We start from the raw sequence: 50,494 nt of genomic DNA, 5'->3' as shown, positions 1-50,494 counted from the left end.
CGAGGGCGGCGTAGCGCGCGTCGCGGGCAGCCGCCTCGGGCCCGCCGTCGCGGCCGACCCGCACGGCGGCCGACTCGGCCGGGTCGAGGCCGAGTTCGCGCATCCGGAGCACGACCTCGGCGGCCCGTCGGTCGGAGCCCGGCTGGAGTCCGTGGTCGATGGTGATCCCGCCCGCGCGGACGCCGAGGCGGGGGGCTTCGAAGGTGAGGGCGGAGGCGAGCGCCATGGAGTCGGCGCCGCCGGAGCAGGCCACGAGGACGAGCGGGGAGGAGGAACGCTCGTGCCCGGACCGGCCGGGGGTGCGGCCGTGTTCGGCCAGGACGTCGTTCAGGACGCGGCGGACCGCCAGGCGTATCGCCGCGACCGCAGGATGGGGACCCATGTCCGGTTCCCTTCAGGAAGGTTCGGGGGGTGAACCCGAGATCGGTCACTCAGAGTGTGTAGATGGTGACAGAACCGGGGCGTTCCCCGAGCATTGCACGCCTACCCATGACACACGGTCCCTCGGACGGGTGATTGGACCGGCGTCCCTCTGCCGTCACCCCGGCGTCACCAGCGAACGGAACTCACGCCTCCGGCTTGCGGTGCACCCGCGCGATCCAGTCCGCCGGGGCGGCGATCTCCGCTTTGGTGGGCAGGGTGTTGGGCGACGTCCACACGTGGTTGAAACCGTCCATGCCGACCTCCTCGACGACGGCGCGCACGAACCGCTCCCCGTCGCGGTACTGGCGCAGCTTGGCGTCCAGGCCGAGCAGCTTGCGCAGGGCCAGGTCCAGCCGCGAGGCGCCCTTGGCGCGGCGCTGCTGGAACTTCTCCCGGATCTCCGCGACGCTCGGCACCACCTCGGGCCCCACGCCGTCCATCACGAAGTCGGCGTGGCCCTCCAGCAGGGACATCACCGCGGTGAGGCGGCCGAGGATCTCGCGCTGGGCCGGGGTCTGCACGATCTCCACCAGGGAGCGCCCGCCGTCGTCCTCCTCGCCCTCCGGACGGCCGCCGACGAGGGTCTGCGCCGCCTCGCGGAGACGTTCCAGCACGGTCATGGGGTCGACGTCGGTTTCCCCGAGGAACGACTGGATCTCGCCCTCGAGGTGGTCGCGCAGCCAGGGCACGGCGGTGAACTGGGTGCGGTGGGTCTCCTCGTGCAGGCACACCCAGAGGCGGAAGTCGTGCGGGTCGACGTCGAGTTCGCGTTCGACGTGGACGACGTTGGGGGCGACGAGCAGCAGCCGGCCGCCGCCGTTCTCGCCCGCGGGGAGGTCGCGGGAGGCGGGGGCGAAGGTCTCGTACTGGCCGAGGACGCGGGAGGCGAGGAAGGACAGCAGGACGCCCAGTTCGACGCCGGTGACCTTGCCGCCGACGGCGCCGAGCACCGCGTTGCCCGGGTTGCTGCCGCGCCGCTCCTGCATCTTGTCCAGGAGGGGTTTGAGCAGTTCACGGAAGCCGGCGACGTTGGCCCGGACCCAGCCGGGGCGGTCGACGACGAGGACAGGGGTGTCGTGGGTCTCCTCGGTGCCGAGCCGGGTGAAGCCCCGGACGTGTTCCTCCGAGGACTTCGCGTGCCGGCGCAGCTCCGCGACAACGGCCCGGGCCTCGTCGCGGGTCACGTCGGGGCCCGGCCGCATGAGCCGGGTCGCGGTCGCGACCGCGAGATTCCAGTCGACCATCCCGGAAGAGGCAGCACCACCGATGCTCGTCATGGGTCAACGGTACGTGAGGGGCACGGCCGACGGCAGGGCGGCGAGTCGGCGGAACGGCCGTACCCGCGCGGGTGCCGGGCGCCCGGCGGTCACCGGCAGCCGCAGGAGGCGAGCGCCGTGGCCGCCTTGTCGAGGACGGTCTCGGCGGCGCTCTGGCCGGTGGTGCCGCTCGCCAGGAAGGCGAAGGCCAGCAGCCGTCCGTCCCGGTCGACGACAGTGCCCGCCAGGGCGTTGACGCCGGTGAGGGTGCCCGTCTTGGCCCGGACGACGCCGGCCGCGCCGTCGGCGTAGCGGCCGGTGAGGGTGCCGGTGAAACCGGCCACCGGCAGCCCGGTGAGGGCGGGGCGCAGCTCGGGGTGGGCGGGTTCGCCGGCCTTCACCAGCAGGGCGGTGAGCAGGTCGGCGGAGAGCCGGTCGCGGCGGTCGAGACCGCTGCCGTCCTTGAAGACGGCGCCTTTCACGGGCAGCCCCAGCTTCTTGAGCTGTGCGGTGACGGCCGCACCGGCTCCGTCGAAGTCGGCGGGCCGGCCGGTGGCGAGCGCGGTGTGGCGGGCGAGGGCCTCGGCGATGTCGTTGTCGCTGTTGGTCAGCATGCGCTCGGCGAGGACGGACAGCGGGGGCGAGGAGACGGTGGCGAGGGTGCTGGCGCGGGTCGTCGACTTCGACGGGCCGGGCGGTGACGCCTTGATGCCGTGGTCGGCGAGGAAGCCGCCGAACTTCCGGGCGGCGTCCGGGGCCGGGTCGGGGATGCGGCGGACCGGGCCGCTGCTGGAGTCGTCGGTGCGGGCCTCGTCGGCCATCAGGGGGCCGACCTCGGCGAGGTTGCCGTTGACCCCGATCGGGTGGATCTCAGGCCCGCTGTACAGGGTGGTGTCGTAGGAGAGGGTCACCTCGCGCACACCGCGCCGGGCCAGGGCAGCGGCGGTGCGGGCGGCGAGGTCGCGCAGGCTGGCCGAGCCCCGGGCGTCCTTGCGGGCGGTGAGGGTGGGGTCGCCGCCGCCGACCAGGACGACCTCTTTCGTGTCGGGTTCGTAGGCGGCGCGGGTGGTGAGGCGGTGGTCGGCGCCGAGCGCGGACAGCGCGGCCACCGCCGTGGCGATCTTGGTGGTGGAGGCGGGCGTCAGGGCGTCGCCGGAGCCGCTGCCGTACAGGCGCTTGCCGGTGGCCACGTCGACGACGGCGGCCGAGGTCCGGCCCAGGACCGGGTCCTTGAGGAGCGGGCCGAGGACGGTGGTGAGCGCCTTGCCGGTGGGTGCCGGGCGGCCGGTGGTGGCGGTGCCGCCGAGCCCGGCGAGCACGGAGGCGGCACCGGGCCGCGCGTCGGGCCCGCGGGGCGGGGTGCCGGCGTTGCCGCGCGGAGCTCCGTGATCTGTGCCACGCGCGGCTTGCAGGGCCACGGCGCGGTCCCGCTCCGCCGTACGCTGGCCGGTGGAGTCCCAGGGGCCCGCGGCGGTCACCACCCCGGCGGCCAGCGCCAGACCGGCGGTGGCGGCGGTGGCGGTGAACTGCCAGGTCCTCGGCCGTGTGACCCGCGCGACCTGCGGCGATCCCGGCCGGTTCGAGCGCGTCAGGCGCGGTGTGGCGGCGGCGACGACGCGCGTGAGACGCGGTCGTACGGCGGCCGCCGCCCGTGTCATCCGCGGTCGTACGGCACCCGCGATCCGCACGACGTGCGGTCTCGCGGCCCGCCAAGGCCTCAGCTCTGGCACGACCACCAGCCCCTTTCGCGATCACACATCTGCGTGAGGGACACTTAACCACCAGAACTATGTGTTGATCATGGAGGAGCCACCGGTGGAGTTCGACGTCACGATCGAGATCCCGAAGGGTTCGCGGAACAAGTACGAGGTGGATCACGAGACGGGTCGGATCCGCCTGGACCGTCGACTCTTCACCTCGACCGCCTACCCGACCGACTACGGCTTCGTCGAGAACACCCTCGGCGAGGACGGCGACCCGCTGGACGCGCTGGTCATCCTGGACGAGCCGACGTTCCCGGGCTGTCTGATCCGCTGCCGTGCGATCGGCATGTTCCGGATGACGGACGAGGCCGGTGGCGACGACAAGCTGCTGTGCGTGCCGTCGACGGACCCGCGCGTGGAGCACCTGCGCGACATCCACCACGTGTCGGAGTTCGACCGCCTGGAGATCCAGCACTTCTTCGAGGTCTACAAGGACCTGGAGCCGGGCAAGTCGGTCGAGGGGGCCAACTGGGTGGGCCGCACGGACGCCGAGGCCGAGATCGAGCGGTCCTACAAGCGCTTCGAGGAGCAGGGCGGCCACTGAGCTCCCGCCTTTCGTCGTCCGACGGGCCGTACGCCCTTGCGTGCGGCCCGTTGGTGTGTCCGTGCGCATACTGAGGACCTACGGGGCAGGCTTACGGACGGTGTCGTACAGGGAGCGCTGCACACGTGAGGGACGCGGAGGACCGCAAGCCGCAGTCGGACGAGGCGAGGAGTGGTTTCCTCCCCCCTTCGGGGCGGGGGGTGCCGGCCGAGCCGGAGTCGTCGACGACCAGCGAGTTCGCCGTTCCCGAGGGGCTGGCCGTGCCGAAGGCGGGCCGGACGGGGACGGAGTCGGAGGCCACGTCCGAGTTCGCCCTGCCGACGGGCCTGGACGTGACGCCGCAGCCGCCGGCCGACACGGAGGGGTCGGCGTTCAATCCGCCGAGCACCTACCGCGCCCGGCAGGCGCCGCCGGTCTTCACCCCGCCCAGCGGGGTCCCCGTCGTCAGCCTCAAGGACGTGCCCTGGCAGGACCGGATGCGCACGATGCTGCGCATGCCGGTGACCGAGCGCCCGGCACCCGAGCCCCTGCAGCGGCCGGACGACGAGAGCGGCCCGGCCGTGCCGCGCGTGCTCGACCTGACGCTGCGTATCGGGGAGCTGCTGCTCGCGGGCGGTGAGGGGGCCGAGGACGTGGAGGCGGCGATGTTCGCCGTGTGCCGCTCCTACGGCCTGGACCGCTGCGAGCCGAACGTCACGTTCACCCTGCTGTCGATCTCCCACCAGCCGTCCCTCGTGGACGACCCCGTGACCGCCTCCCGCACGGTGCGCCGCCGGGGCACCGACTACACCCGGCTGGCGGCCGTCTACCAGCTGGTGGACGACCTCAGCGACGACGAGACGCACGTGTCCCTGGAGGAGGCCTACCGGCGGCTGGCGGAGATCCGCCGCAACCGGCACCCCTACCCCGGCTGGGCCCTGACCGCGGCGAGCGGGCTGCTCGCCGGATCCGCGTCGGTGCTCGTCGGCGGTGGCTTCCTGGTGTTCGTCGCCGCCGCGATCGGCGCCATGCTCGGCGACCGGCTGGCCTGGCTGTGCGCCGGGCGCGGGCTGCCGGAGTTCTACCAGTTCACCGTGGCCGCGATGCCCCCGGCGGCGATCGGGGTCGCGCTCACCCTCGCCCACGTGAACGTGAAGGCGTCCGCGGTGATCACCGGTGGGCTGTTCGCGCTGCTGCCCGGGCGGGCCCTGGTGGCCGGCGTGCAGGACGGCCTGACGGGCTTCTACATCACCGCCTCCGCCCGGCTGCTGGAGGTCCTGTACTTCTTCGTCGGCATCGTCGCCGGCGTGCTGGTGGTGCTGTACTTCGGCGTGCAGCTGGGCGCCGGGCTGAACCCGGACGCGAAGCTCGGCCTGGAGGAGCGGCCGCTGATCCAGATCGCCGCGTCGATGATGCTGTCCCTGGCCTTCGCCGTGCTGCTCCAGCAGGAACGCGCGACGGTGCTGGCGGTGACCCTCAACGGCGGGGTGGCCTGGGTGGTGTACGGCGCGATGCACCACACGGGCGGCATCTCGCCGGTGGCGTCCACGGCCGTGGCGGCCGGGGTGGTGGGCCTGTTCGGGCAGCTGCTGTCCCGCTACCGGTTCGCGTCGGCACTGCCCTACACGACGGCGGCGATCGGCCCGCTGCTGCCCGGTTCCGCGACCTACTTCGGTCTGCTGGCCATCGCGCAGAACGAGGTCGACACCGGGCTGGCGTCCCTCACGAAGGCCGTGGCGCTCGCCATGGCCATCGCGATCGGGGTGAACCTCGGTGCGGAGATCTCGCGGCTCTTCCTGCGGATCGGCTCCGCGGAGAAGCGCAGGGCGGCGAAGCGGACGCGGGGCTTCTGATCCTGCCCCGCGTCCGGCCGGGGCTCAGTAGCCCTGGTTGTACGGCTGCTGGGGGCGCTGTCCGTGCCCCTGGCCGGGTGCCTGGCCCGGGTGGTTCTGCGGCGGGTACTGCCCGTTGCCGTACGGCTGCGGGGCCTGCTGCGGCGACGCGCCCTGGTGGCCCTGGGGCGGCTGGTTGCCGTAGGGCCCGCCTCCGTAGGGAGCGTTGCCGTGGGGAGCGCTGCCGTGGGCCGGGCCGCCGTAGGGACCGGGCGCGGCCTGCTGGGTGCGGGGGGCGTGCGGGGCCGTCTGCTGGGGGCCGCGGTCGTCGGGGGCGATGCGGCGCAGCTGGGTCGTGGCGTCGTCCATGGGCGGCACCTGGGGGTGCTGTGCGGCGGCCGGATCCTCCTCGGCCGCGGCGCGCTTCTTCTTGGCCCGCTCGCGCAGGTACTCGACGATGATCGGGACCACGGAGAGGAAGACGATCAGGACGAGGATCGGCTCCACGTTCTCCTTGATCACGTCGATCTGGCCGAGCCAGTAGCCCGCCATGGTGACGCCGCAGCCCCACAGGATGCCGCCGACGATGTTGTACGTCACGAAGGTGCGGTACTTCATCCGGCCGGCGCCGGCCACGATCGGGGCGAAGGTCCGCACGATCGGCACGAAGCGGGCCAGGACGATCGCCTTGGGGCCGTACTTCTCCATGAACTCGTGGGCCTTCTCCAGGTTCTCCTGTTTGAAGAGCTTGGAGTTGGGGCGGTTGAACAGCTTCGGCCCGAAGAACTTGCCGATCATGTAGCCGACCTGGTCACCGATGACCGCGGCCAGCACGATCAGCGTGCACACCAGCCACAGCGGCTGACTGATGTAGGTGCCCTCGGCTACGAAGAGGCCCGCCGTGAACAGCAGGGAGTCACCGGGCAGGAAGGCGAAGAGACCGGACTCGGCGAAGACGATCAGCAGGATGCCGGGCAGGCTGAACGTACTGATCAAGTAGTCCGGGCTCAGCCACTCGGGGCCGAGCGCAAGGGTCGTCACGGGGCTGGGGCTCCTGGCTTCTGAGGTGAGGGGGCCGGGCGGCGCGCCCAAAGTACCAACGTTGTCTCAACGCGGCGGCCCTGCCCCGGGTTCCTTGCGGACCCCCGGGGCTTTCGCCGGCCCCCTCAGGGCGCCGCGCCGGCCCCGGACCCGGTGCTCAGGGGGTGTGCCGGAGGGCGTTGGCGAGGATCGCGTCCCGCTCGTAGGCGGCGAGCCCGGGCCGGGCCCGGTCGATGGACCGCGTGAACCGCTCGTCCGAGACGTACATCTCGCCGATGCACGTGTGCATCTCGTGGTCGCAGTCGTAGTGGTTGCGCGACATCCACCGGCGGTGGTCCTCGGCGATGTCCATCGCCGCCTCGGAGTCGGCCGGTTCACCGGCCTCCATGAGGGCCACGAAGCGCCGGGTGAGCTCGTCGCCCTCGCGCTGGATGCGCAGCCAGTCCTCCTTGGTGTAGGAGGCGGCCCGTTCCTTGGACTGGCGGTAGGCGTCGGTGCCGCCCCAGCGATCCCGCACCTCCTCCTCGTACTGCTCGGGGTCGTGGTCCCCGAAGACCTCGAACTTCTCCTCGGGCGTGAGGTTGATGCCCATGCGGTGTGCCTCCATGGCGTGCTCCACGGCCGCCGCCATCTTCTGCAGCTTCTCGATCCGGCCGGACAGCAGCTCGTGCTGGCGGCGCAGGTGCGCGCGCGGGTCCGCGTCCGGGTCGTCGAGCAGGGTGGCGACCTCGTCGAGCGGGAAGCCGAGCTCCCGGTAGAACAGGATCTGCTGCAGCCGGTCGAGGTCGGCGTCGCTGTAGCGCCGGTGACCCGCGTGACTGCGCCCGCTCGGGGCGAGCAGGCCGATCTCGTCGTAGTGGTGCAGCGTGCGCACGGTGACCCCGGCGAATCCGGCGACCTGTCCCACGGAGTAGCTCACTTCCGCTCCCTTCTCGGTACGCGCTCCAGACTGGTTCCTCACGTCGGGTGAGGTGCAAGCCGGTGCGTCCGCCCCGTGCAAGACGCCCGTTTCGTCACGTTTTGCGGCTTTCACCCGTCTATCGTGTCGGCGTGGCCCAGGACAGCGCCCCCGAGGCACCCTCCACCGCTCCGGCGACGCCGGCCCGTGCCCTGCTGCCCTCCATCCTCCCGGCGCTGCTCGTGGGCGTGACGGCGAGCCTGCTGCTGGTGGGGGTGGACGCCGGGGCCGGGGAGCTCCAGGACGTGCTGTGGCGGACGGTGCCCGACGCGCTCGGGGTCGGCCGGTACTCCGTGCTGTGGATGTCCGTGATGCTCGTCGCCACCGGCATCGCCGTGGGGCTGGTGGTGTGGAAGGTCCCCGGGCACGCGGGTCCCGATCCCGCCACCACCGGACTCGACGCCCCCGTGCTGCCGCCGGCCGCCCTGCCGGGGCTGCTGCTGGCGACCGCCCTGATGCTGGCGGGCGGGCCGAGCCTGGGCCCCGAGAACCCGATCATCGCCGTGAACGTCTCCCTGGCCGTCTGGGCCGGGCTGCGGGCCTTCCCGCAGGCCCCGGAACGCAGCTGGGCGGCCCTCGCGGAGGCGGCGACGATCGGCGCGCTGTTCGGGACGCCGGTGGCCGCCGCGCTGATCATCTCCGAGGCGCTGGCCGGGCAGCCCATGAAGGGGAAGCTCTGGGACGGCGTCTTCGCCCCGCTGACCGCGGCGGCCGCGGGCGCGCTCACCGTCACCCTGGTGTCCCGGCCCAACTTCGACCTGCACCTGCCCTCCTTCGGTCATCCCGGCTGGACCGATCTGCTCGCCGCGCTCACCGTCGCCTCCGTCGGCGCGCTGCTCGGCATGGCCGCGGTGCGCGCCTTCCCCTACGTCCACCGGGGCTTCGCGAGGCTGCGGCACCCGATGCTGATGCTGCCGACGGGCGGGGTCGTGCTGGCCGCCCTGGCGGCCGTGGGCGGCCATCTGACGCTGTTCAAGGGTCTGGACGAGATCGCGGAGCTGGCGGGCGACCCCGACGGCTGGACGGCGGGCGAGTTCGCCGTCATGACGGTGGTGAAGCTGGCGGCCCTGCTCGTCGCCGCGTCCTGCGGCTTCCGGGGTGGGCGGATCTTTCCGGCGGTGTTCGTCGGGACCTCGCTCGGACTGTGCGCGCACGCCCTGGTGCCAGGGGTCCACCCGGCGGTCGGGGTGTCCGCGGCGGTGCTGGGGGTGCTGCTGGCCATCACCCGGCAGGGCTGGGTGAGCCTGTTCGTCGCCGCCGTCCTGGTCTCCTCGCCGGGGATCATCGCGCTGCTCTGCTTCGCCTCGCTGCCCGCCTGGCTGCTGGTGACGGGCCGTCCGCAGATGCAGCTGCGGCCGGACGGGACGGCCGTGCGGTGACCCCCGGCCCCACCCGCCCCCTCCCGGCCGCCGTCCGGCACCGGCCGGCCCCGCGGCCCCTTCCCCCGCCCCTGCACCGTCCCCGTCTCCCGTTGACCCCACGACCCGGAGGTATCCATGCCGCTGCACGACGGCCGCCAGCACGACGAAGAGCGTCCCCTGTCCGTCAATCCCTTCCTGGGTCCGGCGAACCCGGTCGGGGACATGACCCAGGCGCCGCCCAAGCACCGGATGCCCGGCCCGCCCATGGCGCCCGCGACGGCGTACCAGCTGGTGCACGACGAGCTGATGCTGGACGGCAACGCCCGGCTGAACCTGGCCACCTTCGTCACCACCTGGATGGAGCCGGAGGCCGGCCGCCTGATGGGCGAGTGCCGCGACAAGAACATGATCGACAAGGACGAGTACCCGCGCACCGCCGAGCTGGAGCGGCGCTGCGTGGCGATGCTCGCCGACCTGTGGAACGCGCCCGACCCCTCGGCGGCCGTCGGCTGTTCGACGACCGGTTCGAGCGAGGCGTGCATGCTCGCCGGGATGGCGATGAAGCGGCGCTGGGCCAAACGCAACGCCGACCGGTACCCGTCCCGGGACGTCCGGCCGAACCTCGTGATGGGCGTCAACGTCCAGGTCTGCTGGGAGAAGTTCTGCACCTTCTGGGAGGTGGAGGCCCGGCAGGTGCCCATGGAGGGCGACCGGTACCACCTGGACCCGCGGGCCGCGGCCGAGCTGTGCGACGAGAACACCATCGGGGTGGTCGGCATCCTGGGGTCCACCTTCGACGGGTCCTACGAACCGATCGCGGACCTGTGCGCTGCGCTGGACGAACTCCAGGAACGCACCGGCCTCGACATCCCGGTGCACGTCGACGGGGCGTCGGGCGGCATGGTCGCGCCCTTCGTCGACGAGGACCTGGTGTGGGACTTCCGCCTCCCGCGCGTGTCGTCCATCAACACCTCCGGGCACAAGTACGGGCTGGTCTACCCGGGCGTCGGCTGGGCCCTGTGGCGGAACGCGGAGACCCTGCCGGAGGAGCTGGTGTTCCGGGTCAACTACCTCGGCGGCGACATGCCGACCTTCGCCCTGAACTTCTCCCGGCCCGGCGCGCAGGTGGTGGCGCAGTACTACACGTTCCTGCGGCTGGGCCGGGAGGGCTATCGGGCCGTGCAGCAGGCCGCGCGGGACGTGGCCACGGGGCTGGCCGCACGCATCGAGGCGCTCGGCGACTTCCGGCTGCTCACGCGGGGCGACGAGTTGCCCGTCTTCGCCTTCACCACGGCGCCGGACGTCACGGCGTTCGACGTCTTCGACGTGTCCCGGCGGATGCGGGAGAACGGCTGGCTGGTGCCCGCGTACACCTTCCCGGCGAACCGCGAGGACCTGTCGGTGCTGCGGGTGGTGTGCCGCAACGGCTTCTCCGAGGACCTCGCCGACCTGTTCGCCCAGGACCTGGCCCGGCTGCTGCCGGAACTGCGCCGGCAGCAGCACCCGCTGGTCCAGGACAGGAACGCCGCCACGGGCTTCCACCACTAGGAGGAGGCACGTGGCGGCCTCCCTCTAGCGGCTGAGCCGCGCGAACCTCCGTACCGCGAGCGGGAAGAACACCGCGAGCAGGACCAGCGGCCAGACGGCGGCGGCCCCCACGTGTCCGGACTCCCCGGCCGGGCCGAACAGGCCGCGCGCGGCCTCGGCGGTGTGGGAGATCGGGTTCCATTGGACCAGGGTGCCGAGCCAGCCGGGCATGGACCCGGGCGAGGCGAACGCGGTGGACAGGAACCCGGCCGGCCAGACCAGGATCTGCACGGCCTGCACCATCTCGGGCCGGCCGGCCACCAGGGCCAGGTGGATGCCGATCCACAGCATGGCGAAGCGGAGCAGCAGGAGCAGCCCCACGGCGGTCAGGAAGGCCGCCGGGCCGCCGTGGGGGCGCCAGCCGAGCGCGGCGGCGACGGTCAGGAGCACCGCCAGGCCGAGCACGGACTGGAGCATGTCGGCGGCGGAACGGCCCACCAGGACGGCACCGTTGGCCATCGGCAGGGAACGGAAGCGGTCGACGACGCCCTTGTCGAGGTCCTGGGTGACGGCGACCATCGTGCCCTCCAGGCCGAAGGCCATGGTGAGGGCGAGCATGCCGGGCAGGAGGAAGTCCAGGTAGCTGCCGTCGACGCCCCGGCCGCCGCCGACCAGGTAGCCGAACATCAGCAGCAGCATCACCGGGAAGACCAGGTTCACCACGACCGCGACCGGCCGGCGTCCCCAGCGGGCGAGCTCGCGGCGGGTCATGGTCCAGGAGTCGGTCAGTGCGTAGGCGATCACGCGGGCTCCTCCACTCGGTCGCCGGGCCCGGTCAGGTGCAGGAACACCTCGTCCAGCGTGGGCCTGCGCAGGGCGATGTCCTCGGCCTCGATGCCCGCCTCCGCCAGGGCACGGACCACGCCCGTCAGCGCCGCCATGCGGTCGGTGACGGGGGCGCTGAGCAGGCGGCGGTCTGCGTCCACCGTGACCGCCCCGGGCGCCGCGGGGAGCAGGGCGGAGGCGGCGCCGAGCTGTCCGGCGTCGCGCAGGACGACGTCGATGCGGTCGCCGCCGACGGCCGCCTTCAGCTCGTCGGCCGTGCCGTCGGCGATGACCCGGCCGGCGTCGACGACCGAGATGCGGTCCGCGAGCTGGTCGGCCTCCTCCAGGTACTGGGTGGTGAGCAGCACCGTGGTGCCCCCGCCCACCAGGGAGCGGACCGACTGCCACACCTCGGCCCGCCCGCGGGGGTCCAGCCCGGTCGTCGGCTCGTCCAGGAACAGCACCTCGGGCTCGGTGATCAGGGACGCGGCGAGATCCAGGCGGCGCCGCATGCCCCCGCTGTACTGGCTCACCGCCTTGCGGCCGGTGCGGGTCAGGTCGAACCGTTCGAGCAGTTCACCGGCCCGCGCGCGGGCCCGCCGTGCGCCCAGGTGGTGCAGCCGGCCGAACAGCTCCAGGTTCTGCCGCCCGCCCAGTTCCTCGTCGAGCGCCGCGTGCTGGCCGAGCAGTCCGATGCGCAGCCGCACGGCGTACGCCTCGCGCACCACGTCGTGGCCCGCCACCTCGATGCGGCCCGCGTCGGGGCGCAGCAGGGTGGCCAGGATGCGCACCAGGGTGGTCTTGCCCGCGCCGTTCGGTCCCAGCACGCCGTGCACGGTGCCCCGCGCCACCGTGAGGTCGAGGCCGTCCAGGGCGGGGGCGGCACCCCGTGCGCCCTTCCCGCCGTACGTCTTGCGTGCCTGTTCCACGGTGATCACCGTGTCGGCCACTGACACCGAGACTACCTCCTTCGCTAGTCAAACTTGACTACGAGCCCGCGACGGTAGTGCCCGCCCGCGCAACTCGTCAAACTTGATTACTCGGCTCGGTGCTCCGGCGGTCTCACCGGGCGCCGGGCCGGGGGTCCGTCAGCGCGCGTCCCCCGGATGGGGCTCGCCCGGCCCGTACGGGTTCTCCTGGCCGTCGGCCAGGACGGCGACGAACGGCTCGCCCTCGCCGCTGAAGGTGTAGGCACCGGACTCGATCTTCTCGATCAGCTCACGGGCCCACACCGCCTCGGCCTCGGCCGAGCTGTCCCAGAGCCGCATGATCTGGCCGATGTGCCCGAGCTCGTCGGGGCCGCCCGCCGGCAGGTACTCCCCGCTGACCGTGGCCCGCCACTCCTCGATCTTCCGGATCCGCTCCCGGAGCAGCGCCACCGCCTCCTGGCGCGGCAGGTCGACGATGAAGCCGACGGCCGCCGACTTCACGTCCATCCGCAGGTCGAAGTCGACCAGGGCCGCGCGCAGCAGCGCGTAGAACTCCTCGTTCCCCGCCTCGGTGATCTCGTACTCGGTGCGCGGCGGACCACCCGCCGTGGAGGGGGCGGTCTCGTGCGCGTGGAGCAGTCCCTGCTTCGCCATCTGCTTCAGGGCGTGGTAGATCGAGCCGGGCTTGGCGTTGGACCACTCGTGCGCGCCCCAGTACTCGAGGTCGTTGCGGACCTGGTAGCCGTGGGCCCGCCCGTGCTGGCGCACCGCGCCGAGCACGAGGAGACGGATCGCTGACATGCGCCCAGCGTAGGACGCCGGGGTTCACCCCAGGTCGCCGCCCTGCTCCCGCGCCACCAGCGCGAAGGCGGTCGCGCCGTCCAGGGACTCGCGGATGATGTCGGCGTGGCCCGCATGACGGGCGGTCTCGCGGATCAGGTGCAGACACAGCCAGCGCATCGACAGCCACTCCTCCTTCGGGTTCCAGGACGTTTTCGGCAGCAGGAAGGTGTCGTCGAGGCTGGGGACGGACCGGATGAACGCCTCCGTCTCCGCGGCCACCTTCTCGTAGTACGCGAGCTGGTCCCGCACGGTCTCGTCGCCGACCAGCCGGAAGCACTCGTGCCAGTTCGACTCGTCCCGGTGAACCGCCGGCGGTTCGCCCTTCGCCCGGGCGATCCACCCCTGCTCGACCTCGGCGACATGCTTGAGCAGCCCGGCCAGGGACAGCTCGCTCGCGCTGGGGCGGGACGACGCCTGCTCGTCGCTCAGCCCCAGCAGAGCCCTCCGGATGCCGCCGCGCTGCTCGGCGACGAAGGCCAGCAGCGCCCCCCGCTCGTCGCCGCGCTCCTCGGGTCCCACGTGCGTGACCATGTCCGTCCGCCTTCCGTCGTTCGGGTGCAGGTGTTCCTGCCGCCTGACACGAAGGACGCTACGGGCCATCGAGGTCAGCTTCTGTCCTCGATGGCCCGGGGCGGTGGGACCGGTCGGGTGGAACTCCGGAACGGCCCGTCAGAACGCACGAGCGCGCCAGAACGCGTCAGGACGCGTCAGGACGCGTCAGAACGGGAAGCCGCTCCGGCCGTGCTGCACCGAGATCCACTTCGTGGTGGTGAAGGCGTCCAGCATGGTGTCGCCGTTCAGCCGGCCGAGGCCCGAGTGCTTCTCGCCGCCGAACGGGACGATGGGCTCGTCGTGCACGGTGCCGTCGTTGACGTGAAACATGCCGGTGTCGATCTGCTGGGCGAACCGCACGCCCCGCTCCACGTCCCCCGTGTGCACGGCCCCGCTGAGCCCGTACGGGCTGTCGTTGACCAGGCGGACGGCCTCCTCCTCGCCGTCGAACGGGACGAGGAAGACGACCGGGCCGAAGACCTCCTGCCGCAGCAGCGCCGAGTCGGCCGGGAGGCCGGTGAGCACGGACGGCTCGACCAGGTTGTCGGTCCGCTCGCCCCGCACCAGGGCGGTCGCGCCCTCGGCGATCGCCTGCTCGACGACTCCCGTCAGGGAGTCCGCCTGCTGCGAGTTGATCACCGGGCCGATCACGGTCGAGGGGTCCCGCGGGTCACCGGCCTTCAGCGACCGGACCTTGGCGACGAACTTCTCGGTGAACGCGTCGGCCACCGAGCGGTCCACCAGCACCCGGTTGGCCGCCATGCAGACCTGGCCCTGGTGCACGTAGCGGCTGAAGACGGCCGCGTCCACGGCGTAGTCCACGTCGGCGTCGTCGAGCACCACCAGGGCGCTGTTGCCGCCCAGTTCGAGCACCGAGCGCTTGAAGAGGGAGGCGCACACCGTGGCGACGTGCCGGCCGACCTTGTCCGAGCCGGTGAAGGAGATGACCTTGGGGACCGGGTGCTCCAGGAAGGCGTCCCCTATCTCCGCGATGTCGGTGATGACGACGTTCAGCAGGCCGCCGGGCAGACCCGCGTCCTCGAAGATCTTCGCGATCAGGGAGCCGCCCACGATCGGCGTGTTCTGGTGCGGCTTGAGCACCACGGCGTTGCCGAGCGCGAGCGCCGGGGCGACCGACTTCAGCGACAGCAGGAAGGGGAAGTTGAAGGGGCTGATCACGCCGACCACGCCGACCGGCACGCGGTAGACGCGGTTCTCCTTGCCGTCCACCGGCGAGGGGATGATCCGGCCCTCGGGGCGCAGCGCCAGGTGCACGGCCTCCCGCAGGAACTCCTTGGCCAGGTGCAGCTCGAACGCGGCCTTCAGCCGGGTGCCGCCGAGCTCGGCGACGATCGCCTCGGAGATCTCCTCCTCGCGCTCCTCGACCAGTCTCAGCGCCTTCTCGAACACCGCCCGGCGGGCGTACGGGTTGGTGGCCGCCCACTGCTTCTGGGCCCGCTCCGCCGCCCGGTACGCCTCGTCGACCTCGCCGACCGTGGCTATGGTGATCGAGGCCAGCTTCTCGTCGTCGTACGGGTTGAAGTCGATGATGTCCCAGGAGCCGGTGCCCGGGCGCCACTCACCGTCGATGTACTGCTGTGCCAGGTCGGTGAAGTACGACGACATGTGATCCCTCAATCCCTCGCTGCCGGAGCCGGCCCCGAATCGACCCGATGGTCTGATCACACGTCATCGTACTTATGTTTCAGGAGAGTTGGAGGAGTCCACGGAGAAGGTCCCGGCTCTCCGACGGGCCCGGACTGTCGTGCTGGAGCTCCTTGAGCGCGTTCTCGTACTGGGCCACGTCCTCGGGCTTGTCCAGGTACAGCGCGCTGGTCAGCTGCTCCAGGTAGACCACGTCCGACAGGTCGGACTCGGGGAAGCTGAGGATGGTGAAGGCGCCGGACTCCCCGGAGTGCCCGCCCAGGCCGAACGGCACCACCTGCAACCGCACATTGGGGTGCTCGGAGACGTCGATCAGGTGCTGGAGCTGACCGCGCATCACGTCCCGGTCGCCGTAAGGGCGCCGCAGCGCGGCCTCGTCGAGGACCACGTGGAACTCCGGGGCGTTCTCGGAGACCAGGTACTTCTGCCGTTCCAGACGGAGCGCCACCCGCCGCTCGACGTCCTCCTCGCTCGCCCCCTTCATGCCGCGCCGGACGACCGCGCGCGCGTACTGCTCGGTCTGCAGCAGACCGTGCACGAACTGCACCTCGTACGCCCGCAGCAGCGAGGCCGCGCCCTCCAGACCCACGTAGGTCGGGAACCAGCTCGGCAGCACGTCCGAGTAACTGTGCCACCAGCCCGCGACGTTGGCCTCCTTGGCGAGGGAGAGCAACGAGGCGCGCTCCTGCTCGTCCGTGATGCCGTACAGCGTCAGCAGGTCCTCGACATCCCTGGTCTTGAAGCTCACCCGGCCCAGCTCCATCCGGCTGATCTTCGATTCGGAGGCGCGGATCGAGTAGCCCGCCGCCTCACGCGTGATCCCCCGCGCCTCACGCAGTCGCCTGAGTTGTGATCCGAGCAGCATGCGCCGCACCACCGATCCCGGCTCTCCCGCGCTCACGTTCGCCAGCCTCCCCAACGTCTCCAGACGCCGCAGTCTGCCACTAAAACACTTCGAGCTGTACTCGCCCGGTTACGGAAATGGATTCAAGCCAAGGAATCCGTTCAGGAGGGATCACAGCGGGGACAAGAGGACAGCCGGAAGTGGACAACGAGATGACGGAAAAATTGCCCAACAACCGGTACGGGCAGGTCTAATTCGGTCAGCTGCACGTGCATCTGCCCTTGCATCTGCTGTACGCATCCGAAACCATGGTCCCGCACCACCGCCGCCTCGCTTGGACCGCGAATTTCCGGGAGTGCCTCGCATGGGGACGAATGGATCGACCATGCTCGAGCCGTTACGGCAGGGCCTTCCACCACTGGACCCCGCGGCCGTGTCCGACGCCGCCTCCTGCGCCCTTCCCGCCCGCTACGAAGCGGTGCGCGACGCCCGGAGGTTCACCCGCGCCACGCTGGACCAGTGGGAACTCGGCGACCGGTTCGACGACGTGCGCCTGGTGGTGTCCGAGCTGGTCACCAACGCCCTGCGGCACGCACTGCCGGCCGACGCGCCCCGCCTGTGCGACCAGGAGCCGCCCGTCCGGCTCCACCTGATGCGGTGGACGGAGCGGCTGGTGTGCGCGGTGCGCGACCCCAGCCACGACAGCCCCGTCGCCCGCGACTCGGACGACTGCGCCGCCGAATCGGGGCGGGGCCTCTTCCTCGTCGACTCCTTCAGCGACGGCTGGGGCTGGCACCCGCTGGCGGGCGCGCTGCACGGCAAGGTCGTGTGGGCCCTGTTCCGCCTGCCCTGTCCCGGCGACGGTCCGCGCGGGCTCCCCGGGTGACGTAGGGCAGGGCATCGTCGCGCCGCCGTTCTACGCGCGTCATGGACTCTTGGGCCTCAGGGGCCTCAGGGGCCTCAGGGGCCCCGGGGGCCTCGGGAGCACCGGGTGTCACGGACGCGGCGCGCGTCCGACCGTCGTGTGGAGCAGCGGCCGACCGGACCGTCAGCCGTCTGTCGGCAGCCGTCAGCCGTCAGCCGGCGACCAGGTGGTCGAACTCGCCGTCCTTCACACCCAGCAGCATCGCCTCGATCTCCGCACGCGTGTAGACGAGTGCGGGACCGTCGGGGAAGCGGGAATTGCGCACCGCCACGTCCCCGCCGGGCAGCCGGGCGAACTCCACGCAGGATCCCTGCGAGTTGCTGTGCCGGCTCTTCTGCCAGGCCACGCCGTTCAGCGTGGTGGCCGCCATGCCGTTGTACACGCCGGACGCGTCGGCACCGTCGTACACGTCACCGTCGTACACGTCGTGGTCCACAGGTCGCTCCCCGGTGGTGCACTGGCTGAAGTGGCCATAGATGCATTGGTCAACTGACCCGGATCATAGCTGTGTTTCTCGTGCAGGTGCATGGGCAGATGCACGTGCACGGCGGGTGTTCCTGCGGTTACAGCGTTGCCGAACCGGATGCGCACGTTTCGACGCACCCGGCGGAGCCCCCGCTCTCTATGAGACGCAGTCAGGGGCCCACATGTTCCCTCGTGTTTCCTTATGTGGGCTCCTCATGCCTGTGAACGTGCCCACCTTTCTTTTCGGCGCATGCCACGACTCATGAGGAACCCGGGATCGGGTCTCGGGGACCTCACGCGCGTGCGAGCTGTGTCACTGACTCTGGTCGCGCGCGGGGTGGGTCCTGTTAGCTGTCTGCGGTCGTTCCGGCCGGGAAGGCCACTACCGCTAGGGGGCTCGCAGTGACTTCGGTGGCATCGGTGGTGTCGGACACCGTCTCCCGCACGGCACGGACCCGGACGGGCACCGGCCGCACTGCCCGGCGGCGCCTGCGGCTCGCCGCGGCCACCGGCGGCCTGGCCGCCGCACTCGTCCTCACCGCGTGCAGTTCCGACGGCGACTCGGGTGAGGACTCCGGGTCCGAGGCGACCCCGTCCGTGACCGCGACCGCCGACTCCGGCGGCGGCACGGGAGGATCGGGTGACGCGAGCGGCGCGCCGGCCGGTGCGCTGGAGGGCAGCTGGCTCGCCACCACCGACGGCAAGGCCGTCGCCCTGGTCGTCACCGGGGAACAGGCCGGCCTCTTCGCCACCGGCGGCACCGTGTGCAGCGGCACCGCGCGCGAGGACGGCGGCACCCACACCATCACCCTGGACTGCGGGAACGGCGACGACGACCGCGCCAAGGGCAGCGTCGAGGCGGTGGACAAGTCCACCCTGAAGGTCACGTGGGAGGGCACCCTCGGCACGGAGACCTACACCAAGGCCGAGGGCGGCAGCCTGCCGACGGGACTGCCGACGACCGGGCTGGGCTCGTAGCGCGCGGGACGGTGCGGCGCGGGGTCGATGGCGCGGGAGCGGACTCGCGCGGGCCGGTGGGGCGCGGGGAGCGGACTCGCGCGGGCCGGTGGGGTGACTTACCCGGGTCGGGGGGCGCGTCGCGTTCCGTATGCGTGATGATCGGTCCGCACCGCCACTGAACCCGGGGGACTCCTCATGCGCGCCTTGCCCGTCACCGTCACCGCCGCCTTCGCCGCCCTCCTCCTGCTGACCGCCTGCGACGACGGCACCCCGGCCGAGGGCAAGGGCCAGGCCGAGGACCGGAAACCGGCCGCCTGCGAGACCGGCCAGGTGCGCCTGGAGGCCGGCCCGGCGAGCACCGCCCCGGCCGACGGCGACACCGGCGAGGTCCCCGTCACCGTCCTGAACGAGGGTGGTACCTGCGTCCTGGACGGCACCCCCGAGGTGTTCCTGGCGGGCGCGAGCGACTCCGAGACGGTCGAGGTGCCGTTGACCGAGGGCGCCCGGCCCGAGGAGATCACCCTGGCCGAGGGCGAGACCACGTCGTTCGTCGTCACCTATGTGCGCGGCACCTCCTTCAACCCTGCCGACCTGCACTTCGCGGTGGCGTCCGGGCCGGAGACGAAGAAGATCCCCTGGACCTACGGCGGCATCGCCCCCACCGAGGACGGCGGGTACGAGATGTCGGTGAGCCCGTACCAGCAGACGGGCGACTGAGCGAGCGACGCCGCAGCCGGCCGCCGGTGCGGACGGACCCGCCGCGCCACGGGAACCGCGGGTGCGCCCCGCTGCTTCAGGGAAGCCGCGGACGGCGTCCGACCCGGGCCTCGTCCGCGGCCCGCACGCCCTCCTCCCAGCCCGCCAGGTCGCTCACCCCGCGCAGACGGGTGGTCGTGGTCTCGGGGAACAGCCGGTCCAACCGCTCGGTGACCGCCGCCTCCCGGGAGGCGAGCACCGGGAGCAGGTCGCCGGTCACCTGGGTCTCGGCCACCTCGGAGAGGCGCGTGCCCACGCGGTGGGCGTAGGCCGCGAGGAAGGACTGCCGGAAGGTCTTGGTCCGCTTGCGTCCGCCCGCGCGCTGAGCGGCCTCGGCCTTCGTCATGGCGGTGGTGGCCTGCACCAGCAGGGAGGTGTAGAGGAGTTCCACGGCCTCCAGGTCGGAGGCGAAACCGACCACGGTGCTGAAACCGAGGGCCTCGTTCCACACCGCCCGGCAGTGGTTGGCGGAGGCCACCGCGTCCAGCAGCACCGCCTTCGTCTGCTCGTACGGCGCCTCCACCCCGATGCGGCAGCCCACCGGCGCCTCCGGCGACGGCGCCCCGGCGGCGAGCAGCGCCTCGTCGACACTGTGCCGGGCCATCAGCTCCTGCGCCTTGGCGCTGAGGGCCTCCGCCTCCTCCGGGAAGCCGGTCGCCTCCGCCTTGGCCAGCAGCGCACGGATACGCGTGAGCATGCGGGACTCCGGCGGTGAGCCCGCGCCCCCCGGCCGGCCCGGCCGCGCCGCATCGCCCCGCCCCTCGCGCCCCTCGCGCCCGTCGGACCGGTCGGACCGGTCGGACCGGTCGGACCCCTGGCGGCCGTCGCGCCGGCCGTGCCCGTCCCGTCCGCCGCCCACCGCCCCCTCGTCGAGCGGCTCCAGGGCGGGGAGGCGCAGCAGCAGGCGGTAGAGCTCCAGGACGGAGGTGGCGTGCGAGAAGCGGTCCGCGCGCGGCACCGGCTCGTCGGTCAGCTCGGCGAGCTGGGCCTTCCAGCGCGGCCCGCGGGCGCGGTCGTTCGGCGCCTGCGCACGGATCAGGGCCGACACCAGCCGCACACGCGTGTCGTCCAGTTCGCGCCGCACGATCCGTACGACATCCGCGGGCTGCCAGCCCCGGCGCCAGGCCGCCGCCACGAACTCCTCGCCGCGCCGGGCGAGTTCGACGTCCGCCGCCGGGTCGGCGGCGAGCAGGGACGCGCCGGCGTCGAGGGCGGCGTCGGACGGGTCGTAGAGGGCCGCCCGGAAGGCGCGCTCAACGGTGCTGGACGTACTCACGGGCCCGATCGTGTCACGGCCCGAACCCTTTCCCGTTGTCAACTGAAGGTTGACACCTCTATCCTGTCAACTTACGGTTGACACATGACGACGAACCCCACCATCAGGTCATCCGTGCGGCTCGACGACCTCATCGCGGCCATCAAGAAGGTCCACGAGGAACCCCTCCAGCAGCTCCAGGACGCGGTCCTCGCCGGAGAGCACCTCGGTGAGGTGGCCGACCACCTCATCGGCCACTTCGTGGACCAGGCACGACGGTCGGGTGCCTCCTGGACCGACATCGGCCGGAGCATGGGCGTCACGCGGCAGGCCGCGCAGAAGCGCTTCGTCCCGAAGGAGGGCGTCGACCTCGACCCGAGCCAGGGCTTCAACCGCTTCACCCCGCGCGCCCGTCAGGCCGTCATGGCCGCCCACGAGGAGGCCAAGACGGCCCGCCATGCCGAGGGCCTGCCCGAACACCTGGTCCTCGGACTGCTCGCCGACCCCGGGGGCCTGGCGGCCAAGGCGATCACCGAGCAGGGCGTCACCCTGGAGGCGGTCGGCGACGCCGCCCGAGCGGCGCTCCCCCCGGCCGCCGAGGAGGGCCCCGAGCTGGTGCCGTACGGCCCGGCGGCCAAGAAGGTCCTGGAGCTCACCTTCCGCGAGGCGCTCCGCCTCGGCCACAACTACGTCGGCACCGAGCATCTGCTGCTCGCCCTGCTGGAGCACGAGAACGGAACGGGCGTGCTCAGCACGGCCGGCGTCGACAAGGCGGCGACCGAACGGTACGTCGTCGAGTTGCTGGCGCAGTTCGTCGAGACGCGCGCGGAGGAAGACGAGGACGAGGGCGAGGACGAGGACGAGGACGAGGAGGAGGAGGAGGAGGAGGAGAAGGCGGAGGGGAACGGGAGGACGACCGGCGCGCAGGACGGCTGATCCCGTTCCCGGCCCTGTCGGCGGCGTACGGCCGCTCGCTGTGGCACCGCTGACGGCCACCGCGGGGCCCGCTGCCAGCTACCGCCGGACCCGCTGCCAGCTACCGCCGGACCCGCTGCCAGCTACCGCGGGACCCGCGGGCGGCCTACCGCGGGACGCGGCGTTCGGGGCCGTTGTCAGACCCCCCTGCCACACTCGCAGCATGACCGGCCACTGGGCGCTCGCTCCGGCCGAGGAGGGCGGCGTGGACGTCGTCCGCCTCGGTCCGGACGGGCTGCCCGACGGGCCGGTGCGGCGGGAGGCCGATCCCGCCGAGGCCGTGCGGAGCCGTCCCGGTGTCACGCGGTGGGTGTGGCGGTCCACCGCCGAGGTCTACCCGCTCCTGCTCGCCACGGGGGTGCGAGTCCAGCGGTGCCACGACATCGAGGTCGCCGAGACGCTCCTGCTCGGCCACGAGGGGCGGTACGGCGAGCCCCGTTCGGCCGCGGCCGCCCTGGCCCGGCTGCGCGGCGGCCCCGTACCGCCCGACCCGCCCCAGCGCTCGGCCGAACGGGGCGCCCAGTCCTCACTGTTCGAGCCGCACGGGGTGCACGTCCCGCTGCCCGACCTGCTCGCGGTGCACGCCGGGCAATTGCGCCGCGCCGGAGCCACCGCCCACCCCGACCGGATGCGCCTGCTGGTGGCCGCCGAGTCGGCGGGGACCCTGATCGCCGCCGAGATGAACCACGCGGGCCTGCCCTGGCGGGCCGAGGTGCACCGCGCCGTCCTGCACGACCTGCTCGGCGAGCGGTACGCGGGCGGCGGCGAGCCCCGCCGCCTCGCCGAACTGGCGCGGGAGGTGTCCGACGCCTTCGGCCACCGGGTCCGGCCCGATCTGCCCGCCGACGTGATCAAGGCGTTCGCCCGGGCCGGGATCAAGGTCACCTCGACCCGCCGCTGGGAGCTGGAGACCGTCGACCACCCCGCGGTGAAACCGCTGATCGAGTACAAGAAGCTGTACCGGATCTGGGTCGCGCACGGCTGGTCCTGGCTCACCGACTGGGTCCGGGACGGCCGGTTCCGCCCCGAGTTCCTCGCCGGCGGCACCGTCACCGGCCGCTGGGTGACCAACGGGGGCGGGGCTCTGCAGATCCCCAAGGTCATCCGCCGCGCCGTCGTCGCCGACCCCGGCTGGCGGCTGGTCGTGGCCGACGCCGCGCAGATGGAGCCGCGCGTGCTCGCCGCCATCTCCCGCGACCCCGGGCTGATGGACGTGGCCGGCCGGGCGGACGACCTCTACCAAGCGGTGTCCGACCGCGCCTTCTCCGGTGACCGGGACCAGGCCAAGCTGGCCGTCCTCGGCGCGGTGTACGGCCAGACCTCCGGCGACGGCCTGAAGAACCTCGCCGCGCTCCGGCGCCGCTTCCCCAGGGCCGTCGCCTACGTCGACGAGGCCGCCCGCGCCGGTGAGGAGGGCAGACTCGTACGGACCTGGCTGGGCCGCACCTGCCCGCCGGCGGTGCGTACGTCGGACGACCCGGCCGAGGAGGCCGGCATCCCGGTCGCGGAGGACGAGCCGGCGTCCGAGGCCCGCGCCTGGGCACCGGGCTACGCCTCGACCGACTCCCGCGCCCGGGGCCGCTTCACCCGCAACTTCGTCGTCCAGGGCAGCGCCGCCGACTGGGCCCTGCTGCTGCTCGCCGCACTGCGGCAGGCCCTCGCGGACAAGGCGGCCGAGCTCGTCTTCTTCCAGCACGACGAGGTGATCGTGCACTGCCCGGCGGAGGAGGCGGAGGCCGTGGTGGCCGCCGTCCAGGAGGCGGCCGACCTGGCCGGGCGGCTGACCTTCGGCGACACACCGGTGCGGTTCCCCTTCACCACGGCCGTGGTGGAGTGCTACGCCGACGCGAAGTGATCAGGGGGAGCAGCAGGGGAGGGTGGGGGGAGCCGGGTTGTGGGAGCCGTCGAGGCGGTCGAGGCCGGTGGGGTTGGTGGGACCGCTGATGGGACCGCTGGGACCAGTGGGACCGGTGGGGCTCTCCGGGCTGTGGCCGTCGGCGTCCTCCGTCGTCGCGAGGAGGTCGCGCAGCTCCGCCGCCACCGCGTGGGCGTCCGTCCCCTCCAGGCCGGCGAGAGCCGACCGCCACTGGTGGTACGCCTCCGCCGTCCGCCCGCGCTCGCGCAGCAGGAGGCCGTACTGGTGGCGGGCCAGGGCACCGGTGTAGTGATCGGCGCGCCCGCTCGCGCGCGCCAGCAGGTCGTCGCATTCCTGCGCGGCGCGTTCGGTGCGGCCCAGCTCCCGCAGGGCGCGGACCAGGCCCAGCCGGGTCCGGGACTCCCCGGGCCAGTCGCCGTGACCGCCGAGGATCCGCAGGCTCTCCTCGAAGTGCGGCAGGGCCTCCCCCGCTTCCCCGAGGGCGAGGTGGGCCCAGCCGATGTTGCTGTGGGCCGAGTGCCGCAGGATGACCGCGCCGATGGCGTCCCCGATGGCCAGGGAACGCCGGTGCTGTTCGATGGCGGCACGCGGATCGGTGTTCGCGTACAGGTTGCCGAGGTGGCTGTGGGTGACGGCCTCGCCGTAGGGGTCGTTCAGCTGCCGCGAGTGGGCGAGGCTCTGCCGCAGTGCGGCACCGGACTCCGCGTACCGGCCGAGCGCCTCCAGCAGCAGCCCCCGGTTGTTGAGGCACCGCCGGATCCCGGACACGGTGCCGAGCCGCCGCCAGATGCCCAGCGCGCTGTCGGTGAGGCGGAGGGCGTCGTTGTGCCGGCCGGTCAGGAAGCGCACCCCGGCGAGGTCCCCCAGGGCGTAGGCGAGGGCCGCGTCGTCCCCGAGCCGGCGGGCCATGCGCAGGGCGGCGCGGCCGAGGGTCTCCGACTCGGCGACCCGGCCGCGGCGCAGGAGACAGGGGTGGAGGAGGCGGAGGAGGACGGCGAGGTGGGCCCGCCGGTCGCCGGGCTCCTCGTCGTCGGCGTACCGCTCGACCAGGGCGACGATGTTCTCCAGTTCCCGGTCGGCCCAGGCGAAGGCGTCCGCGGCGCCGGTGAACGGCGGGACCGTGCCGACGTCGTCCGCGTGGCCGGGCGGCTGGGTGCGGGTGGCCCGGCGGCGGTCGTCCCGGTCGAGTCCCGGCTCGACGATCGCGGTGAGAGCCCGGTCGGCGACGGCGGCGTACCAGCGCAGGGCGGTGTCGACCACGTTCCGGTTGCCCTCGTGGACGTCGGCCCCCGCCGGCCGGCCGCTCAGGGCGCGGTAGGGGGTCCGGCGGCCTGCGGCGAGGCGGGGGTGGGTGCGGGGACCGGGAACCGGGAGGGCCCCGTCGGCCGCCGCCTCGCGGGTGAGGGTCCGGCCACCGCCGCAGGGGGCCTCGCGGGCCAGTTCCCGGGCGAAGTCGCGGACCAGGTCGTGCGGCACGTAGCGGCCGTACGCGGTCTCCTCCAGCAGTGCCACGTCGACGAGCCGTTCCAGCGCGTCCTCGGCACGCAGTTCGTCGGTGCCGAGGAGCCGCGCCAGCAGGGGCGCGCCGTATCCGGGCAGGTCGAGGGCTCCGACACGGCACAGGGCGAGTGCGGCGTCCCGGTCGGCCGCCCGCTCGGAGGCGGCGAGCGCGTCGTGGGCGACGTCCAGGGACCGGCGGACACTGAGGTCGTCGTACTCCAGGTGCGGCAACCGGCTCTCGGTGGCCGCCAGCTGACCCGCCAGCACCTCCGGGGTGAGCGCCCGGCGCGCTCCGAGCCGGGCCGCCACGATCCGCAGCGCCAGCGGCAGCCGACCGGTCAGCGCGACGAGCGGATGAGCGGCGTCGAGCCGGTCCCGGCCGGAGACCGCGCTCAGCAGGGCCGCGCTGTCCTCGGCCGACAGGGGACCGAGCGGGAAGCGCGCCGCGCCGTCGAGCGCCGTGAGCGGCGACCGGCTCGTGACGATCACCGCGCACCCGGGCCCGGCCGGCAGCAATGGCCGCACCTGCGCGGCGTTCGCGGCATCGTCCAGGACGAGGAGGGTGCGGGTCGGCGCGAGCAGCGAGCGCAGCAACGCGGCGGCCGCATCGGGGGGTCCCGGAATGTCGCAGGGCGCGGCGCCCAGGTCGCGGAGCAGGGCGGTGAGCGCCTGGGCCGGGCTGAGGGGGGTCACCCCGGGAGTGGCGCCGTGCAGGTTGATGTGCAGCTGACCATCAGAAAAACGTTTTGTCAGATCCTGCGCCACGCGCAGCGCGAGCGCGCTCTTCCCCACCCCGGCCGTCCCGCTGACGACGGCCACGGGGGACACGGCCGCGGGTGCGGACAGGGAGACGGCCACCTGAGAAGCCCCGGAAGCCGCCGACCTTGCCGAAGGGACAAGGACCCGGCACAACGCCTCCCGCACCTCCTCGCGCCCGACGAAGTACGCGGGCGGCGGCGGAAGCTGAGCGGGCCGCGGCACGGCCGCCGCCACCCCGCTGCGGACACTGGCACCCGAGACACCGTCCACCGCAGCCGCCAGGGAGCGGGCCAGGGTCGAGGACGTGGCCAACGCCGGGGACGACGGCGTCAGAGCCGGCGGGGAGGGGACCAAAGCGGACGACGCAGGGCCGGGGACCGGCACAGGGACGGAGACGGTGAGCGCGGGAGGGTCCCCGGACCGCCCGCCGCCCGCCCCCCGCAACACCTCCACGTGGGCCTGCCGCACGCCCGGCCCCGGCTCGATGCCCAGCTCCTCCACCAGCCGGGCCCGCAGGTCCCGGTGCACGGCCAGCGCCTCCGCCCGGCGGCCGGTGCGGTGCAGGGCGAGCATGAGCTGACGGTGGTACGCCTCCCGCAGCGGGTGCTCCGCGGCCAGCGCGGCCAGCTCCGGCACCAGTTCGGACAGCCGGTCGCGACCGCCCCCGGGACTTCCAGGGCCCAGTTCGGCGTCGTAACGCCACTCCAGGAGCAGCAGCCGTGCCTCCCCCAGGCGCCGTACCAGCGCGTAGCCGCCCACCTCGGGCGGCAGCCCGGCCAGGGGCGCTCCCCGCCACAGCGCGAGCGCGTCCGTACACGCGCGGACGACCCGTTCCGCGTCCCCGGCGATGTGCGCGGCGCGGGCCGCGTCCGTGAGGGCGTCGAAGACATGGACGTCCAGTTCGCCCTCGTCGACCCGCAGCCGGTAGCCGGTCGGGTCGGTCACCAGCCGGTCCGGCACGTCCAGCAGCCGTCGCAGCCGGGCGACGTGGTTGTGCAGGGAGGGCTGTGCGGAGGGGGGCGGTGTCCCGCCCCACAGGACGTCCTTCAGCGCGCCGACGGAGACGACCCGGCCGGTGTCCATCAGCAGCGCGGCGAGCAGGGCCCGCAGCTTGGGGCTGCCGACCGCCTGCACGATGGGCGCGGCGGCACCGGAGGGCTGCTGGTACAGCACCGGCGTCCCCAGGAGTCCGAACCGGAGTTCACGCCGTACCACGCCGTCGTCCCACTGCCTTCCCACCCCGGCACAGGGGCCCGTTGCGATGCCGTCGGCCGTCTGTGCCGGCCGGCACCGGGCGGCTGAACGGAGAACTGTCGTCCACATGTTAGCGATCCGTTGGCAAGATCTGATGTGATCACAACATCGGATCCGGCCCAGGGGTGCGCGCGTAGAACGCGCAACTCGGGGGAGTGTCGCCGCTGCGGCCCGGTCCGTCGCGAGGGTTCCCGGTCGGCAGAGGTGAACGGCCGGGCCCCTCGTCCCCAGGGCAGGCGGGATCGAGGGCACAGGCCGGGCCGGACCGATAGGCCCACGCCCGATGAAGGTGCCCCCGCAACCGGATCAGATCACCGGCGGCCGTCCCAGCCTGGTGAGCCGCCACACCGTCCGCCAGCGCATGGCCCGCCGCTCCCCCGCCGGTTCCCGCAGGCCCTCCAGGAAGCCGCCGAACCAGGCCCGCAGCCCGCGCGCCGACCGGGTCCGTGCCAGCGTGAGCAGCACCCACACGCCGAGGTGGACCGGCACGAGGACGAGCGGCAGCCGGCGCCGGACCAGCCAGACCCGGTTGCGGGCGGTCACCCGGAAGTAGATGGCGTGCCGGGCCGGCGAGGTCTTCGGGTGCTGCAGCAGCAGCTCGGGCGCGTAGAGAATGCGCCAGCCGGCGTCGACGGCGCGCCAGGCGAGGTCGGTCTCCTCGTGCGCGAAGAAGAACTGGGCGGGCCAGTCGCCGATCTCGTCGAGCATCGTCATCCGCAGCGCGTGCCCGCCGCCGAGGAACCCGGTGACGTAGCCGCCCCGCATCGGGTCGGACTGCCCGAGCCGCGGCACATGGCGCCGCTGCGTCTCCCCCGTCTCGTCGGCGATGCGGAACCCGACGATGCCGAGCCGCGGATCGGCCGCGTACAGCTCACCCACCCGGCGCAGCACGTCGGCGTCGACGAGCAGCCCGTCGTCGTCGAGGTCGACGACGACGTCCACGTCCCCGAACTCCCGCAGCCGCTCGAGTGCCACGTTCCGCCCGCCGGGGCAGCCGAGGTTCTCGTCCAGCTCGACGGTCGTGACCTCACCGGGCAGCGACAGCCGCTGCTCGAACTCGGGCAGCGGGCAGCCGTTGCCCACGATGACGATGCGGGTCGGCGGCAGGTCCTGCTTGGCCACGGACTCCAGCAGCGCGTCGACCTCGGCGGGCCGGTTGCCCATGGTCACCACCGCGACGGCGATCCTCGGCGTGTCGATGCCTCTCACCTCACTGCGGTACGGGGAACTTCACTGGCCACGACGATGTGCACACAGCGCAGCACGTGCACCACGCGCATGACGCGCACCATGTGCATGACGCGCACCACGCGCATGACTTGCATGCATGACATGCATGACGGAGGGCGATGCTAGCCGTTCACGGTAAGGACCCCTTAAATGCGCCCGGCAGCCGTGCGCCGGCCACGGCAGGCGACGGCGCCACCCTCCGCGCCGGAGGGAACGCACCACGGAGGGAACGCACCACGGATCACACCCCCGGGGACGCTCCCCAGCTCTCCGCGTCCCCGCCCCGCCATTCGATCAGCGCACTCTGCCGTACCCAGTCGTCGTCGACGTTCTCCAGCCCCGCGAGCCGCAGGAACTCGACGATGTCCAGCAGCCCGTACGCCATGCCGAGGAACTGCCCGCCCGCGCGGACCCGCCGCCCGCCGTCGGAGGCGGGCGGATAGATCACGATCGCCCGTGCGTCCGCCATGGGACCAGAGTGCGACGTGATCAGCGCGGGCGCACGCGGGACGCGTGCGACGGAGAGCCCTGCGACGCCCACCCGGGCCGTGCCAAGCTGGCTCCATGACCACCGAGACGATCGAGGTGCGCCCGGCATCGGTCTTCGAGGACGTACGTGCCGTCCTCGGCCCGAAGTCGCCGACGGCCAACGTCTGCTGGTGCCTGAGCTACCGCATCCCGTCCCGGCTCAACAACGAGCTGCGCGGACCGGCCCGCGGCGACTACGTCGCCGACCTGTGCCGCGCCGCTCCCCCGCCCGGAGTACTCGCCTACGCCGGTGACGAACCGGTCGGCTGGGCCGCCGTCGCCCCGCGCGCCGACACCTCCTTCGCCCGCAACCGCAAGATCCCCCACGTCGACGACCTGCCCGTCTGGTCCCTGTGGTGCATCCGCGTCCGGCCCGGCCACCGCAAGCAGGGCATCTCCCACGCCCTCATCGACGGCGCCGTCGAATTCGCCCGCGCCCACGGCGCCCCCGTCGTCGAGGCATACCCGCTCGACAACGGCGACGCCCGCGTCGACCTGACCATGGCCTACGCCGGCCTCCGCAAGAACTTCGAACGCGCCGGCTTCGTCCACACCGCCGACACCACCTCGGTCCTCGCCGGCCACCCCCGCATCCTCATGCGCCGGGACCTGCGGGCCTGAGCCGCGCAACACCGTCACGGCCCCGCGTACGGCTCAAAGGCCACGCCGTCCCCGTCCCGATCGAGATGCGAGCCGTAACCCGGCTCTCCCACGAGCACGGGAGCCGCCCCGGCGTCCCGGGCCGCGTCACAGTTCTCGTAGTACACCTCGGAGGCCTCGTCGTCCGGTGCGGGCGCCGACGTCTCGTCCCTGGTAGGCGTCCTGGTCTCGGTGACCTCCACGGTTTCGGTGGCCGTGACCGTGGGAGCGCCGGTCACCCCGATCTCGGCGGTCGGCCGCTCCGAACTGCCGGGTGACTCGGCGGCCGGTGCGGAACTCGCCCCGGCGGATGCGGACTCGGTGCTCTCACCAGGGGGATCGGGCTCGCGAACGGGTGCCCCGCTCCGCGAAGGAGCCGGATCCGGTTCCGTCCCACCTGCGCCACAAGCCTCCAGCGCTCCGCCCAGCAGACCGAACACGAGCACAGCCCCGAGCACCCCGAGCAGCAACGCCCCGCACCGCGCCGCACACCCCGCGCCGCACACCCCGCGCCGGCCCACCACCGCCGCACCCGCCACACCGGCCGGCGCCGTCTCGCACCGTCGGCCATGGCACCACCCAAGGGTTTGACCCACCTTGTCCATCAGTGCAGCACCATCAGCCCCACGGTGCACTTCGGGCAGAGGAGACGCATCCGTCACCAGGGCCCCAGCCGCCTGCCCCAGCCGCCTGCCCCAGCCGCCTGCCCCAGCCATTGCGGCGGCCACCCCCACAGCGAGCCCGGTGCAGACCGTTCTGCCCTCTTCGACTGTGAAGTTGCCGTGCACTCCAGGACCGTCCACGTCACATCGTGTGACCACATGACAGAGTGTTCGATGCCGGTTCGCAGCACACCGGAGTTTCGAGTGCAGTCGCATACGGGGAGGGGGTTCGTCCGCATGGCGTGGGACGAATGGGAGCAGATCAAGGCCGAGGTCGCCCAGAAGCAGGCGACGTCGATGCAGTTGAACCGGGTCGCTCCCGATCCGGGCCATGGCGGCGGAGGCGCGGCACCCGATCTCGTCGTGCACGACGACCAGTTGGGCAAGCTGGGAAACATGGCCTACGACCTGCGCGAACGGCTGAGGGTCGACGGCGACCTCGCCCGGCCGAGCACGTTCAAGGCCTCCATCGATCTCTTCAACGACGGCCTGGACATGGGCTCCGCGCTCACCGAACTGCACGACGCCTGGAACACCAAGGCGGGCACTCTGAAGGAGGCGTGCGCCCACATCTCCAACCACCTGGACTTCACACGGGCCCAGCACGCCAAGGACGAGGAACACGTCGTGACCGGCATGCGGAACGCCACGGGTGACCTGATGACGGTGTCCCGGATCAACGAGTACTACGCCCCCAAGTCCGCGGAGGCCTGAGGCACGTGGCGACCGACATGCTGACGGTGGAAGAACTCAACAGCCTGCGGCTGGGCACCCTGAAGACCGCCGTGGACGACTGGCGGACCATGCTCGACCGACTGGAGAAGCTCGCCACGGGCGGAGACGGCCAGGTCAGCGCCAAGGATCTGCAGAAGAAGGCCGCCGCGGCGGACTGGGCGGGCGTCAACGCCACCGTCTCCCGGCAGTTCGTGACCAGGACGGCAGCGCAGTTCAGCGACGCGGCCGCAGAGGCGAAGAGCGTACTGGGCATCCTGAGTGATGCCCACGCCGCGTTGACGCAGCACAAGCTCGACCTGCAGACCGCGCTCGACGATCTGGGGAAGCGTTACATCTACGTCGACGGCAAGGGCCGGGCCATAGCCTCGGTACCTCCTCCCATGGTCTCGGGGAAGAGCGACATCCCCAAGCCGTCGGATCAGGATCTGGAGATCGCGCAGCGCCGGGTCAGGAAGATCCTGTGGGAGGCGACGGAAACCGACCGGATCGCCGCCCGTGCCCTGCGGCAGCTCGCCAAGGACAAGTACGACTTCACCGACCAGGGGTCGACCGGCCTGAAGGACGCCGACCTCGACCAGGGCAGGGCGGACGCCGAGTACTGGCGCAAGGAGATCGCCAAGGGCAACGTCCAGGACTGGAGCGAGGCGAAGCTCGCCCGCTTCAACGAGACCCTGAAGAACCACCGGGACAATCCCGCCTTCACCGACAACCTCGTCCTCGACCTGGGTCCCGACGGCACCCTCCAGTTCTGGCGCGACCTGGCCGACCCCAAGGACACACCCGAGGGCGACCGCGCCAAGCTCCTCGGCGACGTCCAGAAGAACCTCAGCATGTCCCTCGCCACCGCCTCCCACAGCACCTCACCGGAGATGGAGGCGTGGAAGAAGGACCTCATCGCCGCAGGTGGCAAGACGTACGGGCACGAAGGCATCATGACCAAGGCCTACGGCTTCCAGATCATGAGCAATCTCATGGTCAAGGGGAAGTTCGACGGGGACTTCCTCGACGACTACTACAAGGGCCTGCGCGCCTTCGAGGAGAAGAAGGGGTTCAACCCCGCGTCGCTCTGGGGCAACCCCGGTATGGGAGGGACCCACCTCGACTACACGACCAAGGGCCCCGACGGCGAATACGGAACGACCAGCAGCGACCCGATGGCCGGCTTCCTCCGCGCCGTATCGCACAACCCCGACTACGCCACCGAGCTGTTCGGCCGCGAGGACGCGGCCGACTACCTCATCAACGAACGCGAGTACTACGACGAGGACAGCCCCTACCGCCAGGGCGACGGCACGATCCAGTCCCGCAACGCCCTCGGCAAGGCCCTGCTTGCAGCAGGCACCGGCCTGAACCCGGACCAGCCGCACGTCATCACGTCGTACGACCACACCGACGCACAACGGCAGGTCTTCGACGGCGCACTCAGCCGCCTGGCCGCCAAGGGCGACGACTTCCCACCGGAACTGCGGGATGACATGGCGGTCCTCCTGGGGAACTGGGGGGCAGACGTGCACCAGACCGCAAGCTCGATCGGTCCCGGTGAAGGACCGCTCGATTACCACGACCTGCTGGAGGTTTCCAAACAGGTCTCGCGTGACCAGAGCGCCTACGGCATGCTGATGGAAAACGTGAATCAAGCCATTATCGCTGACATTCACGCTGAGCATAAGGGCGACCCGATCGAAGAGCTCATCCGGGCCGGACACACAGTTGGCTTCATGGAGTCCGCTCGCTATCAGGCGCTGACCACGGATACGGAAGACCCCTCTTGGCCTGCAAAGTGGGCATATCACGGGTTCGGAGGCGTAGCCAACTTCATCCCAGTGGTCGGCGATGCAGTGCAACGCGGGGTGGATTCCGCAGCCTACGCATGGCAACTGGAAGAGCAAAAACGTATCGACGATGACCTTGCCATCGACACCAGACGCACTTTTGAATCCCGAAATGATTACCTTAAGGCGCTGGGGTCGGAGTGGACGCGGGTAAATCCTGAGCATGAACTGTCCCAGGAAGGAAACACACGGGTATGGCAGAAGGAAATCGGAAGTAGCGCGTTCGACGGGAACGACACAGCAAACAGGGAGGCGGGGGTCAAACCGGAATGAAAAGCAACGCGCTTCGGCCGACCTTTCTGCTGGTTTCGGGCCTCACCCTGCTTCTCCTTGCCGTGGCAGGATGCAGCAACCCCGCCTCATACAAAATCCCTGACACGATCTGCGGCAGAGACATCGATCCGTCCGCACTGGAGCCCCTTCTGCCCTCAGGGCAGCACTTTGAAGCTGTTCATGAGACCGACGACTACGAATCGGAGTGCGCAATCTCGGTGGACAAGTCCGAGGTGCTTCTGATTCAAGAATTTCGCGACCAGAATAAATCTGACATACGCAGCACCAGGATGGACAACCCCAAGCCGTCAGACGTCGGAGAAGAGGCTATGACTTCCGACAACTGGCTGATCTCGATGAACTCCTGCCCCCGACGAGGGAAGTACTACTTCCTCGACGTGATCATCACCGCGAACGGAGTGACCGAAGCAAAACCCAAGGAGCTCGAAGAGTTCGCGCGGACGTACCTGCCGGAAGGGCTGAAAAAGATGGGCTGCACCTCATAATTTCGCCCCCTCCCATCCACCGGCGATTCTCAAGGCGCTTGGATGCGTCCCGCAACCGGGCCTCGAAAGAAACCACTCCATGATGAAACGTGACGCACTGCGACCGTCGCTTCTGCTGGCGTCGACCCTTGGCCTGTTCCTGACCGCCACCGTCGGGTGTAGCTCCTTCAACAGGTACGAGATTCCCACAACCATCTGCGGAAGGAAAATCGATCCGACCGCCCTGCAGCCCCTGCTGCCTTCCGGTGAAAACTTCGAAGCCCGGCCGCAGATCTCCGACGACAAGCAGTCTTCGTGCCTCATAGTCGTGGACAAATCCGCCGCGTTCACCATAAGTGAAATTCGAAACCAGAACAAATTCGACGTCATGGAATTCGCAAGAAAGTACCCGCGACGCTCCTCGCAAAATCCGAGAAAATCTGAAATCGGAGCTGACGCCGTGACATCCGACCGCTGGCTCATGTCGATCAACGCCTGCACGGGACACGGCAGAGGGGATTACTACATTCTGGATCTGGACATCCTTGACGAAGGACAGTCGAAACCCAAGGAACTCGAGCGATTTGCCCAGTCCTATCTGCCGGATGCGATGAAGGCGATGGGTTGCACAGAATGACAGGCAGGTTGGCCGGCGGGTCACACGTCCGTGCTCGTGGGGCGCGTGATCCGGGATCGGCCGCTCTGCCTTGCGGATCGGTCTCCTCTCGCGCAGGTCCATGACGCATCGCCCCTTCGAGCGGCTCGCGACCGCCTCCGGGCTCCCGCCGATCCGGAGCAACGCAAGAGGCCAGGTCACGGACGAGTGACCTGGCCTCTGTCTGAGCCGCCTTCGGGATTCGAACCCGAGACCTACGCATTACGAGTTGTCCGATCTTGATCCGGAGACGTCCAGGGACGTCTCCGAAGGGGACTGCACCCCTGGCTAGAAGGGCTCCTGCGCGCTCACAGATAGTGACGGACGCCCACGGATTGAATGACAACCGAGACCATGACTGAGACCGCCATGTGGTGGTGAAGTGATGCCACGTTTACATCGCGACGTTGCAGCGCGCGGTTGATATGAGACGCGGATGCCTTACGATGCAGAGGACCCCTCAAGCCTTGAGGCAAGGAAGGCCCGACGCTGGTAGGACAGCGTCAGGCCCCAAAGGGGTACAGATCACGAGCCCGGCCGACCAACAGACGGTCGGGCTCGTTCTTGAGCCCACCGGCCGGTTCGCGGTACTCCTGGTCAAGACCAGAAGAGCTGCACCACTTCCTTGATGACGACTGCGATCACCGGCGCCCAGTCGGTGATCACCTGCCGCTTCGAGCGACGGCTCTCACACTGTACGCAGCGATCGGCAGTTGAGGATTCCTCTGCCATCTGCATCCCTCCCTTCGGTCCCAATAGGTGTCCTGAGCAAGCCTCAGAACTTCGCCTCACCGAGGCGAACGACTCAGTGGGACCTCTGGGGAGGAACTAGGCTCAAGAGTAGGCGGGTTGGGCGAGAAAATCCCTCGGGGGACCACTTTCTCTGGGCCGTTGCAGCAATCCAACCACTAGATGTGGGGTTTGACTCACGCATCCCCCCACCCGCGCGCGTCTCGCGCGTCGAGATGCCCACCGCGTCGCAACGTACCCACTGTCGCTCAAGCCGCAGACGGTAGGCGCGGAGGCGCTGGCGTGCGGTCCACGAACCCGTGATCCGCTGGCCGTGCCGCTCGTTGCGCAAGCCACCCAGAGACTCGCGGACCGCCGTTCACCGCACTTCCCTCTAGCACTGTGCGGACATGCGTGAAGCCTTGTTCGAGGTAGTACCGCTGAAGCTCCGCATTCGTAGTCCATGCGTCCAGCCGAAGCCACCGGGCACCCGCGCGGCATGCGCGGTCGCCAGCCCAATCGAGTAGTCGGCCGCCAAGATTCTGTCCGGCGTACGCACGGGCGATGGTCAACTTGTTGACGAACATCGACGGTTCGCTCAGCTCGTCACCGGCCCACAGGCCGTCCTCGACATCCGGTGTGAGCGTGATGGTTCCTGCTGTCGCATGACCGTCGCGGAGCATGAACACGGTGCCAGCCTCGATCGTGGCCAACAACTTCTCCGCTGGATACGGACGGCTCCACTGATCGGAGCCAAGACCGCGCAACCAAGCCGCTGCCTCCTCACGGAAGGACAGCAGCTTGGCCAAGTCATGCGGTTCTGCGGAAGTGACGATCACGTGTTCTCGCTTCGGCCGGCGAGGTCGCCGATCTCGTAGTTCATCTGGTTGAGGTCGCCCCGGAACGTTGTGATGGTGCACCGGATGGGACGGTCTGCCGAGTAGCCCGTTCGCGTCCAAAGCAGTACGGGCACGCCGGCGCCCATCTCCAAGAGGCGAGCCTCTTCTGGCGTCGGCATACGTGTTGCGATCTCATCGAAGTAGCCGATCTGCTCGACCCCGCGAGCAGCCAGGTACCTTGTGGTCCCTTCTTCGATGTCCCCAGGTTCAGCCAAGCGGGGAGACTCTTCGATCAGCCAGGCCGGGTAGTACGTGGCCTGCGTGGACCACGGCACGTCATCCACGTAACGGTGACAGAACCGAAGAACGGTCTTGCTCCCCAGCTCCACCCTCAGGCGCTCCGCTACCTCTTCAGGTGCAGGCAGCATCTCGACGCGGAACGTCTGGTGTGGCCGACGGCCGGCGTTCGTCACATCGGTGTTGTAGGCATCCCCGTTGTGCGGGAAGTTCAGGTTCTCAAAGCGCGACGCGTTCAGCTTGAAGACCTCATGCGATCTGACCTCGTACCCCAGCCCCTGGCTGGACGTGATCAGCCCCTCGCTGACCAGCAGGGCAAGCCCGGATCGCACTGTGTTGCGGGAAGCCTCGAACCGGGCTGACAGCTCACTCTCCGAGGGCAACCGGCGGTCGTGATCGAACGCGCCGTTCACGATCTCGCGACGTAGGGCGTCGGCCACCTGCCGGTACTTCGGTTGCTTACTCATGGGCTCATCATGACGCACTCGCGCAACTTGTTGGTACATGTGGGCTCCAATCTCTTGACGACTCGCCTCCTGCCGGTGCAGCATCACTGCATCAGCTTGTACCAACAAGTTGAGCAAGTGGTGCAGCTCCTTCAAGTGTGCCCGCTTGCGCTGGCATGACGTCGCCCCGAGGGCTCTGGAAGGGGCTCGAAGGAAGCGCCGGTTCTTTGACAACTGCATAGGTGGGCCCCGTCTCCCCGAGTCGAAAAGGCGGATCGCGTGGCTACGTCGCGCATCGACCTCTCCGCAGCTCATCTGCTGCGGCCGGTTGCCTCCGCTGCTCGTCTCGTAGGAGCAGCGCTGAGGGGAGCCGGATCTACCGACTTCAACGGCGCGAGCCCCGGGTGGCTAGACCCGGGGCCGCTGTTCGGGCCGTTCCTCTCTGGAAGGAACCACGACCCATGAACCACATCGTCACTGTTCAGGACGCTGTTACCGCGTTCGCCGACTTCATGGAGCCGACGAACGCCGAGCTGGACGCGATCGAGACCGAGATGCCCGTCATCCTGGCGGACGTCGACCTGCTCGACGCGCACATCATCACCCTCGACCGCACGCCGACCGAGCTGGACGCCCGCCGGATCCGCCGGGCCCGCCGCCGCGCGCTCGCCGCCCGGGTCGCACTGCTGAACCGCACGGCCGGTGTGAGCGTGCCCGGGGGTGCCGCGTGAGCGCCACCGACCGGACCCTGACCCGCGCACAAGTCGGTGTGCTGTCGGCGGCGTTCGTGCCGATGCTCGCCACCGGGGTGTTCGGCGGTATCGGCACCTACAGCAACATCGGTGACTCCTACGGCAAGGGCACCGCCCTCGGGGCGCTCGCAGCCGGTGAGGGAGCGACGGCCGTGCTCGCGCTGGTGCTGCTCGGGCTGACCATGCTCGGGCAGTCGTCCCCGCGCATCGTCCGCCTCGGCCTGTGGGCGTTGCCGGCCGCCGCCGCGGTGATGGGTGCGATGGCGGCGCCCGATCTGGGCCGCACGGTCATCTACGCGCTGACCCCGATGGGCATGTCCGTCTCGGCCGAGGGCATGGCGTTCCTGGCACGCAGGATCGTGGTGCACACCGACGGCCGGGATGCGGAGCACGAACGCCGCACGGCCGATCTGGTGCAGGCCCTCGCCTACCACCGCGCCCGCGCCACCCACCACCCCAGCGACCGAGTGAGGACGTGGTCGGAGCGCAAGTCGTGGCGTCTGGCCCGCAAGGTCGGCGTCGGCGACACCGCGCTCGAATCGAGGCTGCTGGACGTGCAGCGCGACCGGGTCACGGCCGGTGCGGATGCCGCGCTCGCCTCGATGTTCGGCACCACCACCCCCGACCCCACCCCGCACGCGAATGCGGAGGAATCCACCGAGACCACAAGGAAACGGTCTACGGCTGACCTGCCCGAATCGACCCCCGCCCCGGTGGTGACACTCACCCGGCTGACCATGCCGGAACCAGTCGCGGTCGACCTGGGCAAGTCGATTCCCCCGCTCAAGCCGACACCCGCGATCCCCGCCCCGACAGACACCCCCCGGCCGAAGGTACGGGGGGCGGTTGCGGCGGAGTCGACCCCGCCGCGCCGTGCGACCGGTCGACTTCCCGAGGTGGCCCGATCCCCCCGCCCCAAGCGCACCTGGGACCAGCTGCTCACCGAAGCACGAGCGGCCACCGCCGGACTGCCGGACGCGAAGGTGACGGGTGAGGGCATCCGCCGCGCCGTGCGCACGTCACCGGCGAACGCCCGCAAGCTGCGGGACACCCTGCTCGCCGAACGCACCACGGCTGAGGCGGCGTGATGGGGGCGCTGCCGGTGTTCCGGTGGCGCTACGCCCCGGACGGCTACGCCACCCGCCGCCAACTCCGCGCCCAAGGGCTACGCCCCGGAGGCCAGGACGTGGCCGCACAGCTTGAACGGCCCCGCCGCCGTCGGGGCCCGCTGGTCGCCTACCTCTACCGCGTCGACCTCGCCAAACCGGTCCGACCCATGACCCCGGCCCGCCGGGCAGCGCTCGCCAAGGCCAACGCCGCCCGGCGCCTGTGCCCGTCCTGCCGGCGTGACGCCGGATACGTCATCCCCACCTCGCTGGGGACCTGCGTGCCCTGCGCCTACCCCGACCCGAACGGGCCGGAAGGGAGCACCCTGTGAGCAACGCCGACCTGCGCCGCCTGGACCGCGAGATCCGGGCCACCACGAAGAAGCTCGAAGCGGTCCGCCGGGGTGAGTTGTGGCCGCTGAACAGCCACGAGCGCCGGGCGATGCTCCGTGCCGCCGCCGGGGGCGCCTACCGCACTCTGCGGGGCCGCACCACCGGCCGGGCCGAGACACAGATCGAGTCCACCGGCACCGCCGCCGAGATGCGGCTCACCGCCGAACTCAACGCCCTGCACGGCGAGCGGCAGCGCCTCATCACCGAGGCCGCCCGCGCCAAGGCCGCCAAGAAGTCCTCCGGCTGGTGGTGACCAGCCAACCCCCCGCATGCCGGGGTGGCCGCCTCCCTGCACGGACCCGGCCACCCCGGCTCTCCCAAACTCCCGCCCCCATGGGGGCAGTCAGGAGCACTTTCAGCATGTCTGAGAACGTCGTTCACCTCCACAAGCACACCGACCCCCCGGCCGTGACCACGCTGACCGTCGTTCCGGACGCGCCCCCGGCGCGGCCGGTGCCGCTGTGGGTGCGCTCCGGGCGCGCGGTGAAGACCGCCGTCACGCACGAGCGGACCCGGGTCGCGGGTCGCGCGGTGGTCCGGCACGGCCTCTACACCGTCAACGGCGGGCGGATCGCCGCCCGTCGGGCGTGGGACGGCCGCACCGGCTCCCGCTACGAACGGATGATCCGGGCGGCGGAGGCCGCGGGAAACCTCGAAGCGGCCCAGGAGTGGGAGGAGCGGTTGCAGCGCTTTCGGGCCGCCCGCCACCACCGCCGCATGGACCTGCTCCACTCGCCCGTGGACGCCGCCAAGGGCGTCGCCGTCGGGGCGGGCATGAGCGTCGGTGTCCTGGTCGCCCTCGGGGTCGCCCTGGCCATCAGCACCGGCAACGCCGGGGATGTGGTCACGCCGCTGTCGGCGACCATCGACTTCATCGCCTTACTCATCCGCATCGTCCAGATCGTGTGGGGGCCACTGCTCACGGTCGGCCCGCTGCTCGCGCTGCTCGCCCTGTGGTCCGTCGGCCGCAAGCAGCACGCCGCCCCCCAGTGGGCCCTGCCCGCCAACGTCCGCTCCGGGGAGGGGGAGCCGATCACCCCGTCCATCGTCGTCAAGGCCCTCCGCGACCTCGGCATCCCCGCCCTGGCCCGCGCCATCAAGGAAATGGGCGACGCCGGCGCCAGCATGCTGGGGCCGATCACCATCGCCGGATGCGGTGTGGAAGTCGACGTCACCCTGCCCTCCGGGGTGTCGACCAACGAGGTGCAGGGCAAGCGCCGCAAGCTGGCCGAGAACCTGACCCGGCACGAGCACGAGGTGTTCATCACCATCCCGACCGCTGCCCGCACGGTGCGGTTGTGGGTCGCGGACTCGGGGGCGCTGGATGAGCCGATCGGCCCGTCCCCGCTGGTCACGGACGAGACGATGACCGCCGACTACGCCAAGGGCAAGGCGCCGTGGGGTCAGGACCTGCGCGGGGACGCCGCAGCCCTCTCCCTGTATCAGCGGCACCTGCTCATCACCGGCCTGTCCAACCAGGGCAAGACCGTCGCCCTGCGCTCCCTGGCGCTGTGGCTGTCGCTGGACCGGTCGGTGCAGTTCCTCATGGGCGACCTCAAGGGCGTGGGTGACTGGGCCATGTTCGACGGCCTGGCCGACGTCCTGATCCAGGGCCCGACCGATGAGCACGTGATCCAGGTGACCGAGATGGTGGAAGGGGCGGTGGTGGAGATGAACCGCCGCATCCAGGCGCCGCCCGGAACGCAGTTTCCGCCGCTGATCGTGCTGGTGGATGAGGCGCAGGTGGCGTTCATGTGTCCGGCCAAGGACGAGGACAAGCGGCCGTATGGCGGGTCCAAGGCGAACTCCCGGTACTTCATGGCCGTCCGCAAGATTCACAACCAGGGCCGGGCGGTGAACGTGCTGATGTGGCAGGGCACCCAGGACCCCACCAACGAGAACCTGCCCAAGCTCGTGCGCGAGGGCGCCCACACCCGCGCCTCGCTGGCCCTCGGCACCGAGTCCCAGGCCCGCATGGCCCTGGGGGACAAGGCCGTGGACGGCGGCGCGGCACCGAACCTGCTGCGTCCCGGGCTGGACCGGGGAACGCTGGTCGTCGCCTCCGACGGCATCAGCATCCCGGCGGGGCAGTCGTCCATCACGGTGCGCACGCACTACATCGACGACGACGCGGCCACCGCGATCACGGACCGGGCCAAGGCCCTGCGCGACGGGGTGACCACCCTGCACGCCATCGACCGCAGCGAGGAGCACGACCCGCTCGCGGACATCGCCGCCGTCATCGGCGACGCCCCCCGGGTGCGCACCAAGGACGTCCTCGCCCGCCTCGCCACCCGCAACGCGGACGCCTACGGCCGCTGGTCGTTCCTCGACCTCAAGCGCGTCCTCGACGACGCCGGCGCCTCGCCCTACAAGTCCGACGGCGTCATGTGCGTGGCCCGCGACCGCGTCGCCCGCGCCCTCACCAACCGCGACACCGACGGTTCCGCTTCCGCCGAATGACGACAGGGAGCCGACCCGCGACGGGGCAGGGAGGCAGGGAGAACTCCCTACCCGCCTCCCTGACCCACCTCCCTGGCCCTGACCAGCATCTTTGATCGTTCAGGGAGTCAGGGAGGCACCCCAGGTCACACACCCGAACACCCCTCTTCGGCACCCCCGAAAGGGGGTGTCTCCGCCTCCCTGACCAACACTCGGAAGGGATTCCGCATGCACCCCGAATCTGCCCGCCACGCGCCCGCCGAACGAGCCTTACCGGTCCACTCCCCGACCCCGATCACACCCGGCGCCGTCCACCCGGCGCCGGTCGTTCCGGTGCAGCCGGGCACCGTGCCGGCGGTCGCGAGCATCGTCCTGCCGGACGGCCGGGTGGTCATCGGCTACGCCATCGAGCACCCGCAGCCCGCCCCCGTCACGGCACCGCCGCCCGTCTCCCGCGCGGCGGTGAACGTCGCCCTCGGGGGCGTCGGCTTCCTCGCGGTGTGCGGCGGGCTGCTGCTGCTCACCTCGTTCATTGCCGCCCTGACCGCGTTCATCGGTCAGCTCATCATCCTGGCCGCCGTCGTCTTCGGCGGCTGGATCGCCGTCCAGGTCCTCAGCACGAGCAGCCACAAGGGCGGGACCACGGTGAACATCCGCAAGGCCACGTTCAAGCGCAACCACTTCCACGGCTGACCGGCCAGAAGGAGAAGTCCGTGTTCGACATCCGCATCATCTGCGACCCGGCCGACGAACCGGAGATCACTCAGGCACTCACGGCCGCGTTCGACTGCGACCCCATCGAACGCCGCCCGGCCCACGACGGCTACCGCGTCCGCCTTTACACCAAGGCGTTCCACCCCGACCCGCCGACGCCGAACACCGGCACCAACGCCTAGCTACGCCAAGGGCGGCCCCCACCTCACGCCAATGAACGAGGGGCCGCCCTTGCCAACCAGAACCCAACGAAGGAACTGGAGAGATTCAGCATGACTGAACCCACCACTATCCGGCGAGTGTCGGGCACGTTCCGGCCCTTACGGGTGCTGGACGCCTACTGCTGCATCGGCGGTGCAACCAAGGGCTACCAGCGTCTCGGATGGCACGTGACCGGCGTCGACATCCAGGCACAGCCGGACTACTGCGGCGACGTCTTCCACCAGGGCGACGCCGTCGAGTTCATCCGCGCACACGGCCACGAATTCGACTTCATCCACACCTCCCCGCCCTGTCAGGGCGAGGGCGCCCCGACCAAGGGCACCAATGCACGCCGCAACACCGCAATCGGCCGCACCTACCCCCGGCTCATCACACCGACCCGTGCCGCGCTGGAGACCACCGGGCGACCGTACGTGATCGAGAACGTCGCTGGCTCCGACGTGCGCAAAGACCTGCGCCTGTGCGGGGAGATGTTCGGGCTCGGGGTGCTGATGCACCGCTACTTCGAGTTGGGCGGCTGGACGACGCCTCAACCGGCCCACCCTCGGCATCGGGGCCGGGTGCGTGGCTGGCGCCACGGCGAGTACCACGAGGGCCCCTACGTGGCCGCGTACGGCAAGGGCGGCGGCAAAGCCACCACCGAGGAAATCCGCGCAGCCAAGGGCATCGACTGGTCCACCGACCACTTCCGGCTCCGCGAGGCCCTGCCCCCGGCCTACACCGAGTCGATCGGCCACGCCTACCTCACCGCCCTCGCTACCGCGTTGGGGGTGGCCGCGTGAGCGAGAACCTGATGCGCGCCGCCCTGTCGGCCGCTGAGCGAGGCTGGCACGTCTTCCCGCTCCGTCCGGGCACCAAGCGGCCCGCCCTGCATGGGGAGAAGACCTGCACCCGCACCGGGCCGTGCGCCGGCGGGCACCGCAAGTGGGAGCAGCGCGCCACCACCGACCCCGGCCGTATCCGGGCCGCGTGGTCGCGGGCGCCGTTCAACGTCGGCATCGCCACCGGCCCGTCCCGGTTGGTTGTCATCGACTTGGACACCCCAGGACACAAGGGCAATTCGGACGCACCTGACGGCGCGACGACCTTTGGAGCGCTCTGCGAGCGCGCCGGGCACACCGTCCCCGACACCTACCGGGTGCGGACCGCGAGCAGCGGGACGCACCTGTACTTCACCGCATCGCCCGGCGTGCGGCTGCCCAACACCGCCGGGACCATCGCCGCATCGGTCGACACCCGCGCATCGGGCGGCTACGTCGTCGCAGCGGGCAGCATCGTCCCCGCCGGACGGTACAAAGCCTTGAACGACGCTGTGGCCGCTCCACTTGCCGGATGGCTGCTCGGCATCCTCCACCCGACTCCCGTGCGTTCTGCGGGACCCTTGCGGCTGCCTGCGGTGAGCGGGAGCCGGGTGGCCGTGGCCGCGCTGGACGCCGAATGCGCCGCCGTGGCCGCCGCACCGGAAGGGCTGCGCAACAGCACGCTGAACCGCAGCGCCTTCAAGGTGGGCCGTTTCGTGGCATGGGGCGACCTCCCCCGGCAGGTGGCAGAGGACGCCTTCCAAGCGGCAGGCGAGGCGGCGGGACTCACCGCAGCCGAGTGCCGCACCACCATCCGCAGCGCCCTGGACAGCAGCGCACGCACCGCCCGACCGAGGGAGGCGGCATGACCACCGAACCCCGCCCCCGCTTGGAAGGCCAACCCCACCCGGCCACCGGCCCGCATGCCGCCGAACCGAGCAGCACCGGGCCGGTCGTGGGCGAACCGAAAGGCGCCGCCCGCAAGGGCGTCGTCACTGTCCTTCGCTCGAACCGGTCCCCCGCCGACGGAGCGCCCCCGAGTGCCGACCCAACCCCGCAGCGGCCCGGCATCCGCGTCTACGCACCGCCCGTCTACCGGCACCACAAGGACGGAGCCCGCTGGTCCACCCGGCACAGCGGCACCCCCACCGCCGCCTACGCCTGCCCCTGCGGCCACACCGACCGGGCGCGCGGGGCTGAGGCGGTGGCTGAGCTGGCCACCGAGTACGCCGCCCATCACTCCGGCTGCACCGGAACCCCCGCCACACAGGACTGGAGGAACGCCGCATGAACCGCACGCCGATCGACGGAGCCGCGCTACTGGACGAGGTGGAAGCCTTCCACCGACGCTTCAACGTCTTCCCCACCGAGGCCGCGTTCGTCGCCGTCGCCCTGTGGGACGCACACGCCCACCTGCTCGACTGCTTCGACTCCACCCCCCGGCTCGCTTTCCTGTCCCCCGAGCCGGGGTCCGGGAAGTCCCGTGCGCTGGAGATCGTGGAAACCCTCGTGCCGCACCCCATGGTGGCCGTCAACGCGTCCGCCGCCGCACTGTTCCGTGCAGTATCCGGGGCCGACGGCCGGCCGACGATCCTGTTCGACGAGATCGACACCGTCTTCGGTCCCAAAGCTGGGGACAACGAGGAACTGCGCGGATTCCTCAACGCCGGTCATCGCCGTTCCGGCGTGACCTATCGTTGCATCGGCGACGGGGGGAACCAGTCGGTTCAAGCGTTCCCCTCGTACTGCGCGGTCGCGGTCGCCGGTCTCGGCTCGCTGCCGGACACGATCCTGACCCGATCCGTGGTCATCCGCATGCGCCGCCGGGCCAGGAACGAGAAGGTCGAACCGTTCCGGGCCCGTATCCACGAAGCCGAGGGGCGCAAGCTCCGCGACCGACTCGCGCAGTGGGCTGAGGGCGCTCGCGCGCGGGTTACCGGGGCGTGGCCGGAGATGCCGGACGGGGTCACCGACCGGCCAGCGGACGTGTGGGAACCGCTGCTCGCCGTCGCCGACGCGGTTGGGGGCGCCTGGCCCGGCCGGGCTCGGGAGGCGTGCGTGACCCTGGTCAAGGCCGCGCAGTACACCGACAAGCACAGTCTCGGCATCCGGCTGCTCACGGACCTGCGCGATCACGTGCTCATCGGCATCGACCGGCTGCCCACCATCGCCATCATCGACCGGCTCAACGCCCTGGACGACGCCCCCTGGGCCGACCTCAACGGCAAGCCGCTCGACAACCGCCGGCTGTCCCGGATGCTCGGGGAGTACATGACGGCCGACAACGAGCCGATCCGCTCCCGCAACATCCGCACCGCCGGCGGGGTCCTGAAGGGATTCCACGCCGCCGACCTCACCGACGCGTGGGCCCGCTACTGCCCGCCTCCCCAGGACCCCGCTACATCCGCTACGCCGCTACAGCCCAGCTCAGACCCTCTGGAGTTGTAGCGGCACCGAAGCGTGTAGCGGCTACGCCCGCTACCTCGTAGCGCGTGCGTAGCCGCTACACGCCACCCGTCCGCTACAAAAAGACACCCGCTGACCTGCGATGTAGCGCTGTAGCGGATGTAGCGGACTCCTGAGAGCAGGGCCGACGCCAGATAACCCCGCCGAGGAGACATCCCGGATGAGCACAGTCATCGCCGCACCTGTGGACCGGCTGCTCTACACGCCGGAAGAGGCCGCCGAAGCACTCGCCATCGGCCGCTCGACCCTTTACGAGCTGATGGCCGACGGAGCCCTGAAGTACATCAAGTTGGGCCGCTGCCGCCGCATCCGGCGGACGGACCTCGAAAGCTACGTGGCCGACCTCGCCCCGCTGCCCAACTGAGCCACCCTTCACCCTGAGGCAGCCCCGGACCGACGTCCGGGGCCGCCTCCCGTACGGAGGAATGCATGAGCCCTCGCAAGGCGAACATGGAATCGTCCATCTATCTGGGCAATGACGGCTGGTGGCACGGTCGCGTGACGATGGGCGTCAAGGACGACGGCAGCCCGGACCGGCGCCACCGAAGAGCACGCACCGAGGCGGAGGTGCGCCGAAAGGTCCGCGAACTGGAAGCGCTCCGGGAGCGAGGACGCGCACCCAAGGCAGGCCGTAAGCCGACCGTAGAACAGTGGATGACCACGTACCTCACCGACATCGCGTCGCTGAAGCTGAAGCCGCGTTCCCTTGACGACTACTGGTCCAAGACGCGCAACGACATCATCCCCGGGGTCGGCAAGCACCGGCTCGACAAGTTGGCCCCGGAGCACCTGGAGCGGATGTACCGGGCGATGCTGGACGAGGGGCACGCCCCATCTCACGTGCTCAAGGTGCACCGCATCCTTTCCCGTGCCCTAAAGATTGCCCACCGCCGGCGGCTCATCGTCGAGAACGTCGCCACCCTCGTGGACCCGCCGACGGTGGACGAGACCGAGGCGAACCCGTTCACCACCGAGGAAGCGAAGGCATTTCTGGAGGCCGCCGCCAAGCGGCCCACTTTCATGCGGTGGTGTATCGGGGTCGGTATGGGATTCCGGCAGGGCGAAACACTCGGCTTGCGGTGGCCGTATGTGGACCTGGAGAACGAGCTGTTCCACCCCGAATGGCAGCTTCAGCGACTCACGTGGCGGCACGGCTGTGAGGACCCGCACGCGTGTGGCGGTAAGTTCCACCGATTCGAGCCGTGCCCGCCGGAATGCAGGGCGCACAAGGGTTACAAGCGCGGGTGCCCCAAGCCGTGTCCCAAGGGGTGCACCGGGCACGCTCGCGCTTGCCCCGAACGGCAGGGCGGTGGCCTGGTCTTCACTCGCCCGAAAACCAAGAAGAGTCGGAACGCCGTGCCGATTCCGCCGCCGTTCATCCCCTACCTGCGGGAGCACATGGCGCAGCAGGACGAGATGCGCACTGCGGCTGGGGAGCTGTGGCAGGATCACAATCTTGTCTTCACGCGGCCCGACGGCCGGCCATTGGACCCCCGACAGGACTGGGAGGAGTTCAAGGAGCTGCTTGAGGAAGCGGGAATCGATGACCGTCGCCTGTACGACGGGAGCCGCCACACTGCCGGGACGATCCTGAACGAACTCGGGGTGGACATGCCCACGATCATGGAGATCCTGCGGCACACCCAGATCAGTCAGACCCGGCGGTACGTGAAGGGGAGATCCCACCTGTCCAAGGACGCGATGCGTCGCATGGGGGACACGTTCATGCCCCGTCCGAGGACCGCCACTGAGACCAAAACTGAGACCCCGGACACCCGCGCGGAGCGCGCCCGGCGCCGTCGCCGCATCCGGTAGAAGCAAGAACCCCAGGTCACGGAGTAGGTGACCTGGGGTTTGACCGAGCCGCCTTCGGGATTCGAACCCGAGACCTACGCATTACGAGTGCGTTGCTCTGGCCATCTGAGCTAAGGCGGCGTGCTGTCGGCACCATGGTGCGATCGACAACGACGGTAAGTCTACACAGTTCCGAGGGGTGCTTCGCACACGCCCTGGGGACGGGGGTCAGGCCCGTCCCCAGGGGGTCGGGGAGGGCTACCGGCAGCGCTTGCCGTCGGCCGGCGGGGTGCCCTCGACGAGGTGGGCGTTGATCGCGGCGTCGATGCAGGCGCTGCCCCGGCCGTAGGCGGTGTGGCCGTCGCCGTCGTAGGTGAGGAGGCGGGCGGTGTCGAGCTGGGCGGCCAGGGCCTCGGACCAGCGGTACGGGGTGGCAGGGTCGCGGGTGGTGCCGACGACGACGATCGGGGCGGCGCCCTGGGCCTCGATGCGCTGGGGCTGTCCGGTGGGCGCCACGGGCCAGTGCGCGCAGTTCAGGGCGGCCCAGGCGAGGCCCTCGCCGAAGACAGGGGACGCCTTCTCGAAGTCGGGCAGGGCCTCGCGCACCTGCTCGGGGGTCTCGAAGGCGGGCGGCAGGTCGAGGCAGTTGACGGCCGCGTTGGCGAACATCAGGTTGGAGTAGCGGCCGTCGGCGTCGCGCTCGTAGTAGCTGTCGGACAGGAAGAGGAGTCCGGCGCCGTCGTTCTCCTTCATGGCCGAGGTCAGTGACTCGCGCAGTTGCTGCCAGGCACCCTCGTCGTACATGGCGGCGATCACCCCGGTGGTGGCCAGCGACTCGGTGAGCTTGCGGCCGTCGGCGTCGCCGGTGGGCAGAGGAGTCGCGTCCAGCCGGTCGAAGAACGCCTTGAGGTTCTTGCCGACCTGCTGGGGGCTGGTGCCCTTGTCGCCGAGGGGGCAGTCGCTCTGCCGTACGCAGTCCTCGGCGAAGGCGGTGAAGGCCGTGTCGAAGCCGGCCGTCTGCTCCATGTTCAGCTGCCGCGCCGGCAGGGAGGGGTCCATCGCGCCGTCCAGGACCAGCCGGCCCGTCCGGTGCGGGTAGAGCCCGGCGTAGGCGGCGCCGAGGAACGTCCCGTACGAGGCGCCGACGTAGTTGAGCTTCTGGTCGCCCAGCGCGGCCCGGACGATGTCCATGTCCCGGGCCGCTTCCAGCGTGGACACGTGACGCAGCAGCTTCGGCGCGTCCGCCCCGCAGCCCTCGGCGAACTTCTTGTACGCCGTGACGAGTGCCCGGGTCTCCTTCTCGTCGTCGGGGGTCAGGTCCGTCTGCGTGTACGCGTCCATGCCGGGCCCGTCCAGGCATTCGACGGGTTCGCTGCGGGCGACGCCGCGGGGGTCGACGGCGACCATGTCGTAGCGGGCGCGGACCTCGGCCGGGTAGCCGATGCCCGCGTACGCCTGGAGGTAGCCGATCGCCGAGCCGCCCGGGCCACCGGGGTTCACCAGCAGGGAGCCGAGCCGCTTGCCCGGCCCGGTGGCCTTCTTGCGGGCGACAGCGAGACGCACGTCACCGGCCGTCGGTTCGGCGTAGTCGAGGGGGGCCTTGAGGGTGGCGCACTGGAAGGCGGGGACACCGCAGTCGCGCCAGGCCGGCTTCTGCGCGTAGTACGAGGTGAGCGTGGCGGGGATGGTGCGCGGCAGGGGGGCCAGCTTCGCCACTTCCTCCGCGGCGGTACTCCCGGCGCTCGTCGTGCTCCCGGACGAGCAGCCGGCCATCAGCAGCGCGACGGCGGCGAGCAGGACCGCTCCGGTGCGGGTTCTGCCGGTCCTTCCGGCCCTGCCGGCCCTTCCGGTCCTGCGGGTGCTGCGGGGGCCGTCGGAGCTGCGGGGCCTGCCGGTCGTGCGGGGGGTGCGCCGTGGGTCCATGTCGCGAGCGTAACCGTGCGCGACCGGTTGAGTGCCGCGTGTGCGCGTCGTGCCTCGTACGAGTTACCGGCCGGCCGCTCCGGCGGCGGAGCCACGGACGGCGGGCTGCGGCGGGCGGGGGGAGCGGCTGTGCGTCAGCCGGCTCTGAGGGCCATGGTCATCGCCTCCACCGCCAGGAGCGGGGCCACGTTGCGGTCCAGGGCCTCTCCGCAGGCGGTGATCGCCTCGATGCGGCGGAGTGTGGACTCGGGTGTGCTGGAGCGTGCCAGGCGGTGCAGCGCGTCCTCGCTGTCGGCGTTGGCGATGGCGACGCGCGAGCCGAGCTGCAGGGCGAGGACGTCGCGGTAGAAGCTGGTCAGGTCGGCGAGGGCCAGGTCGAGGCTGTCGCGCTGCGTCCGCGTCCTGCGGCGCTTCTGCATGTCCTCCAGTTCCTTGACCACGCCGGCCGTGCCGCGCGGGAGCCGGCCGCCCTGGGCCGCGCCGAGCGCCGCCTTCAGCTCGTCCGTCTCCTTGGTGTCCGTCTCCTCGGCGAGCTGCTTGGCGTCCTCCGCAGCGGCGTCGACGAGTTCCTGGGCGGCCTTGAGCGCGCCGCCGACGTCCTCCACGCGCAGCGGCAGCTTCAGTACGGCGGCGCGGCGGGCGCGGGCCGCCGGGTCGGTGGCCAGGCGGCGGGCCCGGTCGACGTGGCCCTGGGTGGCGCGGGCCGCCGCGGCGGCGACCTCCGGTTCGACGCCCTCGCGGCGGACGAGCATGTCGGCGACGGCGTCCACGGACGGGGTCGTCAGGTTGAGGTGGCGGCAGCGGGAGCGGATCGTCGGCAGGACGTCCTCGACCGAGGGGGCGCACAGCAGCCAGACGGTGCGGGGGGCGGGTTCCTCGACCGCCTTCAGCACCGCGTTGGCGGACTTCTCGTTCAGCCGCTCGGCGTCCTCGACGAGGATGATCTGCCAGCGGCCGTTCGCCGGGGCGGTGAAGGACTTCCGGACGGTGTCGCGCATGTCCTTCACCAGGATCTCCGCGCCGACGGCGGCGACCGTGCTCACGTCGGCGTGGGTGCCGATGAGGGCGGTGTGGCAGCCGTCGCAGAAGCCGCAGCCCGGGGAGCCGCCGAGCGCGCGGTCGGGGCTGACGCACTGCAGGGCGGCGGCGAAGGCCCGGGCCGCCTGGTTGCGGCCCGCGCCGGGCGGGCCGGTGAACAGCCAGGCGTGCGTCATCTTCGACGCGTCGGGCGGAGGTGCGTCGGCCGCGGCGGCGGTGACGAGCGCGTCGGCGTCCCGGGCGGCGGCGTCGAGCTGCTCGCTCACCCGCTGCTGCCCGACGAGGTCGTCCCACACGGTCATGGGGTCACGCCGTCCTTCCGTCCCGCCACGTCATCCGCCCGATCCGCCCGCATCCGCCCGCCCTCGGGGCGCACACCGGTGCCTGCACGGTCCCGCAGTCCCGCAGTCCCGCAGTCCCGCAGTCC

49 protein-coding genes and 1 tRNA gene are annotated in these 50,494 nt (G+C 71.2%); 27 read left to right on the top strand and 23 right to left on the bottom strand.

Features of this window, described 5'->3' with window-relative positions:
* The 3 genes from G3I53_RS24445 to dacB all read right to left on the bottom strand — a co-directional run.
* A partial coding sequence (locus G3I53_RS24445) for an ATP-binding protein (protein ID WP_275406522.1) occupies positions 1-382 on the bottom strand: 382 nt, incomplete at its 3' end.
* 184 nt (positions 383-566) lie between these two features.
* Positions 567-1,700 carry a zinc-dependent metalloprotease gene (locus G3I53_RS24440; protein ID WP_164334115.1) on the bottom strand — a complete coding sequence of 378 codons (1,134 nt, stop codon included), beginning with the start codon at positions 1,698-1,700 and terminating at the stop codon, positions 567-569.
* Positions 1,701-1,789: 89 nt separating this feature from the next.
* On the bottom strand, positions 1,790-3,337 hold the full coding sequence (gene dacB, locus G3I53_RS24435; RefSeq protein ID WP_164438767.1) for a D-alanyl-D-alanine carboxypeptidase/D-alanyl-D-alanine-endopeptidase: 1,548 nt from the start codon (positions 3,335-3,337) through the stop codon (positions 1,790-1,792).
* Positions 3,338-3,494: 157 nt separating this feature from the next.
* Here dacB and G3I53_RS24430 point away from each other — a divergent pair, with 157 nt between their 5' ends.
* The gene (locus tag G3I53_RS24430) at positions 3,495-3,986 is read left to right on the top strand and encodes an inorganic diphosphatase (protein WP_030422725.1); all 492 of its coding nucleotides are present in this window, start codon (positions 3,495-3,497) and stop codon (positions 3,984-3,986) included.
* Positions 3,987-4,111: 125 nt separating this feature from the next.
* Positions 4,112-5,818 carry a threonine/serine exporter family protein gene (locus G3I53_RS24425; RefSeq protein WP_164338650.1) on the top strand — a complete coding sequence of 569 codons (1,707 nt, stop codon included), beginning with the start codon at positions 4,112-4,114 and terminating at the stop codon, positions 5,816-5,818.
* 24 nt (positions 5,819-5,842) lie between these two features.
* Here G3I53_RS24425 and G3I53_RS24420 read toward each other — a convergent pair whose 3' ends face one another.
* Positions 5,843-6,838 carry a VTT domain-containing protein gene (locus G3I53_RS24420; RefSeq protein WP_164338651.1) on the bottom strand — a complete coding sequence of 332 codons (996 nt, stop codon included), beginning with the start codon at positions 6,836-6,838 and terminating at the stop codon, positions 5,843-5,845.
* 157 nt (positions 6,839-6,995) lie between these two features.
* Positions 6,996-7,757: a MerR family transcriptional regulator gene (locus G3I53_RS24415; protein ID WP_164338652.1), complete on the bottom strand. Its 762-nt coding sequence runs from the start codon at positions 7,755-7,757 to the stop codon at positions 6,996-6,998.
* 131 nt (positions 7,758-7,888) lie between these two features.
* On the opposite strand from G3I53_RS24415, the gene G3I53_RS24410 reads away from it, so the two are divergent.
* Together G3I53_RS24410 and G3I53_RS24405 are read left to right on the top strand one after the other, a co-directional pair.
* Complete coding sequence (locus tag G3I53_RS24410) at positions 7,889-9,175, top strand: ion channel protein (protein WP_164338653.1); 1,287 nt, start codon at positions 7,889-7,891, stop codon at positions 9,173-9,175.
* Positions 9,176-9,292: 117 nt separating this feature from the next.
* Positions 9,293-10,705 (top strand): glutamate decarboxylase, encoded by a 1,413-nt coding sequence (locus tag G3I53_RS24405; RefSeq protein WP_164338654.1) that lies wholly within the window; start codon positions 9,293-9,295, stop codon positions 10,703-10,705.
* Positions 10,706-10,729: 24 nt separating this feature from the next.
* Here the strand turns inward: G3I53_RS24405 and G3I53_RS24400 are convergent, their stop codons facing one another.
* From G3I53_RS24400 to G3I53_RS24375, 6 genes are all read right to left on the bottom strand, one after another.
* The gene (locus G3I53_RS24400; protein ID WP_164338655.1) at positions 10,730-11,488 is read right to left on the bottom strand and encodes an ABC transporter permease; all 759 of its coding nucleotides are present in this window, start codon (positions 11,486-11,488) and stop codon (positions 10,730-10,732) included.
* A complete protein-coding gene (locus G3I53_RS24395) occupies positions 11,485-12,459 on the bottom strand; it encodes an ATP-binding cassette domain-containing protein (RefSeq protein ID WP_164338663.1) in 975 nt (324 codons plus the stop codon). The genes G3I53_RS24400 and G3I53_RS24395 overlap by 4 nt, the downstream gene beginning before the upstream one ends.
* 138 nt (positions 12,460-12,597) lie before the next feature.
* Positions 12,598-13,239: a PadR family transcriptional regulator gene (locus G3I53_RS24390; protein ID WP_164338656.1), complete on the bottom strand. Its 642-nt coding sequence runs from the start codon at positions 13,237-13,239 to the stop codon at positions 12,598-12,600.
* Positions 13,240-13,263: 24 nt separating this feature from the next.
* Positions 13,264-13,812 (bottom strand): DinB family protein, encoded by a 549-nt coding sequence (locus tag G3I53_RS24385; RefSeq protein WP_164338657.1) that lies wholly within the window; start codon positions 13,810-13,812, stop codon positions 13,264-13,266.
* Between the two features lie 186 nt (positions 13,813-13,998).
* Positions 13,999-15,459 carry an aldehyde dehydrogenase family protein gene (locus tag G3I53_RS24380; RefSeq protein WP_164338658.1) on the bottom strand — a complete coding sequence of 487 codons (1,461 nt, stop codon included), beginning with the start codon at positions 15,457-15,459 and terminating at the stop codon, positions 13,999-14,001.
* Between the two features lie 79 nt (positions 15,460-15,538).
* Complete coding sequence (locus G3I53_RS24375) at positions 15,539-16,363, bottom strand: helix-turn-helix transcriptional regulator (RefSeq protein ID WP_164338664.1); 825 nt, start codon at positions 16,361-16,363, stop codon at positions 15,539-15,541.
* A gap of 364 nt (positions 16,364-16,727) precedes the next feature.
* Between G3I53_RS24375 and G3I53_RS24370 the strand changes: the two genes are divergently transcribed.
* Entirely contained in the window at positions 16,728-17,228 is a 501-nt protein-coding gene (locus G3I53_RS24370) for an ATP-binding protein (RefSeq protein WP_239064076.1), read from the top strand.
* 190 nt (positions 17,229-17,418) lie between these two features.
* Here the strand turns inward: G3I53_RS24370 and G3I53_RS24365 are convergent, their stop codons facing one another.
* Positions 17,419-17,703 (bottom strand): DUF397 domain-containing protein, encoded by a 285-nt coding sequence (locus tag G3I53_RS24365; RefSeq protein WP_164338660.1) that lies wholly within the window; start codon positions 17,701-17,703, stop codon positions 17,419-17,421.
* Between the two features lie 518 nt (positions 17,704-18,221).
* Between G3I53_RS24365 and G3I53_RS24360 the strand changes: the two genes are divergently transcribed.
* The gene (locus tag G3I53_RS24360) at positions 18,222-18,710 is read left to right on the top strand and encodes a hypothetical protein (protein WP_164338665.1); all 489 of its coding nucleotides are present in this window, start codon (positions 18,222-18,224) and stop codon (positions 18,708-18,710) included.
* Between the two features lie 177 nt (positions 18,711-18,887).
* Positions 18,888-19,409 carry a DUF4232 domain-containing protein gene (locus tag G3I53_RS24355; RefSeq protein WP_164338661.1) on the top strand — a complete coding sequence of 174 codons (522 nt, stop codon included), beginning with the start codon at positions 18,888-18,890 and terminating at the stop codon, positions 19,407-19,409.
* 76 nt (positions 19,410-19,485) lie between these two features.
* Here G3I53_RS24355 and G3I53_RS24350 read toward each other — a convergent pair whose 3' ends face one another.
* A complete protein-coding gene (locus G3I53_RS24350) occupies positions 19,486-20,724 on the bottom strand; it encodes a DUF2786 domain-containing protein (protein WP_343240681.1) in 1,239 nt (412 codons plus the stop codon).
* Between the two features lie 84 nt (positions 20,725-20,808).
* Here G3I53_RS24350 and G3I53_RS24345 point away from each other — a divergent pair, with 84 nt between their 5' ends.
* Positions 20,809-21,639, top strand: coding sequence for a Clp protease N-terminal domain-containing protein (locus G3I53_RS24345; RefSeq protein WP_164338977.1), 831 nt, complete (start codon positions 20,809-20,811; stop codon positions 21,637-21,639).
* Positions 21,640-21,841: 202 nt separating this feature from the next.
* Positions 21,842-23,533, top strand: coding sequence for a bifunctional 3'-5' exonuclease/DNA polymerase (locus G3I53_RS24340; protein ID WP_164438765.1), 1,692 nt, complete (start codon positions 21,842-21,844; stop codon positions 23,531-23,533).
* On the opposite strand, the gene G3I53_RS24335 is transcribed toward G3I53_RS24340, so the two are convergent.
* The 3 genes from G3I53_RS24335 to G3I53_RS24325 form a co-directional block, all read right to left on the bottom strand.
* A complete protein-coding gene (locus G3I53_RS24335) occupies positions 23,534-27,052 on the bottom strand; it encodes a BTAD domain-containing putative transcriptional regulator (RefSeq protein WP_343240680.1) in 3,519 nt (1,172 codons plus the stop codon).
* Positions 27,053-27,373: 321 nt separating this feature from the next.
* A complete protein-coding gene (locus G3I53_RS24330) occupies positions 27,374-28,267 on the bottom strand; it encodes a glycosyltransferase (RefSeq protein WP_164337642.1) in 894 nt (297 codons plus the stop codon).
* A gap of 271 nt (positions 28,268-28,538) precedes the next feature.
* Complete coding sequence (locus tag G3I53_RS24325; protein ID WP_164337638.1) at positions 28,539-28,766, bottom strand: hypothetical protein; 228 nt, start codon at positions 28,764-28,766, stop codon at positions 28,539-28,541.
* Between the two features lie 95 nt (positions 28,767-28,861).
* On the opposite strand from G3I53_RS24325, the gene G3I53_RS24320 reads away from it, so the two are divergent.
* Positions 28,862-29,446 carry a GNAT family N-acetyltransferase gene (locus G3I53_RS24320; RefSeq protein WP_164337637.1) on the top strand — a complete coding sequence of 195 codons (585 nt, stop codon included), beginning with the start codon at positions 28,862-28,864 and terminating at the stop codon, positions 29,444-29,446.
* Positions 29,447-29,460: 14 nt separating this feature from the next.
* On the opposite strand, the gene G3I53_RS24315 is transcribed toward G3I53_RS24320, so the two are convergent.
* The gene (locus G3I53_RS24315) at positions 29,461-30,069 is read right to left on the bottom strand and encodes an excalibur calcium-binding domain-containing protein (RefSeq protein WP_203592430.1); all 609 of its coding nucleotides are present in this window, start codon (positions 30,067-30,069) and stop codon (positions 29,461-29,463) included.
* A 294-nt stretch (positions 30,070-30,363) separates the two neighbouring features.
* Here G3I53_RS24315 and G3I53_RS24310 point away from each other — a divergent pair, with 294 nt between their 5' ends.
* The 4 genes from G3I53_RS24310 to G3I53_RS24295 all read left to right on the top strand — a co-directional run bounded on the left by G3I53_RS24310 (position 30,364) and on the right by G3I53_RS24295 (position 34,088).
* Positions 30,364-30,840: a hypothetical protein gene (locus tag G3I53_RS24310; protein WP_164337636.1), complete on the top strand. Its 477-nt coding sequence runs from the start codon at positions 30,364-30,366 to the stop codon at positions 30,838-30,840.
* 5 nt (positions 30,841-30,845) lie between these two features.
* The gene (locus tag G3I53_RS24305) at positions 30,846-32,966 is read left to right on the top strand and encodes a hypothetical protein (protein WP_164337635.1); all 2,121 of its coding nucleotides are present in this window, start codon (positions 30,846-30,848) and stop codon (positions 32,964-32,966) included.
* Entirely contained in the window at positions 32,963-33,472 is a 510-nt protein-coding gene (locus G3I53_RS24300; RefSeq protein ID WP_164337634.1) for a hypothetical protein, read from the top strand. The genes G3I53_RS24305 and G3I53_RS24300 overlap by 4 nt, the downstream gene beginning before the upstream one ends.
* A 79-nt stretch (positions 33,473-33,551) precedes the next feature.
* Entirely contained in the window at positions 33,552-34,088 is a 537-nt protein-coding gene (locus tag G3I53_RS24295; RefSeq protein ID WP_164337633.1) for a hypothetical protein, read from the top strand.
* Positions 34,089-34,703: 615 nt separating this feature from the next.
* Here G3I53_RS24295 and G3I53_RS34445 read toward each other — a convergent pair.
* The 3 genes from G3I53_RS34445 to G3I53_RS24285 form a co-directional block, all read right to left on the bottom strand.
* Positions 34,704-34,838: a hypothetical protein gene (locus G3I53_RS34445; RefSeq protein WP_275404222.1), complete on the bottom strand. Its 135-nt coding sequence runs from the start codon at positions 34,836-34,838 to the stop codon at positions 34,704-34,706.
* Between the two features lie 266 nt (positions 34,839-35,104).
* Positions 35,105-35,674: a GNAT family N-acetyltransferase gene (locus G3I53_RS24290; protein ID WP_164337632.1), complete on the bottom strand. Its 570-nt coding sequence runs from the start codon at positions 35,672-35,674 to the stop codon at positions 35,105-35,107.
* Complete coding sequence (locus tag G3I53_RS24285; RefSeq protein ID WP_164337630.1) at positions 35,671-36,438, bottom strand: GntR family transcriptional regulator; 768 nt, start codon at positions 36,436-36,438, stop codon at positions 35,671-35,673. The genes G3I53_RS24290 and G3I53_RS24285 overlap by 4 nt, the downstream gene beginning before the upstream one ends.
* Positions 36,439-36,878: 440 nt before the next feature.
* On the opposite strand from G3I53_RS24285, the gene G3I53_RS24280 reads away from it, so the two are divergent.
* The 13 genes from G3I53_RS24280 (at position 36,879) to G3I53_RS24220 (ending at position 47,127) form a co-directional block, all read left to right on the top strand.
* Positions 36,879-37,148, top strand: a complete 270-nt coding sequence (locus tag G3I53_RS24280; protein ID WP_164337629.1) for a DUF6284 family protein — start codon at positions 36,879-36,881, stop codon at positions 37,146-37,148.
* Positions 37,145-38,257, top strand: a complete 1,113-nt coding sequence (locus G3I53_RS24275) for a conjugal transfer protein (protein WP_164337628.1) — start codon at positions 37,145-37,147, stop codon at positions 38,255-38,257. Before G3I53_RS24280 ends, G3I53_RS24275 begins: the two co-directional genes overlap by 4 nt.
* Positions 38,257-38,607, top strand: coding sequence for an RRQRL motif-containing zinc-binding protein (locus tag G3I53_RS24270; protein ID WP_164337626.1), 351 nt, complete (start codon positions 38,257-38,259; stop codon positions 38,605-38,607). Before G3I53_RS24275 ends, G3I53_RS24270 begins: the two co-directional genes overlap by 1 nt.
* Positions 38,604-38,921: a hypothetical protein gene (locus tag G3I53_RS24265; RefSeq protein ID WP_164337625.1), complete on the top strand. Its 318-nt coding sequence runs from the start codon at positions 38,604-38,606 to the stop codon at positions 38,919-38,921. Before G3I53_RS24270 ends, G3I53_RS24265 begins: the two co-directional genes overlap by 4 nt.
* A 107-nt stretch (positions 38,922-39,028) precedes the next feature.
* Entirely contained in the window at positions 39,029-41,131 is a 2,103-nt protein-coding gene (locus G3I53_RS24260; RefSeq protein ID WP_164337623.1) for an FtsK/SpoIIIE domain-containing protein, read from the top strand.
* A 207-nt stretch (positions 41,132-41,338) separates the two neighbouring features.
* Positions 41,339-41,803 carry a hypothetical protein gene (locus G3I53_RS24255; RefSeq protein WP_164337622.1) on the top strand — a complete coding sequence of 155 codons (465 nt, stop codon included), beginning with the start codon at positions 41,339-41,341 and terminating at the stop codon, positions 41,801-41,803.
* A 20-nt stretch (positions 41,804-41,823) separates the two neighbouring features.
* Positions 41,824-42,006, top strand: coding sequence for a hypothetical protein (locus tag G3I53_RS24250; protein ID WP_164337620.1), 183 nt, complete (start codon positions 41,824-41,826; stop codon positions 42,004-42,006).
* A 90-nt stretch (positions 42,007-42,096) separates the two neighbouring features.
* Positions 42,097-42,828 carry a DNA methylase gene (locus tag G3I53_RS24245; RefSeq protein ID WP_164337619.1) on the top strand — a complete coding sequence of 244 codons (732 nt, stop codon included), beginning with the start codon at positions 42,097-42,099 and terminating at the stop codon, positions 42,826-42,828.
* Positions 42,825-43,715, top strand: coding sequence for a bifunctional DNA primase/polymerase (locus G3I53_RS24240; protein ID WP_164337618.1), 891 nt, complete (start codon positions 42,825-42,827; stop codon positions 43,713-43,715). The genes G3I53_RS24245 and G3I53_RS24240 overlap by 4 nt, the downstream gene beginning before the upstream one ends.
* On the top strand, positions 43,712-44,137 hold the full coding sequence (locus G3I53_RS24235; protein ID WP_203592423.1) for a hypothetical protein: 426 nt from the start codon (positions 43,712-43,714) through the stop codon (positions 44,135-44,137). The genes G3I53_RS24240 and G3I53_RS24235 overlap by 4 nt, the downstream gene beginning before the upstream one ends.
* Complete coding sequence (locus G3I53_RS24230) at positions 44,134-45,294, top strand: DUF3631 domain-containing protein (RefSeq protein WP_164337617.1); 1,161 nt, start codon at positions 44,134-44,136, stop codon at positions 45,292-45,294. Before G3I53_RS24235 ends, G3I53_RS24230 begins: the two co-directional genes overlap by 4 nt.
* A 178-nt stretch (positions 45,295-45,472) precedes the next feature.
* Positions 45,473-45,676 carry a helix-turn-helix domain-containing protein gene (locus G3I53_RS24225; protein WP_164337615.1) on the top strand — a complete coding sequence of 68 codons (204 nt, stop codon included), beginning with the start codon at positions 45,473-45,475 and terminating at the stop codon, positions 45,674-45,676.
* 65 nt (positions 45,677-45,741) lie between these two features.
* A complete protein-coding gene (locus G3I53_RS24220) occupies positions 45,742-47,127 on the top strand; it encodes a tyrosine-type recombinase/integrase (RefSeq protein ID WP_164337614.1) in 1,386 nt (461 codons plus the stop codon).
* 46 nt (positions 47,128-47,173) lie between these two features.
* Here the strand turns inward: G3I53_RS24220 and G3I53_RS24215 are convergent.
* The 3 genes from G3I53_RS24215 to G3I53_RS24205 all read right to left on the bottom strand — a co-directional run bounded on the left by G3I53_RS24215 (position 47,174) and on the right by G3I53_RS24205 (position 50,369).
* Positions 47,174-47,247: transfer RNA gene (locus G3I53_RS24215), tRNA-Thr, on the bottom strand.
* Positions 47,248-47,364: 117 nt separating this feature from the next.
* Entirely contained in the window at positions 47,365-49,029 is a 1,665-nt protein-coding gene (locus G3I53_RS24210) for an alpha/beta hydrolase (protein WP_164337612.1), read from the bottom strand.
* A 134-nt stretch (positions 49,030-49,163) separates the two neighbouring features.
* A complete protein-coding gene (locus tag G3I53_RS24205; protein WP_164438764.1) occupies positions 49,164-50,369 on the bottom strand; it encodes a DNA polymerase III subunit delta' in 1,206 nt (401 codons plus the stop codon).
* Positions 50,370-50,494 lie beyond the last annotated feature (125 nt).

It is taken from the genome of Streptomyces sp. SID14436, assembly GCF_010548465.1.
GTDB lineage: Bacteria > Actinomycetota > Actinomycetes > Streptomycetales > Streptomycetaceae > Streptomyces.
This window is presented reverse-complemented; position numbering and strand designations above follow the sequence as displayed.

Coding starts and splice junctions, on each gene's coding strand:
- G3I53_RS24440 (WP_164334115.1), bottom strand. CDS start 1,700: ATGACGAGCATCGGTGGTGCTGCCTCTTCCGGGATGGTCGACTGGAAT.
- dacB (WP_164438767.1), bottom strand. CDS start 3,337: ATGACACGGGCGGCGGCCGCCGTACGACCGCGTCTCACGCGCGTCGTC.
- G3I53_RS24405 (WP_164338654.1), top strand. CDS start 9,293: ATGCCGCTGCACGACGGCCGCCAGCACGACGAAGAGCGTCCCCTGTCC.
- G3I53_RS24390 (WP_164338656.1), bottom strand. CDS start 13,239: ATGTCAGCGATCCGTCTCCTCGTGCTCGGCGCGGTGCGCCAGCACGGG.
- G3I53_RS24385 (WP_164338657.1), bottom strand. CDS start 13,812: ATGGTCACGCACGTGGGACCCGAGGAGCGCGGCGACGAGCGGGGGGCG.
- G3I53_RS24380 (WP_164338658.1), bottom strand. CDS start 15,459: ATGTCGTCGTACTTCACCGACCTGGCACAGCAGTACATCGACGGTGAG.
- G3I53_RS24375 (WP_164338664.1), bottom strand. CDS start 16,363: ATGCTGCTCGGATCACAACTCAGGCGACTGCGTGAGGCGCGGGGGATC.
- G3I53_RS24370 (WP_239064076.1), top strand. CDS start 16,728: ATGCTCGAGCCGTTACGGCAGGGCCTTCCACCACTGGACCCCGCGGCC.
- G3I53_RS24355 (WP_164338661.1), top strand. CDS start 18,888: ATGCGCGCCTTGCCCGTCACCGTCACCGCCGCCTTCGCCGCCCTCCTC.
- G3I53_RS24345 (WP_164338977.1), top strand. CDS start 20,809: ATGACGACGAACCCCACCATCAGGTCATCCGTGCGGCTCGACGACCTC.
- G3I53_RS24340 (WP_164438765.1), top strand. CDS start 21,842: ATGACCGGCCACTGGGCGCTCGCTCCGGCCGAGGAGGGCGGCGTGGAC.
- G3I53_RS24325 (WP_164337638.1), bottom strand. CDS start 28,766: ATGGCGGACGCACGGGCGATCGTGATCTATCCGCCCGCCTCCGACGGC.
- G3I53_RS24320 (WP_164337637.1), top strand. CDS start 28,862: ATGACCACCGAGACGATCGAGGTGCGCCCGGCATCGGTCTTCGAGGAC.
- G3I53_RS24315 (WP_203592430.1), bottom strand. CDS start 30,069: ATGGACAAGGTGGGTCAAACCCTTGGGTGGTGCCATGGCCGACGGTGC.
- G3I53_RS24310 (WP_164337636.1), top strand. CDS start 30,364: ATGGCGTGGGACGAATGGGAGCAGATCAAGGCCGAGGTCGCCCAGAAG.
- G3I53_RS24300 (WP_164337634.1), top strand. CDS start 32,963: ATGAAAAGCAACGCGCTTCGGCCGACCTTTCTGCTGGTTTCGGGCCTC.
- G3I53_RS24295 (WP_164337633.1), top strand. CDS start 33,552: ATGATGAAACGTGACGCACTGCGACCGTCGCTTCTGCTGGCGTCGACC.
- G3I53_RS34445 (WP_275404222.1), bottom strand. CDS start 34,838: ATGGCAGAGGAATCCTCAACTGCCGATCGCTGCGTACAGTGTGAGAGC.
- G3I53_RS24285 (WP_164337630.1), bottom strand. CDS start 36,438: ATGAGTAAGCAACCGAAGTACCGGCAGGTGGCCGACGCCCTACGTCGC.
- G3I53_RS24280 (WP_164337629.1), top strand. CDS start 36,879: ATGAACCACATCGTCACTGTTCAGGACGCTGTTACCGCGTTCGCCGAC.
- G3I53_RS24270 (WP_164337626.1), top strand. CDS start 38,257: ATGGGGGCGCTGCCGGTGTTCCGGTGGCGCTACGCCCCGGACGGCTAC.
- G3I53_RS24260 (WP_164337623.1), top strand. CDS start 39,029: ATGTCTGAGAACGTCGTTCACCTCCACAAGCACACCGACCCCCCGGCC.
- G3I53_RS24255 (WP_164337622.1), top strand. CDS start 41,339: ATGCACCCCGAATCTGCCCGCCACGCGCCCGCCGAACGAGCCTTACCG.
- G3I53_RS24245 (WP_164337619.1), top strand. CDS start 42,097: ATGACTGAACCCACCACTATCCGGCGAGTGTCGGGCACGTTCCGGCCC.
- G3I53_RS24235 (WP_203592423.1), top strand. CDS start 43,712: ATGACCACCGAACCCCGCCCCCGCTTGGAAGGCCAACCCCACCCGGCC.
- G3I53_RS24230 (WP_164337617.1), top strand. CDS start 44,134: ATGAACCGCACGCCGATCGACGGAGCCGCGCTACTGGACGAGGTGGAA.
- G3I53_RS24225 (WP_164337615.1), top strand. CDS start 45,473: ATGAGCACAGTCATCGCCGCACCTGTGGACCGGCTGCTCTACACGCCG.
- G3I53_RS24220 (WP_164337614.1), top strand. CDS start 45,742: ATGAGCCCTCGCAAGGCGAACATGGAATCGTCCATCTATCTGGGCAAT.
- G3I53_RS24210 (WP_164337612.1), bottom strand. CDS start 49,029: ATGGACCCACGGCGCACCCCCCGCACGACCGGCAGGCCCCGCAGCTCC.
- G3I53_RS24205 (WP_164438764.1), bottom strand. CDS start 50,369: ATGACCGTGTGGGACGACCTCGTCGGGCAGCAGCGGGTGAGCGAGCAG.